59 protein-coding genes and 1 riboswitch (2 of these 60 cut by a window edge) are annotated in these 54,935 nt (G+C 64.3%); of the genes, 21 read left to right on the top strand and 38 right to left on the bottom strand.

All coding sequences use genetic code 11. The features are described from left to right. The 4 genes from ACFVSI_RS05505 to ACFVSI_RS05490 all read left to right on the top strand — a co-directional run. A protein-coding gene (locus tag ACFVSI_RS05505; RefSeq protein WP_387820491.1) for an ABC transporter permease crosses the window boundary here: on the top strand, positions 1–164 show its 3' end. 631 nt of this gene lie to the left of the window's left edge; 164 of the gene's 795 nt are visible here — the last part of the coding sequence; its start codon lies beyond the left edge, outside the window; it ends in the stop codon at positions 162–164. Continuing rightward, complete coding sequence (locus ACFVSI_RS05500; protein WP_387820488.1) at positions 157–996, top strand: ABC transporter permease; 840 nt, start codon at positions 157–159, stop codon at positions 994–996. Before ACFVSI_RS05505 ends, ACFVSI_RS05500 begins: the two co-directional genes overlap by 8 nt. Position 997: 1 nt before the next feature. Beyond that, complete coding sequence (locus tag ACFVSI_RS05495; protein WP_387820485.1) at positions 998–1,975, top strand: ATP-binding cassette domain-containing protein; 978 nt, start codon at positions 998–1,000, stop codon at positions 1,973–1,975. 165 nt (positions 1,976–2,140) lie between these two features. Then, entirely contained in the window at positions 2,141–3,085 is a 945-nt protein-coding gene (locus ACFVSI_RS05490) for a hypothetical protein (RefSeq protein WP_387820482.1), read from the top strand. A 182-nt stretch (positions 3,086–3,267) separates the two neighbouring features. On the opposite strand, the gene ACFVSI_RS05485 is transcribed toward ACFVSI_RS05490, so the two are convergent. Beyond that, on the bottom strand, positions 3,268–3,795 hold the full coding sequence (locus tag ACFVSI_RS05485; protein WP_387820479.1) for a hypothetical protein: 528 nt from the start codon (positions 3,793–3,795) through the stop codon (positions 3,268–3,270). Between the two features lie 133 nt (positions 3,796–3,928). On the opposite strand from ACFVSI_RS05485, the gene ACFVSI_RS05480 reads away from it, so the two are divergent. Together ACFVSI_RS05480 and ACFVSI_RS05475 are read left to right on the top strand one after the other, a co-directional pair. Further along, positions 3,929–4,426, top strand: coding sequence for a sigma-70 family RNA polymerase sigma factor (locus tag ACFVSI_RS05480; protein ID WP_387820477.1), 498 nt, complete (start codon positions 3,929–3,931; stop codon positions 4,424–4,426). Further along, positions 4,423–5,094, top strand: a complete 672-nt coding sequence (locus ACFVSI_RS05475; RefSeq protein WP_387820475.1) for a zf-HC2 domain-containing protein — start codon at positions 4,423–4,425, stop codon at positions 5,092–5,094. Before ACFVSI_RS05480 ends, ACFVSI_RS05475 begins: the two co-directional genes overlap by 4 nt. A gap of 34 nt (positions 5,095–5,128) precedes the next feature. On the opposite strand, the gene ACFVSI_RS05470 is transcribed toward ACFVSI_RS05475, so the two are convergent. The 3 genes from ACFVSI_RS05470 to trmB are packed head-to-tail and all read right to left on the bottom strand — an operon-like array spanning position 5,129 to position 6,933. Then, entirely contained in the window at positions 5,129–5,614 is a 486-nt protein-coding gene (locus tag ACFVSI_RS05470; protein ID WP_387820473.1) for a type II toxin-antitoxin system RatA family toxin, read from the bottom strand. Further along, positions 5,614–6,006, bottom strand: coding sequence for a hypothetical protein (locus tag ACFVSI_RS05465; protein WP_387820471.1), 393 nt, complete (start codon positions 6,004–6,006; stop codon positions 5,614–5,616). The genes ACFVSI_RS05470 and ACFVSI_RS05465 overlap by 1 nt, the downstream gene beginning before the upstream one ends. 21 nt (positions 6,007–6,027) lie before the next feature. Continuing rightward, the gene (gene trmB, locus ACFVSI_RS05460; protein WP_387820469.1) at positions 6,028–6,933 is read right to left on the bottom strand and encodes a tRNA (guanosine(46)-N7)-methyltransferase TrmB; all 906 of its coding nucleotides are present in this window, start codon (positions 6,931–6,933) and stop codon (positions 6,028–6,030) included. Between the two features lie 126 nt (positions 6,934–7,059). On the opposite strand from trmB, the gene ACFVSI_RS05455 reads away from it, so the two are divergent. Together ACFVSI_RS05455 and ACFVSI_RS05450 are read left to right on the top strand one after the other, a co-directional pair. Then, positions 7,060–8,277, top strand: a complete 1,218-nt coding sequence (locus ACFVSI_RS05455) for an FG-GAP repeat domain-containing protein (protein WP_387820467.1) — start codon at positions 7,060–7,062, stop codon at positions 8,275–8,277. A 74-nt stretch (positions 8,278–8,351) separates the two neighbouring features. After that, on the top strand, positions 8,352–9,629 hold the full coding sequence (locus ACFVSI_RS05450; protein WP_387820466.1) for a CynX/NimT family MFS transporter: 1,278 nt from the start codon (positions 8,352–8,354) through the stop codon (positions 9,627–9,629). Between the two features lie 73 nt (positions 9,630–9,702). Here the strand turns inward: ACFVSI_RS05450 and ACFVSI_RS05445 are convergent, their stop codons facing one another. Together ACFVSI_RS05445 and ACFVSI_RS05440 are read right to left on the bottom strand one after the other, a co-directional pair. Then, positions 9,703–10,995 carry an MFS transporter gene (locus ACFVSI_RS05445; protein ID WP_387820464.1) on the bottom strand — a complete coding sequence of 431 codons (1,293 nt, stop codon included), beginning with the start codon at positions 10,993–10,995 and terminating at the stop codon, positions 9,703–9,705. A gap of 15 nt (positions 10,996–11,010) precedes the next feature. After that, complete coding sequence (locus ACFVSI_RS05440; RefSeq protein ID WP_387820462.1) at positions 11,011–12,228, bottom strand: M20 family metallopeptidase; 1,218 nt, start codon at positions 12,226–12,228, stop codon at positions 11,011–11,013. Between the two features lie 140 nt (positions 12,229–12,368). Here ACFVSI_RS05440 and ACFVSI_RS05435 point away from each other — a divergent pair, with 140 nt between their 5' ends. Then, positions 12,369–13,406: an Lrp/AsnC family transcriptional regulator gene (locus ACFVSI_RS05435; protein WP_387820460.1), complete on the top strand. Its 1,038-nt coding sequence runs from the start codon at positions 12,369–12,371 to the stop codon at positions 13,404–13,406. Here ACFVSI_RS05435 and ACFVSI_RS05430 read toward each other — a convergent pair. Then, the gene (locus ACFVSI_RS05430; RefSeq protein ID WP_387820459.1) at positions 13,403–14,131 is read right to left on the bottom strand and encodes an SAM-dependent methyltransferase; all 729 of its coding nucleotides are present in this window, start codon (positions 14,129–14,131) and stop codon (positions 13,403–13,405) included. The genes ACFVSI_RS05435 and ACFVSI_RS05430 overlap by 4 nt on opposite strands. A gap of 72 nt (positions 14,132–14,203) precedes the next feature. Beyond that, positions 14,204–14,659 carry a redox-sensitive transcriptional activator SoxR gene (gene soxR, locus ACFVSI_RS05425; RefSeq protein WP_387820457.1) on the bottom strand — a complete coding sequence of 152 codons (456 nt, stop codon included), beginning with the start codon at positions 14,657–14,659 and terminating at the stop codon, positions 14,204–14,206. Positions 14,660–14,725: 66 nt separating this feature from the next. Here soxR and ACFVSI_RS05420 point away from each other — a divergent pair, with 66 nt between their 5' ends. Together ACFVSI_RS05420 and ACFVSI_RS05415 are read left to right on the top strand one after the other, a co-directional pair. Continuing rightward, a complete protein-coding gene (locus ACFVSI_RS05420) occupies positions 14,726–16,126 on the top strand; it encodes an MFS transporter (RefSeq protein ID WP_387820455.1) in 1,401 nt (466 codons plus the stop codon). Between the two features lie 351 nt (positions 16,127–16,477). Then, entirely contained in the window at positions 16,478–18,193 is a 1,716-nt protein-coding gene (locus ACFVSI_RS05415; protein WP_387820453.1) for a DEAD/DEAH box helicase, read from the top strand. Positions 18,194–18,349: 156 nt separating this feature from the next. On the opposite strand, the gene ACFVSI_RS05410 is transcribed toward ACFVSI_RS05415, so the two are convergent. The 5 genes from ACFVSI_RS05410 to ACFVSI_RS05390 form a co-directional block, all read right to left on the bottom strand. Further along, positions 18,350–19,000, bottom strand: coding sequence for an MBL fold metallo-hydrolase (locus tag ACFVSI_RS05410; RefSeq protein WP_387820451.1), 651 nt, complete (start codon positions 18,998–19,000; stop codon positions 18,350–18,352). Positions 19,001–19,004: 4 nt separating this feature from the next. Continuing rightward, positions 19,005–20,009: an aldo/keto reductase gene (locus ACFVSI_RS05405; protein WP_387820449.1), complete on the bottom strand. Its 1,005-nt coding sequence runs from the start codon at positions 20,007–20,009 to the stop codon at positions 19,005–19,007. Between the two features lie 74 nt (positions 20,010–20,083). After that, positions 20,084–20,461, bottom strand: a complete 378-nt coding sequence (locus tag ACFVSI_RS05400) for a DMT family transporter (protein WP_387820447.1) — start codon at positions 20,459–20,461, stop codon at positions 20,084–20,086. Between the two features lie 2 nt (positions 20,462–20,463). Then, the gene (locus ACFVSI_RS05395) at positions 20,464–20,778 is read right to left on the bottom strand and encodes a DMT family transporter (RefSeq protein ID WP_387820445.1); all 315 of its coding nucleotides are present in this window, start codon (positions 20,776–20,778) and stop codon (positions 20,464–20,466) included. Between the two features lie 9 nt (positions 20,779–20,787). Continuing rightward, positions 20,788–20,853, bottom strand: a riboswitch (guanidine-III (ykkC-III) riboswitch). A 49-nt stretch (positions 20,854–20,902) separates the two neighbouring features. Beyond that, positions 20,903–21,514 carry a HutD family protein gene (locus ACFVSI_RS05390; protein ID WP_387820443.1) on the bottom strand — a complete coding sequence of 204 codons (612 nt, stop codon included), beginning with the start codon at positions 21,512–21,514 and terminating at the stop codon, positions 20,903–20,905. Positions 21,515–21,611: 97 nt separating this feature from the next. On the opposite strand from ACFVSI_RS05390, the gene ACFVSI_RS05385 reads away from it, so the two are divergent. Then, positions 21,612–22,208 (top strand): phosphoribosylanthranilate isomerase, encoded by a 597-nt coding sequence (locus tag ACFVSI_RS05385; protein ID WP_387820442.1) that lies wholly within the window; start codon positions 21,612–21,614, stop codon positions 22,206–22,208. Between the two features lie 144 nt (positions 22,209–22,352). After that, on the top strand, positions 22,353–22,754 hold the full coding sequence (locus ACFVSI_RS05380; protein ID WP_144661254.1) for a YccF domain-containing protein: 402 nt from the start codon (positions 22,353–22,355) through the stop codon (positions 22,752–22,754). Here the strand turns inward: ACFVSI_RS05380 and ACFVSI_RS05375 are convergent. The 7 genes from ACFVSI_RS05375 to ACFVSI_RS05345 form a co-directional block, all read right to left on the bottom strand. After that, positions 22,751–24,406, bottom strand: a complete 1,656-nt coding sequence (locus tag ACFVSI_RS05375) for an exo-alpha-sialidase (protein ID WP_387820439.1) — start codon at positions 24,404–24,406, stop codon at positions 22,751–22,753. The two genes, ACFVSI_RS05380 and ACFVSI_RS05375, sit on opposite strands and share 4 nt — an antisense overlap. Before the next feature lie 10 nt (positions 24,407–24,416). Then, a complete protein-coding gene (locus ACFVSI_RS05370) occupies positions 24,417–25,190 on the bottom strand; it encodes a 2-phosphosulfolactate phosphatase (protein WP_387820437.1) in 774 nt (257 codons plus the stop codon). Further along, on the bottom strand, positions 25,187–26,056 hold the full coding sequence (locus ACFVSI_RS05365; protein WP_387820435.1) for a DUF4031 domain-containing protein: 870 nt from the start codon (positions 26,054–26,056) through the stop codon (positions 25,187–25,189). Before ACFVSI_RS05365 ends, ACFVSI_RS05370 begins: the two co-directional genes overlap by 4 nt. A gap of 132 nt (positions 26,057–26,188) precedes the next feature. After that, on the bottom strand, positions 26,189–27,523 hold the full coding sequence (locus ACFVSI_RS05360) for an FAD-binding oxidoreductase (protein WP_387820434.1): 1,335 nt from the start codon (positions 27,521–27,523) through the stop codon (positions 26,189–26,191). A gap of 102 nt (positions 27,524–27,625) precedes the next feature. Next, a complete protein-coding gene (locus tag ACFVSI_RS05355; protein ID WP_387820432.1) occupies positions 27,626–28,507 on the bottom strand; it encodes a hypothetical protein in 882 nt (293 codons plus the stop codon). A gap of 89 nt (positions 28,508–28,596) precedes the next feature. Beyond that, positions 28,597–29,247 (bottom strand): response regulator, encoded by a 651-nt coding sequence (locus ACFVSI_RS05350; RefSeq protein WP_387820430.1) that lies wholly within the window; start codon positions 29,245–29,247, stop codon positions 28,597–28,599. Then, positions 29,244–30,419, bottom strand: coding sequence for a sensor histidine kinase (locus ACFVSI_RS05345; protein WP_387820428.1), 1,176 nt, complete (start codon positions 30,417–30,419; stop codon positions 29,244–29,246). Before ACFVSI_RS05345 ends, ACFVSI_RS05350 begins: the two co-directional genes overlap by 4 nt. A gap of 351 nt (positions 30,420–30,770) precedes the next feature. Between ACFVSI_RS05345 and ACFVSI_RS05340 the strand changes: the two genes are divergently transcribed. Genes ACFVSI_RS05340 through ACFVSI_RS05325 form a run of 4 tightly spaced genes read left to right on the top strand, consistent with a single transcriptional unit; the run spans position 30,771 to position 33,844 of the window. Continuing rightward, the gene (locus ACFVSI_RS05340) at positions 30,771–31,181 is read left to right on the top strand and encodes a molybdopterin-binding protein (RefSeq protein WP_387820426.1); all 411 of its coding nucleotides are present in this window, start codon (positions 30,771–30,773) and stop codon (positions 31,179–31,181) included. Then, a complete protein-coding gene (gene modA, locus ACFVSI_RS05335; protein WP_387820424.1) occupies positions 31,178–31,960 on the top strand; it encodes a molybdate ABC transporter substrate-binding protein in 783 nt (260 codons plus the stop codon). The genes ACFVSI_RS05340 and modA overlap by 4 nt, the downstream gene beginning before the upstream one ends. Before the next feature lie 7 nt (positions 31,961–31,967). Next, positions 31,968–32,777 carry an ABC transporter permease gene (locus tag ACFVSI_RS05330; RefSeq protein ID WP_387820422.1) on the top strand — a complete coding sequence of 270 codons (810 nt, stop codon included), beginning with the start codon at positions 31,968–31,970 and terminating at the stop codon, positions 32,775–32,777. Further along, the gene (locus tag ACFVSI_RS05325; protein ID WP_387820421.1) at positions 32,774–33,844 is read left to right on the top strand and encodes a sulfate/molybdate ABC transporter ATP-binding protein; all 1,071 of its coding nucleotides are present in this window, start codon (positions 32,774–32,776) and stop codon (positions 33,842–33,844) included. Before ACFVSI_RS05330 ends, ACFVSI_RS05325 begins: the two co-directional genes overlap by 4 nt. 160 nt (positions 33,845–34,004) lie before the next feature. Here ACFVSI_RS05325 and ACFVSI_RS05320 read toward each other — a convergent pair whose 3' ends face one another. Next, positions 34,005–34,622 carry a pyridoxamine 5'-phosphate oxidase family protein gene (locus ACFVSI_RS05320; protein WP_387820419.1) on the bottom strand — a complete coding sequence of 206 codons (618 nt, stop codon included), beginning with the start codon at positions 34,620–34,622 and terminating at the stop codon, positions 34,005–34,007. A gap of 137 nt (positions 34,623–34,759) precedes the next feature. Between ACFVSI_RS05320 and clpB the strand changes: the two genes are divergently transcribed. Further along, a complete protein-coding gene (clpB, locus tag ACFVSI_RS05315) occupies positions 34,760–37,417 on the top strand; it encodes an ATP-dependent chaperone ClpB (RefSeq protein ID WP_387820417.1) in 2,658 nt (885 codons plus the stop codon). Positions 37,418–37,429: 12 nt separating this feature from the next. On the opposite strand, the gene ACFVSI_RS05310 is transcribed toward clpB, so the two are convergent. Then, entirely contained in the window at positions 37,430–38,260 is an 831-nt protein-coding gene (locus ACFVSI_RS05310; protein ID WP_387820415.1) for a septum formation family protein, read from the bottom strand. 312 nt (positions 38,261–38,572) lie between these two features. Between ACFVSI_RS05310 and ACFVSI_RS05305 the strand changes: the two genes are divergently transcribed. Continuing rightward, positions 38,573–38,797 (top strand): DUF3073 domain-containing protein, encoded by a 225-nt coding sequence (locus ACFVSI_RS05305; protein ID WP_011776148.1) that lies wholly within the window; start codon positions 38,573–38,575, stop codon positions 38,795–38,797. A gap of 182 nt (positions 38,798–38,979) precedes the next feature. Further along, positions 38,980–39,750, top strand: a complete 771-nt coding sequence (locus ACFVSI_RS05300) for a VOC family protein (RefSeq protein WP_387820413.1) — start codon at positions 38,980–38,982, stop codon at positions 39,748–39,750. 155 nt (positions 39,751–39,905) lie between these two features. Here the strand turns inward: ACFVSI_RS05300 and purM are convergent, their stop codons facing one another. The 8 genes from purM to ACFVSI_RS05260 all read right to left on the bottom strand — a co-directional run bounded on the left by purM (position 39,906) and on the right by ACFVSI_RS05260 (position 46,360). Further along, positions 39,906–41,054 (bottom strand): phosphoribosylformylglycinamidine cyclo-ligase, encoded by a 1,149-nt coding sequence (purM, locus tag ACFVSI_RS05295; RefSeq protein ID WP_387820411.1) that lies wholly within the window; start codon positions 41,052–41,054, stop codon positions 39,906–39,908. Beyond that, complete coding sequence (gene purF / locus ACFVSI_RS05290; protein ID WP_262276130.1) at positions 41,051–42,676, bottom strand: amidophosphoribosyltransferase; 1,626 nt, start codon at positions 42,674–42,676, stop codon at positions 41,051–41,053. The genes purM and purF overlap by 4 nt, the downstream gene beginning before the upstream one ends. A gap of 156 nt (positions 42,677–42,832) precedes the next feature. Then, positions 42,833–43,165: a hypothetical protein gene (locus ACFVSI_RS05285; RefSeq protein ID WP_387820409.1), complete on the bottom strand. Its 333-nt coding sequence runs from the start codon at positions 43,163–43,165 to the stop codon at positions 42,833–42,835. 89 nt (positions 43,166–43,254) lie between these two features. Continuing rightward, positions 43,255–43,596: a hydroxyisourate hydrolase gene (uraH, locus tag ACFVSI_RS05280; RefSeq protein ID WP_262276128.1), complete on the bottom strand. Its 342-nt coding sequence runs from the start codon at positions 43,594–43,596 to the stop codon at positions 43,255–43,257. Next, positions 43,593–44,102: a 2-oxo-4-hydroxy-4-carboxy-5-ureidoimidazoline decarboxylase gene (gene uraD / locus ACFVSI_RS05275; protein ID WP_262276127.1), complete on the bottom strand. Its 510-nt coding sequence runs from the start codon at positions 44,100–44,102 to the stop codon at positions 43,593–43,595. Before uraD ends, uraH begins: the two co-directional genes overlap by 4 nt. Positions 44,103–44,254: 152 nt before the next feature. Continuing rightward, positions 44,255–45,085 (bottom strand): phosphatase PAP2 family protein, encoded by an 831-nt coding sequence (locus ACFVSI_RS05270; protein ID WP_387820407.1) that lies wholly within the window; start codon positions 45,083–45,085, stop codon positions 44,255–44,257. 88 nt (positions 45,086–45,173) lie between these two features. Next, positions 45,174–45,959, bottom strand: coding sequence for a hypothetical protein (locus tag ACFVSI_RS05265; protein ID WP_387820405.1), 786 nt, complete (start codon positions 45,957–45,959; stop codon positions 45,174–45,176). Positions 45,960–45,964: 5 nt separating this feature from the next. After that, positions 45,965–46,360, bottom strand: coding sequence for a hypothetical protein (locus tag ACFVSI_RS05260; RefSeq protein ID WP_262276124.1), 396 nt, complete (start codon positions 46,358–46,360; stop codon positions 45,965–45,967). Positions 46,361–46,853: 493 nt separating this feature from the next. Between ACFVSI_RS05260 and ACFVSI_RS05255 the strand changes: the two genes are divergently transcribed. Continuing rightward, on the top strand, positions 46,854–47,948 hold the full coding sequence (locus ACFVSI_RS05255; protein ID WP_387820403.1) for a pyridoxal-phosphate-dependent aminotransferase family protein: 1,095 nt from the start codon (positions 46,854–46,856) through the stop codon (positions 47,946–47,948). 66 nt (positions 47,949–48,014) lie between these two features. Here the strand turns inward: ACFVSI_RS05255 and ACFVSI_RS05250 are convergent, their stop codons facing one another. From ACFVSI_RS05250 to ACFVSI_RS05215, 8 genes are all read right to left on the bottom strand, one after another. Beyond that, a complete protein-coding gene (locus ACFVSI_RS05250; protein WP_387820401.1) occupies positions 48,015–48,434 on the bottom strand; it encodes an ATP-binding protein in 420 nt (139 codons plus the stop codon). Next, positions 48,427–48,759, bottom strand: a complete 333-nt coding sequence (locus ACFVSI_RS05245) for an STAS domain-containing protein (RefSeq protein WP_387820400.1) — start codon at positions 48,757–48,759, stop codon at positions 48,427–48,429. Before ACFVSI_RS05245 ends, ACFVSI_RS05250 begins: the two co-directional genes overlap by 8 nt. After that, a complete protein-coding gene (locus ACFVSI_RS05240; RefSeq protein WP_387820398.1) occupies positions 48,749–50,722 on the bottom strand; it encodes a glycosyltransferase family 2 protein in 1,974 nt (657 codons plus the stop codon). The genes ACFVSI_RS05245 and ACFVSI_RS05240 overlap by 11 nt, the downstream gene beginning before the upstream one ends. A gap of 18 nt (positions 50,723–50,740) precedes the next feature. Next, entirely contained in the window at positions 50,741–51,859 is a 1,119-nt protein-coding gene (locus tag ACFVSI_RS05235) for a PP2C family protein-serine/threonine phosphatase (RefSeq protein ID WP_387820396.1), read from the bottom strand. Positions 51,860–52,070: 211 nt separating this feature from the next. Continuing rightward, a complete protein-coding gene (gene bcp / locus ACFVSI_RS05230) occupies positions 52,071–52,541 on the bottom strand; it encodes a thioredoxin-dependent thiol peroxidase (protein WP_387820395.1) in 471 nt (156 codons plus the stop codon). 79 nt (positions 52,542–52,620) lie between these two features. Continuing rightward, a complete protein-coding gene (locus ACFVSI_RS05225; RefSeq protein ID WP_387820393.1) occupies positions 52,621–53,373 on the bottom strand; it encodes a winged helix-turn-helix domain-containing protein in 753 nt (250 codons plus the stop codon). A 10-nt stretch (positions 53,374–53,383) separates the two neighbouring features. Then, positions 53,384–54,733 (bottom strand): allantoinase AllB, encoded by a 1,350-nt coding sequence (gene allB, locus ACFVSI_RS05220; RefSeq protein WP_018778733.1) that lies wholly within the window; start codon positions 54,731–54,733, stop codon positions 53,384–53,386. Further along, positions 54,726–54,935, bottom strand: partial view of a glycerate kinase gene (locus tag ACFVSI_RS05215; protein ID WP_387820391.1) — the final stretch only. Its footprint extends 957 nt past the window's final position; only the last 210 of its 1,167 coding nucleotides appear in the window; its start codon lies beyond the right edge, outside the window; its stop codon occupies positions 54,726–54,728. The genes allB and ACFVSI_RS05215 overlap by 8 nt, the downstream gene beginning before the upstream one ends.

Raw genomic sequence — 54,935 nt, 5'->3', positions numbered from 1 at the left:
CGTCGATGCTCCAGACCCCTGTAGACATCCTCGCGGGGAGAACCGAAGGGGCCGAGAGCTTCGCGTTGGTCGGTGTGCAACTCCTTTGGCTCGGTGTGCTGCTGGTCTTGGTGCAGGTGATGGTCCGCTTTGGGTCGCGGAGGTTGGTGGTGCAAGGTGGCTAGCGTCCGCTCCACCCGTGACCCTCATGCGCCGGTCACCAACGTGGTTCTCCTCAAGCTGCTCGTCACTGCGAGGCTGCGCTCCCAACTGGCTTACCGTGGCAGCTTCCTCTCCGATGTCGCTGGTCAGGTCCTGTTGGGACTGGCCGAGTTCGTGGAGCTCTATGCGATCGTCCACAACATCTCCACGTTCGGGGGAATGACCCTGGCACAGACGCTCTTGGTGTTCGGGTTTGCGTCAGTTGCGTTCGCTCTCGGGGACCTGCTCATGGGAGAGACCGATTCCATGGCGGAGACCATCAGGTCGGGAAAGCTTGAGGTGTTGCTGGTGCGTCCGCTTCCCGTCCTTCTTCAGCTCGCAACGTCGGATTTCCAGTTGCGAAGGGTTGGCCGCTTGTTGTTTGGAGTTGTCGCCTTGGCGGTGGCCTTGCTGCTCGCCGATGTCGAGTGGGACCCGGCCAAAGTTCTGCTGGCCACGATGACGCCTCTGGCCGGAGCGGCGATCTTCTGTGCCCTCTTCCTTGGCGCCGGAGCGATGCAGTTCTGGATCCTCGACGGCAGGCAATTCGCCAATGCGTTCACGTACGGTGGCCGATACGTGGCCTCCATGCCCGGTGCGGCCCTGTTCTTCCCGCTCCAGGTCTTTTTCACCTTTGTCATCCCCGCAACTCTGGTGGCCTACGCACCCAGCTTGCTCATCCTTGATCTCACCGGGCCAGCCGGAATCCCGGCCTGGGCGGGCTGGCTGGGGCTGCCTGCCGCCGTCGTCCTCAGCGGACTCATGCTGCTCCTTTGGCGGGCGGGCATCAAAAAGTACACCGGCGCAGGAGGCTGATATGCCCATCATTGAAGTGGAAAATCTAAGCCGCGAGTTCCACGTCCTGGAGCCCGCGGGTCGATTCCGGCGCCGCAAGAAGAGCGTGTCCGCGGTCCGGGGGATCGACTTCACAGTGGAACCGGGTGAGGCGGTGGGGTATATCGGGGCCAACGGTGCCGGTAAATCCACCACCATCAAGATGCTCACAGGCGTTTTGGTGCCGAGCTCCGGTCGCGTATCGGTCTGCGGGTTCAATCCTGTGCCCGACCGAAAAGCGCTGGCGAGGAAGATCGGCGTCGTTTTCGGCCAGCGGTCCCAGCTCTGGTGGGATCTGCCGCTGCAGGACTCCTACCCGATCCTTGGTGCCATGCACCGCATGCCTGAGGCAGATTGGAAGCGCAGGTTCCGGGAGCTCGCCGACCAGATGGATTTGGGGGAGTTTCTTACCACGCCTGTCCGTCAGCTGTCGCTGGGACAGCGCATGCGTGGCGAGGTTGCCGCTGCCCTGCTGCATCGCCCGGACCTGGTGATCCTGGACGAACCGACCATTGGTTTGGACATGATCAGCAAGGAGAAACTGCGGCAATTCCTGGATGCGGAGCGCCGGGAGAACGGCACCACGCTGCTGTTGACCACCCACGATATGAGTGACATCCAGCGCTTGTGCCAACGCGTTTTAGTGGTCGACGACGGCGCCATCGCCTATGACGGGCCGCTTACCGGTTTGGCCGAGGTCGCCGGAGCAGTGCGCACCATGGTGGTGGACCTCGCCGCCCCCGTCCACTCGGCTGATCTTTTTGCGCTGCCCGCCGGCGCGGTACACGAGGGCATTGAGGCCGATGGGATCCGGCACAGTGTGTCGTTCGATCCCCGCAGGCTTTCCGCCGCCACAGTGCTTGCCGCCATCTCCCGCAGCGCTGATGTAGCTGACTTGTCCCTGCACGAGCCGGACATCGAACACCTGGTGAGGCAGCTCTACGGGAGTGCGAGGCGTTAGCTGGCTGACCGGCGCTTTGCTTGTTTCCCCGCTTCGTGGGAAGCGTGCGCAGTCGCCGCAAGGTTGCGGGCGGTTTCGCAGCGTTTCCGCTATTTCGGCCCGGGCTTTCCACATAGCGAGGGCCGGCCCTTCTGCGGCAGGATCGGGCCCGGTGATGCTGGGCCGATGGAATCAACGTCAGCAACTCCCGTCATCCCCGTCTTGCCGTTACCCTCGCGCGGCCACATGTGGAGGACCGATGAACTGCTCCGCTTCGGGCTGAATGCCCGAAAAATCAGGGCGCTGGTAGACGCCGGGGAATTGCAGCGGTTGAGGTACGGCTGCTACATCAGGTCCAGCAAGTGGAACGCCCTGGGTCCAAGGCGGAAGGCGATGGCGCGCATCGTGGCGCACGCCCATGGCACGCTGACAACGTCGTCGGGCGGTCTCGTTTATAGCCACCTCTCCGCTGCACGACTCCACGGATTGTTCGTGTGGGGTGTTGATGACAAGGTCCACGTGCTTTCTCCAGTCAGGCCTTCTTCGGACCGGTGGGGCAAGGATGTCACGGGACACACGGAGAGCTTCACCGAGGACGACGTCGTGGTGGTTCGGGGCCTGCGGGCGACTTCGTTGGAACGCACCATGTTCGACTGCGCAAGAATGCTCAGCTATCCAAAGGCCTTGGTGGTTATGGACCATGGGCTGAGATTGGGCGCGGACATCCAATCGCTTACCCGTATGCTGGCGGCCTCCGGCGGCAAACGGGGTATCCGCACCCTGCGCAAGGCACTGGAGAACGCAGATCCGCGCTCCGAGTCCGCTGGGGAGACGCTCACCCGGGACCTGATGCAGAGATTGCGCATCAAGTCCCCTCAGCCGCAATTTGAGGTTCAAACCCGGATTGGCCGACATCGCATGGACTTTGCGTGGGAAGAAGAAATGCTGGCTTTGGAGTTTGACGGGCGAACCAAGTACTTCGACTACAAGCCCACGGAGGAGGTCATTTTCCAGGAACGCCGGCGTGAGAAGGCGCTCATGGAAGATGGCTGGCGCTTTATTCGAATCGAATGGAAGGACTTGTTCCAGGAACGGGCCTTAAAGGAACGCATCCTCCGGGCGCTCGGCTGATGGCGGCTGTGCCCAGTTCGCGGGAACGCTGCGAGCTCGCCGCAAATTTGCGGGGGTATTGGCAGGCTTCCCGCGAACTCGGCGTGGCAGGGGGCACGGTTCCCGCGAACTCGGCGTGGCAGAGGGCAGGGTTCCCGCGAACTCGGCGTGGCAGGCACCGGGGGAGGGAAACGGAAAAGCCCTCAGTATCCCGAAGCCGCAGCCCCCTTGACCATTTCTCCGCTCGGGCTCACGAGGTACCAAACACCGCCAACGCCTTGGCCCGTGACATCCCCGGCGGCCTTGTCCTTGGCGTAGTAGTACAGGGGCATGCCGTTGAGGGTGACCTGCTTCTTCCCATCAGGGGTGGCGATGGTTCCCACTGTGCCGGTGACGCCATCAACGCTCGGGGTGGCCGCCGTCGTCGTGAATACCGGCCACGCCGTGAGGCAGGCGCCGGTGCATGCGCTGGTTCCTGAGTCCTTCACGTCCTTGGTGAAGAAGTAGAGGCTCATGCCTTTGCTGTCTACCACGATCTGGCCAGCGCTGGAGGACGCGGTTTTCATCTCGGCCGCGGCGGCAGGGCTGGAGGCTGCAGAGGACGAGGCCGCGGAAGACGATGCTGCAGGCGGTGCTGACGATGACGTGGATGTTCCAGAGCTGCCACCACAGCCTGCCAACGCGGCGGCCAGGACCAGAGCCCCGATTCCCATGCTGAGTTGCTTTTTCATCCCTAGCTCCTTCGACGAGCCGGCCGGGCGGGTCGGCGCTAACCCGTACGACGCCGGTCGCGCGAGAATGGTTCAAGTGAACCTTTTAGGGACGTAAGTCGTCGTATCGGGTGACACAGCGAAGGAGGTGGCTATGCCGTTGGACGAGGACGTGGTGGCAGCGATCTACCGCGACCACGGCGTAGCCCTGAAACGCTTCGTCCTCAGCTGCACGCCCGACGCCAACCTGGCCGACGACGTGGTGCAGGAAACCATCCTCAAAGTGTGGCAGCACGCCCCGCAGATCACGGGAAGCCTGCGCAGTTACCTGTTCAGGACCGCGCGGAACGTGATCATCGACAATTACCGGAAATCCCAGCGCCGCCCGAGTGAAACCGGCGAGCAGGACCTCCCGGACCATGCCGCCACCGAACGCGTGGACGAGCTTCTCAACCGCGTGCTCATGGAGGAAGCGCTGCTGCGGCTCAGCGTGGAACACCGCGAGGTTTTGGTGGCTCTCCACTACCAACGGTTCACCGTGGTGGAGGCGGCCCTCCAGCTGAATATTCCTGCGGGAACTGTGAAATCCCGGGCTTTCTACGCTGTGAAGGCCCTCCGAACGATCCTTGATGAAATGGGGGTGGAACGATGAACGGCGAGTCCGTCCACCAATTGCTGGGCGCCTATCTGCTGGGTGGCCTGGAGCCGGAGGAAGCCCGTGCCTTCGAGGACCACCTCGCCCGTTGTCCCGAATGCCGCCGGGAACTGGAAGAGCTTGAGAGTCTCCCCGCGCTGCTCGACGCCGTCCCTGCTGCCGACGCCGTGGCGCTCACCTCAGGCGGCACCGCGGACTTGGTGCCCTTGGGATCGGAACCCGAGCCGCTTCCGGAAAAGGTCCTGGTTGATCTTGCGGTCCGCAGACGGAAATCACGACGCCGGTGGGCAGCTGTTGTTGGTGCCGTCGCCGCCGCGTGCCTGGCACTTGGGTTCCTGGGCGGTCCTTTGCTGAACCAGCCTCCGAAGCCGGATGCGAGCTATTCGGTGCAGTCGGACGGTGGGCTGCAGCTGACTGTGGACATGGTCAAGAAGACCTGGGGCACAGAGTTGGACGTCGAAGGACGCAGCATGCCGCTCCAAGGGACGCTCTACCTCTGGGTGAAGGGCCGTGACGGGGCGGAGGAACGTACGTGCGGGTGGACCGCCACGCCGAGCGGGCGCATCAAGATCACAGGTGCCACCCCGGTGCAGTTGGCGGGCATCGCCGGTGTGGAGCTGAGGGACGAATCCGACAAGACCGTGGCTTCGATCTCTGTGCCGTGAAAGTCAGTGCCTTGATGATCAGTGCCGTGGTGGCTCAGGTTTCCCTGACCTGGGCTTTCAACTCGGCCACGAGCGCCGGATCCTCGCAGGCCCGGGCGAAGGCTTCGATCCGTCGTTCGATTTCCCGGCCCAGCAGCCAGCCGCCGATTCTCTCAGCCACTGGTCTGATGAGAGCCGGGCGGCACGAAAAGGTGTACTTCCAGACTGCCCGGGTGCCGCCGTCGTCGGGGGTGAACCGCCAGCCGCCGCCGAAGTTCTGAAAGAACCACGGACCGGACACCATCGTCATGCCAACGTTGCGCGGGGGAGTGTAGGAGACGTATTCGCTGACCATCTTCAGGCCCATGCGCGAAACCGTCCGGGTCCGCACACCCTTCCCCGCAGCTCGGGCGCCATCCATGAAGGACTGGGCGGAGATGAAGGGGTCCCACTTGAGCCGGAACGCGCCGGTGGTTTGGGAGAGGGCGAACGCTGTTTCGGGGTCGAGGCGAATGAATCGTTCGGCGCGGACTTGGGGCATCAGAATCCTTGCCCTGAGCCAAGCACCAGGAACGCCATGAAGGCAATACCGAAGACGTTGACCGCCATGATGGACAGCCCGATGATCCCAGTGATGCGGCCTGCGTTCATTCCTCCGGCCCGGAAAACTGCCACCAGCCCACTGATCACTGCCACAATCGACAGCAAGACAGCGATCCCTGCCAGGATCAAGGCACCGAACCACCAAGCGTCGTTGCCTTGGTTGTACCGGGTCATTGCCGAGGCGATGGCTGCGAGGCCCAAAGGAACGCTGACCACCGCGGCGATGGGCGACAGGACTGCCGCGACAATGCTCGTAATGCCGGCCCCCAACCCTGGGGTGCGTTGCCTCTGCGGCTGCTGGTAGTAGCCCATCGGCGGCTGATAACTCATGATTCCCCCAAAGTCAGTCGGCTAAAGCTTGCGGTACGTAAGGTCGAAGATCATGCGGCCGGCCTCATGCGCCTTGTTCTCGAAGCTGGTTCGAATACGGCCTTCGAAACGCGGCGCCCAGCCGCCTTCCTGGTCCACGCCCTCGTTGGGTCCGGTGTGCTCCGTGCTGACGGGCGCGCGGCCCTCGCGTACAGGCGCGCCACCCACAACGGATTCGACGCCGGATTGCCAGACTTGCGTCAGCGGGCTCTCCTCGCCGCTGCGCTCGCCTTCGTGCATGTTCTCGAACTCCGTGGACCCCGCCAGGACTTCCCGGACGTGGACCGCATAGTTGGACCAGTCGGTGGCGATCCTCCAGTAGCCACCCTTTTGCAGCGCCTTGGCGGCAACAGAGGCGAAGGCCGGCTGGATGAGGCGACGTTTGTGGTGGCGGGCCTTGTGCCAGGGGTCGGGGAAGAAGACCCAGAGTTCGCTGACGGAGCCTGCGGGAAGCATGGATTCGAGGACCTCGGGTGCGTTGGCTTCCACTACCCGCACGTTTGTCAGTCCGCGGGAATTGATCTTGATGATGGTGTTGGCCAGGCCCGGGGTGTAGACCTCGACGGCAAGGAAGTCCTTGTCCGGGTTCTGCTCGGCCGCGTGAACAACGGCGTCACCCAGGCCGGAACCGATCTCCACGATCAACGGGGCTTTGCGGCCAAAGACGGCCTCGGCGTCGAAGGTGTACTCCGGATGCACGGACGTGTTGGCTACGTGACGGGGAACCTGGACAGCCCAGCGCTCGGCGTGCTCTTCCCACGCCGCCTGCCTGCGTCCCTGGAGGCGGGTGCCGCGGCGCACGAAACTGACCGGACGGCCGCCATAGGTTCCGAAGGAAGCCTGACTGCCGGGAGTAATAGGGCGCGGTGTATCTGGGGTTTCACTCATGTCCATTCAAGAATACTTTGGTTGCGGGATCAGGTCCGCAGGCACGGAGGTGGCAAAGGGTCCTGAGACAGTCACGGAACTGTTAGGCTCGGCTGCAATCACGCCGATGTGTCATTTGGGGGAAGCATGGGAAGTTTTCGGTCGTTCGCCTTCAAGTCTGCGGCTTTGGGCGCCTTACTATTGGGCTCGACGGCGGTGGCCGTGCCTCCCGCTGCTGCTGATTACCAAGACTGGGTCCCGCCAATCCTGGGAATGCCCTATGTGGGCTCCGAACTGACCATAGGCAAGGCCGACTACGGCCTGCAGGACTGTCCCCCGACCGCCGGGGCCCCGCATGGCTTCGTGATGGAGTGGCTGAGCAACGGCGATCCCCTGCCCGCCGGCCGCCAAGGCGAAACCCTGAAACTCCTCCCCGAAGACCGTGGAAACCGCATTTCTTTCAACGTTCACGGCGTGTGCTCCCCGGCAGAGGTGTTTCAGAGCGAAGAGACGGCCCCCATCGCCGCCTCGAACCGATCCATGGGTTGGACCGGTCGCGGCAATTTTGAGCTCCTGGGCCGCAGACACGATGGCACCTTGGTCCTCTATCCGCATGTATTTACGCCCGAATACCGAATTTGTCCTTCGGGTGCCGGCTGCACGTTCTACAACCACACGATTGAAGAGCCGAGAGTGGTGGGCAGGGGTTTCGGCATTTTCGACATCGTCTTCTCCACTGGTGATTTCGACGGCGACGGCAACAACGATCTCCTGGGCCGCGACAGGGCTGGAACATTGCACATCTATCCGGGAGATGGGGCGGGCGGCTGGCTCCCGCCGAGGCCGATTGGCTGGGGCTGGAATATTTTTGACGCCGTTGCAGGGCCCGGGGACTTTGACGGCGACGGAAACAACGATGTCCTGGCCCGGGATTCAGCCGGAGACCTGTACCTCTACCCGGGAGACGGTGAGGGGGGATGGCTTGCACCATCACGCGTGGGTACCGGTTGGGGCGTGATGAACAAGATCGTCACCCCTGGCGATACCGACGGCGACGGCGCTGTGGACATCTACGCCCGCGACGGCAATGGCATTTTGTACCAGTACCCTGCAGACGGGAACGGGGGCTGGAAGTCGCCCTCCGTCGCGGGCCATGGGTGGCAACTGATGGCCGAAATCAGCGGCGCCGGAGTCTACGAAAGGCTCTACGGAGGCCGATTCTCGGCCCTCAAGCCGATCAATGACATTGTGGCGATCGACGAGACGGGCGATATGCGGCTCTACATGAATTCTGAATACGGGGAAGGCTTGTTCGGAAACATGCATATCGGTGTTGGCTGGGGAATCTTCAACACTCTCATTTAGCACCGAAGGCCGCACACGACGGGAGGGCATGTCCCGGAGTCTTCGCTTGGCGGGCGGCTGACAGAATAGGACGTGTGACCTCCTCCCAGAAGCCCACCGCAACAGAGAACTCCGTCCTGCCCGAGATTGCCGTGGATGCGGAGATCGATGAAGAACCCCCTGCGGACCCGACGCAACTCCGGGGCAAGAGGGGCCTGGCCTACCTTGGCGTCTGCCTTGTCCTCATCGGCCTGAACCTGCGAACGGTCTTCTCGAGCTTCTCAGCGGTCCTTCCGGAAATAACGTCCGACGCCGGTCTGCCGGGCTGGTCGCTGGTGGTCCTCACCACGGTGCCGGTCACCTTGTTGGGCGTGTTCGCGCCGCTTGCCCCTATCCTGGCCCGCAGGTTCGGTGCGGAACGGGTGCTCCTGGGGGCCATGGCAGTTCTCACGGCGGGTTTGCTGCTGCGGCCCCTGGAGATCCCCGGAGCGGGCCATCTCCCCGCACTTCTGGCCGGAACCGCCGCGTGCGGTGCTGCCATTGCCCTCTGCAATGTGCTCCTCCCGGGCGTCGTCAAGAGGGACTTCCCGCACCGCCTTGGCCTGATGGGCGGCCTCTACACGACGGCGATCTGCGCGTCAGCCGCTCTCGGGGCAGGCTTCACGTACCCCGTCTTTACGGCGACCGGCCACTGGACGTCGGCGCTGTGGTTCTGGGTGGTGCCGGCCGCCGTCGTACTTTTGCTGTTCCTGCCGCTGGCAATCCGCCAGCCGTCCACGAAGCACCAAGCCGTCCACGGTGGCGTGAATGTGTGGCGATCGGCGGTGGCCTGGCAGGTGACGATGTTCATGGTGCTGCAGGCGATGATGTCCTTCAGCGTGTTCGCATGGATGGCACCCATCCTGCGTGACCGCGGCATTGACGGGGCAACTGCCGGGCTCATTGTGTCGGTGTCTATTGTGTTGCAGATGCTCGGCTCCCTGTTTGCCCCGGCCCTGGCGACGCGTTTCAAGGATCAGCGGATCATCAATATGGTGGTGGCCCTGATGACGGGTGGCGGCTTCGCGCTCACTATATTCGGGCCCACGGAACTCATCTGGGTGTGGACCGGTTTGAACGGGCTGGGGCAGGGGTCGCTGACGGCGGTCGCCCTGACGATGATCATGGTTCGCACCCGGGATGCCCATACTGCCGCGCACCTTTCCGGGATGATGCAGGGGGTTGGCTATGGGCTGGGCTCCACAGGGACGCTGATGGTGGGCCAGTTGCATCAGGCAACGGGAGGCTTTGCTGCGGCGGGGATCCTGTTCCTGGTGGTTGGTCTGCTGGCAGCGTTCTTCGGTTATCGGGCCGGCCGTGACCGCTTCGTTTAACCCAACTAGGGGACAGCTAACGGCCCAGTGAGCGCTCAGTGGGCCGTTAGCTGTCCCCTAGTTGGGGGAGGGGTTAGACGGTCAGGTCCTTGCCCTTGGTCTCGGGAATCGTGAACACGAACGCGATGCTGATCACCAGCAGGATCACGGCGTACACGTTGAACAAGTACCCCTGGCCGATGGTGCCCAGCCACGTCTGCAGGTACGGCGCTGTTCCACCGAAGGCAGCGACGCAGATGGAGTACGGAACCCCGACGCCGACGGTGCGGATGTGCGTCGGGAACAACTCCGCGTACACAGCAGGGACGATCGCGGCGCTGCCTGCAATGAAGAACAGCATCACGGACATCGACACCGTGAGCTGCCACGGGGAATCCTTCAGCAGCCACGTCATCGGGAAGTGGAACAGCGCTGCACCCGCGGAGGACATGATCAGGACGGGCTTGCGGCCGATGCGGTCCGAAAGCTTGCCCCAGAACGGCAAGGCAGCGATGAACACCACGTTGGCGATGACGCCTGCCCAGAGCGCTGCTCCCCGGTCCATCTTCAGGGCGGTTGCCGCGTAGCTCGGGGCCACGACGCCCCAAATGTAGTAGACCACCGTGAGACCTACGGTCAGCCCGATGACCTGCAGCGCCTGCTTGCGGTACTTCACGATCTGCGGCCACATCGGGGCGCGCTTTTCCTTGGGCGCCTCGGCTTCGAACGCCTCGGTTTCCTTCATCTTGGAACGCATGATGAGGGCGTAGATACCCAGCGCGCCGCCAATCAGGAACGGAATGCGCCAGCCCCAGGCGCTCATGTCATCCTTGCTCAGGACGGCCGTGAGGATCGCGCCCAGCAGCGTTCCGGCCAGGATGCCGGCGGTGCCGGAGGTGTAGATGAGGGTTGCCCAGAAGCCGCGGCGCTCCTTGGGTGCCATCTCGGACAGATACGTTTGCGACGACGGCAACTCACCACCGTGCGCCAAGCCCTGGATGAGGCGGGCCACCAGCAGCATGACGGATGCGAAGGCTCCGACGGCCGCGAAGGTGGGGGCGATACCGATCAACAAGCTGCCCACAGCGCCCAAGGCAACGGCGATGGTCATGGACGTCTTGCGGCCGATCCGGTCACCGATCCAGCCGAAGAGGAACCCGCCGAACGGACGGGCAACAAAGCCGACGGCGAAGATCGCCAAGGTGGACAGTACTGCTGACGTGGGGTCGGCGCTGCTGAACAACGCGCTGGCGATAAACGGCGAGAACGTGGCGTAGATGGCCCAGTCGTACCATTCAACGGCGTTACCGATGCCGGTGCCGACGAGTGTGCGGACATGCGATGTGTGGACCTTGGCGTCGGGGGACGTTCCAACGGTGGTGGTCATGGGGTTCTCCAGGGGTTAGTTGCCGGCGAGGGTGGCGATGCGGGACACGGCGAGTTCGGCATAGAGCGCCGCACCGTCGGTGAGGACGCCGTCGTCGAACGTTGCGTACGGCGAGTGGTTGAAGGGCGACGTCGCGTGGTCGGCTCCGGGGGCGACGGCACTAAGTCCGACGAAGGTTCCGGGGACTTCGGCGAGGACACGGGAGAAGTCCTCCGAGCCGCTCAGGGGAGTGGCGATCCGGGTGTGCCTGGACTCGCCGAACAGCCCGGCGATGACGTTTTCCGCGGTGGTGGTCTCGTCGTCGTTGTTGATGGTGAGGGGGTATTCCTCTTGGTAATGCACGTCAGCCTCCAGGCCATGGGCTGCGGCGATGCCGTGGAGCAGCCGGGGTACTGTCTCCATCATCTTCCGCCGGGACTCTTCGGAAAAGGTCCGGATGGTGGCTTCGATCCGGGCGGTCTCGGGGATCACGTTGCGCTTGGTTCCAGCGTGGAGGACTCCCACGGTCAGGACTACGGGATCGAACATGTTGAACTGCCGGGTGACCATGACCTGGAGCGCCGTGACCATTTCGGCGGCGGCCGTGACAGGGTCCTTGGCGGAGTGCGGGGCTGAGCCGTGGCCCCCGGCGCCCAGGACAGTTACGACCAGTCCATCCGAGGAACTGAGCATGACGCCGGGCTTGGTGACGAACCGGCCGTGCGGTTCCAGGGAGGAAAAGACGTGCATGCCATAAGCGGTATCGGCGCGGCGGCCGGCAGCATCCAGGACGCCTTCCTTGATCATGTAGCTGGCGCCGTCGAATCCTTCTTCTCCGGGCTGGAACATGAGGATCACGTCGCCGGCCAACTGGTGCTGCCGCTCGGCAAGGAGCGTGGCGGCTCCGGCGAGCATGGACGTGTGAAGGTCGTGGCCGCAGGCATGCATCGCGCCGTCCACACGTGAGGTGTAGTCGACGCCCGTGGTCTCCTGCACCGGCAATCCGTCCATGTCCGCCCGCAGCAACACCACGGGCTTCTCGGCCGACGCGTGGGACGCACCGCCGCGCAGGACCGCGGTGACCGACGTCGTCTCTTTGCCCAAGGTGATTTCGTACGGGAGTCCGTCCAGCGCCTTGAGCACCTTCTCCTGGGTGCGGGGGAGTTGCAGGCCGATCTCCGGTTCGCGGTGGAGGTCGTGGCGGAGGCGGACGATGTCCTCCTGCAGTTCCTTGGCGTCGGCGACGATGGTCATGATTCTCCTGGATCTATCCGGTGATGGGTTCCTCATGCCATTGTGGGGTGACCTGCTTCACACGCTCCAAAACAACTGTAAATATGCATGGCTGGGTCTGATTTAGCAGGAATCATGCGTCACTTTGGGATAATCAGCTCATGGAGCTCAGCGAAGAAGATCTGCGCTTGGTCAACGCCTTGCAGATATCACCCCGGATCAGCTGGTCCGACGCCGGCAGCGTCCTGGGCGTCCACGCCACCACTCTGGCCTCGCGCTGGGACCGCCTGCGGGCTGTCGGCGCCGCCTGGACCACGGCACACTTGATGGGCGATCCCAAGGACATGTGCCTCGCCATGGTGGACATCGACTGCGAAATGCACTTGCGGCCGGACGTCACGGCCGCGGTGGCGCAACTTCCCGAAGTCATCACCGTGGAAGAGGCTGCCAGCAACCGTGACCTGACCCTCACGGTGATCACCCAGGACCTCGAGCAGTTCAGCACCCACGTATTGCCCCGGCTCAAGGAAATCCGCGGACTCACGAAGTACCACACGGCCCTGTGTACGCGGATCCACACCAGTGGCTACGCTTGGCGTTTGAACGTGCTCAGCAAAGCCGAACAACAGGCTTTGCGGGCGCTCGCAGGCCCTGAGGCCGGCAATCCTTCAGCCCTGGATACGGTGGTGGCACCCCTGCCCGAAACACACCTGGCGCTCATCCCGTTCCTTGCCCGCGACGGCCGCGCCACGGCCGCGGAAATCGCCCGTGCCCTGGGCCGCAACCCGGCTACGGTCCAGCGTCAACTAGGGCGCGTACTGGCCAGCCGGATGCTGTCTTTCCGCTGCGAAATAGCCCAGCAGTTCTCCGGGTTCCCCATCACCGTCCAGTGGTTCGCCAACGTCCCGCCCGGGCAGCACGAAGCCGCCGCCACCGAACTCCGGGCCATCCGCAACATCCGCTTTTCCGCGTCCACCACGGGCCGGACAAACTTCACCATGATCATGTGGCTGCGTTCGCTGGCGGACGTGATGGAAATGGAACTCACCATCCAACAGCGGATTCCTGGAATCGAACTGGTGGAAAGCGTAGTGATGCTCAATACCGCCAAGCGTGTGGGATGGATGCTGAATCCCGATTCGACCGCCACGGGAACAGTGGTCCCGCCGTACGGTGAGCTGCTGCCTGCGGGTATTTAGGCGCGCTTCGTCGCCCTCAGGACAGTGTCCAGGGTGGTGCCGGATTCGCCGTTCGGGCCCGATACGATTCGTTTCCTGTCCGTCAGGACGTTTACGAACCACGGCGCGCGGTCCAGCCGCAAAGCTCCCGCCAGCTGCTCAGGAGTGAAGAACATCCCGGGCTCGTGGTGGTGCTGGCTCCAGGAAGGGAGGCCGTGCGGGTGATGACCCACCACCAGCAACGTGCCGCCGGGTGCGACGGCCGCGGCAGCTGAAGTGACAGAATTGCGCCACGGCAGCAGGGGCGAGTGCAGGAACTGCGCCGAGACCAAGTCAAAGTCCGGCTGCGGTTCCCACTCGGTGAGGTCTTGTTGCTGCCACGTGATCCGGTCGGTGACGCCCGCTTCCTCCGCATGGGCTGCTGCCCGTTCAAGCGCGACGGCGGACACGTCCAAGGCGGTCACCGTCCAGCCCTGTTTCGCGAGCCAGATGGCGTCGCCGCCTTCCCCGCAGCCGAGGTCAAGGGCACTGCCGGGCTTCAGGTCCTGGGCTTCGGCCACCAGCTGCGGGTTCGGATTTCCGCTCCAGATCTTGGCCCGCTCCCGGTACATGCCATCCCACATGTCCACTGCGTTGTCCGCGTCTTTATGGAGGTTCAGCCCACCCTGCTGGGCACCTTCATGGCGGGCGCTGTCGTGCTGGTCGCCGTGTTGGTGAGTGACGGCGTCGTGCGTGTGTTCAGTCATGACCCAAGCGTGCCAAGAGGCTACAGCGCAAGGCAATGCCTGTTGCCGTTTCGGCAAGATCGGCAAGTTGCGCTACGCCGGCGCGTTCCATCGCAGGGCTCCGGCCCCGGAAGCGCCGAGCTCGTCCGACGGGTTCTGCAGCGTGCAGGACTTCAAGCTCAGGCAGCCGCATCCGATGCACCCATCGAGATCGTTGCGAAGGTGCTGCAGCGCCGCGATCCGCGCATCGAGTTCCTCCCGCCAGCGCAGCGACAACTTACTCCAGTCGCCTTTGGTGGGCGTGCGACCTTGCGGCAAGGAATCCAGGGCGTCCCGGATATCCTTCAGCGGCAGGCCCACCCGCTGCGAGGTCTTGATGAATGCCACGCGCCTGAGGGTGTCGCGACGATACCGGCGTTGGTTTCCGGACGTCCGCTCGGCTTCGATGAGCCCGTTGCGTTCGTAGAAGTGCAGGGCCGACGGCGACACTCCGCTGCGCTCGGACAGCTCACCGATGGTCAGGGGTCGGTGTGCGGGGGCTGCGGACATGGAACTGCCTCCGGTTGGGTGTGCTGGATTGACCTCAACATTAGTTGAGGTTTTAGGCTGGCGTCCATGACCCCTGACACCTCAACGGCCCGAATTCTGGGCCGGCCCTACCTCCTGGCGACCGTGGGAGCCTGCGCACTGGTCTTCCTGAGCGCGTTCGAATCCCTCGCGGTGACAACCATCATGCCGCTCGTGAGCCGGGACCTGGATGGGGCCAGCCTCTACGCGCTGGCTTTCGCCGGGCCGCTGGCTACCGGCGTCATGGGGATGGTGGCGGCAGGCAACTGGTCCGACCGGCGAGGTCCCGCAGCGCCCCTGTACTCCTCAGTGGGGTTGTTCGTGCTGGGCCTGCTCATCGCGGGAATGGCGGGAAGTATGGAGGTCCTGGTGCTCGGGCGCCTGGTGCAGGGCCTGGGTGGCGGCGCGATGACCGTGGCCCTTTACGTTTTGGTGGCCCGCGTCTACCCGCCCGTGCTGCACCCGAAAATCTTTGCCGCGTTCGCCGCGTCCTGGGTGGTCCCGTCCCTGGTGGGCCCCTTTGCCGCGGGCGTGGTGGCCCAGCTGAGCAGCTGGCACTGGGTGTTCCTGGGCGTCGTGGGCCTGGTTGTTCCCGCGTTGCTGATGGTGGTGCCTGCCGTGCGGGGGATGGATGCCGAACCCGCTGGCGAGACGGTTCCTTGGGCCTTTGGGCGCATGGGATGGGCGGCGCTCGCGGCCCTTGCCGTGCTGGGACTGAACCTGTCCGCAGAGGTTCCGGGCGTTGGCGGGGTGATTGCCGTCGTCGCGCTTGTCCTTGCACTGGTGGCTTTGCGACCGCTGGTTCCGCGCGGAACCCTGACCGCTGGGCGGGGTTTGCCCAGCGTGATCCTCACCCGCGGGTTGGCCTCTGCGGCGTTCTTCGGGGCCGAGGTCTACCTGCCGTACCTGCTGACCGAGCGCTACGCCTTCACCCCTACGTTTGCCGGGCTGACCCTGACCGGAGCTGCACTCGCGTGGGCTGGCGCGTCGGCGATCCAGGGGCGGCTGGGGTCGCGCCTGGCCGACCAGCGCGCCATCAAAACCGGGGCCTCGCTGGTACTGGTGGCAATTGTCCTGACCTTGGTGACGGCAAGCTTTACCTTGCCGGCAGCCGTGGCCATCGGTGGCTGGATCCTGGCGGGCGGAGGGATGGGGCTTATGTACCCGCGGCTGTCCGTCATGACGCTGGCGCTGTCCAGCGAGGAAAACCAAGGCTTCAACAGTGCGGCCATGTCCATCTCCGATTCCCTCGGTGGAGCATTGTCACTGGCCGCCACGGGATTGGTCTTCGCGGCATTCACGACGACGAACCCGTTTGCGGGGGTCTTCGCGCTGACGGCGGTGATCGCCGTCGTCGGGGTCGTCATTGCGCCGAGGGTCGCCACTCGCGCCTCCGCTCCCGAGGCCCGGACCACCGAACCCGAGCTCTCAGTGACGCAACCCAACTAGGGGACAGCACTTGTCGCAATGAGCGCTCATTACGACATGTGCTGTCCCCCAGTTGGGCGGGCGGAAGCGGGCGCAACGCTGCCCGATGCAAGGCTTGGCCCGGGACACTGCTAGAATGGAGACACTTGATGTGCGGTGACGCCCTGAAGCAGGTGGCCTGAAAGGCTGCGCGGCAGGGCATTTTTCATGTGAGAGGCACATCCTGCGTCGATGAACGCGTTCCATTTGGTCCCGGCCACCGCTGTTGCAGCGAACCGGTAGACCACCTGACTTTTCCTCGGCGAACCCCTGGCCCAACCGGCGTCGGGGGCCGATGTCCGCAACTGGACACCGCCCGAAAGACATGAAGTAATGACTACTTTTGCTGCCCTTGGCACGCCCAAGGCAATTGCTGAATCCCTCGCCGCAGACGGTATTGAGGAAGCATTCCCCATCCAGGTCAAGACCCTGCCGGACACCCTCGCCGGCCGCGACGTCCTGGGCCGTGGCCGCACCGGCTCCGGCAAGACCATCGCCTTCGCCATCCCGCTTGTGGCCCGCCTGGCCGAGCGCGAAGCCAAGCACTTCCGCAAGCCCGGCCGTCCCATGGGCCTGGTCCTGGCACCGACCCGCGAGCTTGCAACCCAGATCAACGCCACCATCGAGCCGCTGGCCAAAGCCATGGGCCTGAACACCACGGTGATCTACGGCGGCATCTCCCAGGCACGCCAGGAAAAGGCGCTGCGTGCCGGCGTCGACATCGTCATCGCCTGCCCGGGCCGCCTCGAGGACCTGATCCGACAGCGCATCCTGACCCTCGAAGCCGTTGAGGTTACCGTCCTGGACGAGGCCGACCACATGGCAGACCTCGGCTTCCTCCCGGTGGTCAAGAAGCTCATGGACATGACCCCCAAGCAGGGTCAGCGCCTGCTCTTCTCCGCGACGTTGGACAACGGTGTTGACAAGCTGGTCAGCCGTTACCTGTCCAACCCGCTGACGCACTCCGTGGACGATCCCCAGGCCGCTGTCACCACCATGGAACACCACGTCCTGGTGGTCAACGACCAGACCGTCAAGAAGCAGCTCATCGTGGAACTGGCCTCCGGCGCCGGCCGCCGCGTCCTGTTCATGCGGACCAAGCACCACGCCCGCAAACTTGCCAAGACCCTCACGGACGCCGGCATCCCCGCCGTCGACCTGCACGGAAACCTGTCGCAGAACGCCCGCGACCGCAACCTGGCCGAGTTCTCCAACGGCGACGTCCGCGTCCTGGTGGCCACCGACGTCGCGGCCCGCGGCGTGCACGTTGACGACGTCGAACTCGTCATCCACGTCGACCCGCCTACAGAGCACAAGGCCTACCTGCACCGTTCCGGCCGTACGGCCCGCGCAGGTTCCGACGGCACCGTGGTCACGCTGACCCTCCCGGAGCAGCAGCAGGACGTCAAAAAGCTCATGAAGGCTGCCGGCGTGGACGTTTCGTTCGAGCGTGTTACGGCGAACTCCCCGTTGGTTGCCGAACTCGTGGGCGAGATCGCCGACAAGGTCGATCCCCGCACCCGTGCGGCGCTGCTCGCCGCGAAGGCTCCGCAGCAGGGTGGCGGCACCTCCACCGGTGCCAACGCCCAGCGTAAGCGCGCCCGCCGTTCCGGCCAGGCTGCTCCGACTGCTGGTGGCCGTGGCGGTCGCGGTGGTCGTGGCAAGGTCGCAGCCGAGCCGGTTCGCACCGACGTCAACCGCGCCGAGCGTCGCGCAGCAATGAACGACGACGTCGCCCGCAACTCCCGCGGTCGCGGCAAGTCGGGTGCCACGCACCGCAACGACGTGCCGGGTTCGCAGGGACAGGGCGGTCGCAGTGGCCGTCCGGCTACCGGGCAGCGCTCGGCCTCGGCTCCGCGTTCGGCGTCGGCCACCACGACGCGCGGCACCGGAAACAAGGCTGTTTGGTCTTCGAACACCGGCGGCACGTCAGGTGGATCCTTCGGTTCGGGCAACTCCGGCCGCGGTGGTTCCGGCTCGGGTCGTCCGGCCCGCAGCGGTCCCCGTCGCGCTTCGGCTCCGGCCTCGAACGAGCGCCGCGGCCGCTAAGGTCCCGTTCCCCGCGTTGTGAGGCCTACTCTGCGTCGTATTCCTTGGGGATGGCGCGCAGAGCAGGCCCCGCAAGTTGACAGCCCGCGTTGTGAGGCCCACTCTGCGTCGTATTCCGTAGGTTTGGCGCGCAGAGTAGGCCCCGCAACGCGTGCACTACCAGCCCCGGGCGCGCCACTCTTCCAGATGTGGCCGCTCGGCTCCGAGGGTAGTGGGCAGCCCATGTCCCGGGTGCACCACGGTGTCATCCGGGTAGGCGTCGAACAGCCGTTCCGTCACGTCGTTCAACAGTGACGTGAAGCGTGCGGAATCGTTCTGTGTGTTGCCGACGCCACCCGGAAACAACGAGTCGCCACTGAAAATGTGGGCGGGCCCGTCCGGATCCTGGTACACGAACGCGATCGAGCCCGGGGTGTGTCCGCGCAAGTGGACTGCCGTGAGCTCGAAGCCGTCGAACCGCTCAACGTCGCCGTGACCAAGCCGGATGTCCACCGGAACCGGCAGCGCATCGGCGTCGTCCGCTCCTGCTGAGGTGGTGGCCCCGGTCACTTCCACCAGCTCCGCCAATGCTCGGACGTGGTCCCAGTGCTGGTGGGTGGTTGCGATCCTGGCCAGCTTGGTGGGCTCGGCTGCGTCCGCGGTGGAGTCCGCCAGGAGTTGCTGAATGGCCGGGAGGTCGTCGGCAGCGTCGATCAACACCTGTTCGCCTGTGGACTTGGAGGTCACCAGGTAGACGTTGTTGTTCATTTCGCTGACGGAGATGCTGCGGATAGTGACGTCGCGCAGTGAATGAATAAGCGAATCCATGATGTCAGCCTACGTGGTTGGCTTCACGGCCTTGCGAGACCCAGTTGGGGTCGGCGGATCGTGAACCGACGACGGCGGCTGCAGCTTGGTCGAGCACCTCAAGCTGCGCTGTTCCCAGTTGCACGGACAGTGCGCCAAGGTTCTCGTCGATCCGGTGCGCCTTGCGCGTGCCGGGGATGGGAACCACGGAAATCCCAAGGCGCTGACCTTGGGCGAACAGCCAAGCCAGGGCTACCTGGGCCGGAGTTGCATCCAGCCCGCTGGCTACCTCGCGGACTGCGGCCACCACAGCCTGGTTCGCATCAAGTGCTTGCTCGCCAAAGCGCGGGATCTTGTGCCGGAAGTCATTCTCGCCAAGGTCACCTGCGCTGACGGTTCCCGTAAGGAACCCGCGGCCCAGCGGCGAATACGGCACGAACCCAACGCCAAGCTCCTTCGCTGCAGGCACGACATTGAGCTCGACATCCCTGCTCCAGATGGACCATTCACTCTGGACCGCGGCAATGGGATGGACGGCGTTGGCCTGCCTGAGCTCCTCGGCTGTCACTTCGGACAAGCCGAGGTGCCTGACTTTGCCCTCTCGGACCAGCTCCGCCATGGCCTCCACGGTTTCCACAATCGGAACGCGGAGGTCACGGCGGTGCATGTAGTAGAGGTCAATGACATCAGTGTCCAGGCGGCGGAGGCTCGCTTCTGCTGCCTGCCTGACGTAGGCGGCATCCCCGCGGACGCCCGAGTAGCCGTCCGCGGGGTTGCCCTCAATCCCGAATTTGGTGGCGAGTTGAATCTCGTCACGGCGTTCCTTGAGGAGACGGCCCACGAGTTCCTCATTGCTGCCTGCGCCGTACACATTCGCGGTGTCGATGAACGTGATCCCGGCGTCCACCGCATGCCTGAGCGTTTGCAGGCCTTCTTCAGGGTCGATCCCGCCATAAACGGGGGTAAGGGCCATGCCTCCGAAGCCGAGGGGGCTGACGGTGAGGCCATCTCCGAGCTGAACTGCAGTCATGAACGTCTCCAATGCGCGCGTTTTGGGTGCTCTTGAAGGCGGCAACTCCAGGGTGCCGGAGGGTATTCCCTGCTCTAGTTGGCCTTTGCGGGGGTTTTTCCGGAGGGCAACGCCTTCAAACCTGCAGCACAGCCCACGATTCCCGCGATGAACAGCAGCTTCAGCGGGCTCGCCGATTCCACGCCGGTGATCATTGCCCAGCCAACGGTCAGTGCAGCACCGATACCCACCCAGACTGCATAGGCCGTGCCGAGCGGGATGCGCTTCACGGCGATGCCCAGTCCGAGCATGCTCAATACCGCTGTTACGGTGAACACCAGGGTGGGCATGAGTTGCGTGAAGCCGTCGGAGAGTCCCATGGCCGTGGCCCACACAGCTTCGAGCAGTGCCGAAGCCAAGAGGATGACCCAAAAGATTCCGGTGTTCTGTGCTTTCCTAGCCTGTGCAGTCATGGCTACGCCACCACCTTCAGGCCGACCACGCACGCGCCGATGCCGGCCAGCAGGAGCAGCCGGGCCGTCGTCGTGGGTTCAACCTTGGTGACCATCGCGTACGCCGCCGTCAGCACGACGCCCACACCAACCCAGACGGCGTACGCCGTGCCGGTCGGGATGGTTTGCATGGCGATTGCGAGGCCGCCCATGCTCGCGACGACTGCAACCAGGAAAACAACTGTGGGAACAGGCCTGCGGAAGCCTTTGGACCGGTGCAGGGCTGCGGCCCAGACGGCCTCAAGCGCACCGGAGAGAATGAGAATTAACCACGACATGACATTTCCTTTGGCCAGTCTTGTCGCGTGCCGGGTACTGAACCGTCGTCCGGAGGTTCCAGAGCGGAACCTTCATTTCAGGCTAGCAACTCCCGCGTGGGGTGGCCACTTGTGGTGGCGAAGGTCACCCGACGTGGTCGATCGAGATCACGGCAACGAAACCCCTGCCGGAGATCTCGGGACTGCGGGTATCTGAACCAACCACGGTGTCATACCGGGACAGCTCAACGGGTTCGCCCGCGCTGGTGGCCGCTTCGCCGTCGTCAGGCTCTGTTACGGCACCGGTCGCAACGCTCGCTTTGCCCTCCAACAGCACCGCCAGCTGCCCCTCGAATACCGGATGCGGGCGCTTCTTGGAGATCTCCACGATGGATGTGTAGCCCTTGAAGGCGCCTGCGCGTGCGATGACGTTCAGGTCCCGGATATCGCCGGTAGGCAGGGTGGCCGAGGACGCGGCTTCGCCCGAAAAGCGGAACGGGCGGTACTTCTCCAGCGGGTGCTCGGAGCCGTCGACGGTCAGGAGCAGCAGTTCGCCGTCGATGATGGTGATGACCCGCTCCATGCCCGGGAACACGGAAAAATCGCCCGCTGTGGAGACATCCGCGATGCTGACCCGCCAATCCCAGGCACCGTCCTGCGCGGAGGCGGCTTTGGGATGGCTCGCGAGCTCGCGCGTCACCCCGCCCCCATTGCGCCACGGTTCGGGACGGACATCGGCAAAACGGATAATCTCCATTCGACCAGCCTAGTGGTGGACGCCGTTTCTCCGGTGGCAACGCGGCTTGCTAACGTCATATGTGGAAAACGTTGCGGGGATTGCTTGGAGGCGCTGGATGTTCGTGAAAGTGTGCGGCTTGAGCACCCCCGAATCCGTGCGCGAAGCCGTCGACGCCGGTGCGGACGCCGTCGGTTTCGTCCTTACCGCCAGTCCCCGCGAAGTCAGCCCGGACCAGGTCCGCATTCTGCTTCCGTTGGTGCCTGCGTCGGTGAAACCCGTGGGGGTTTTCCGCCACGAGTCAGCCGCCGATGCCGTGCATACTGCCCGCGCCGCCGGCCTCGAATGGGTCCAGCTTCACGGTCACCGCACTGCCGACGACGTCACAACAGTGCACGACGCCGGGATGCGGGTTATCAGGGCCGTCACCATGGGTGCCTCCCCGGACGAGTTCGCTGATCTGGGCGAGGACGTGTTCCTGATCGATGCCGCCGTGCCGGGGTCGGGGGAGTCCTGGGACTACGCGTCCGTTCGCGAAAAGGGTCTCGACGGCCGTGAATGGTTGCTCGCCGGTGGCTTGGAGCCCGGCAACGTGGCGTTCGCCGCCGCGGCTGCAGGGGCCTGGGGCGTGGATGTTTCCTCGGGTGTTGAATCGTCGCGGGGTGTGAAGGACCTGGCCAAGATCCGCGCGTTCGTCCGGGCCGCCAAAGCCTGACCCTCGCTCACATCCCGATTGGATGTGATGGAGGGTTGGCGTGATGGTGCGGGGATGTGATGGAGGGTTGGCGGGGCAAAGTCAGGGGAATTTCAGGGCAGACCCCGAGCCCTTTTGTCGGGGCCACAGGGCAGAATGAAGAGTATGAAAACGCTGCTCAACATCATCTGGCTTGTCTTCGGTGGCTTCTGGTTGGCCTTGGGTTATTTCGCGGCTGGAATCATTTGCTGCGTCCTCATCGTGACCATCCCATGGGGCATCGCATCGTTCCGGATCGGCGCATACTGCCTGTGGCCTTTCGGACAGATGGTGGTGGAGAAGCCTGGCGGATCCGGGGTCTTCGCGCTCCTGGGCAACGTCATTTGGCTGCTCGTGGCGGGCATCTGGATTGCCATCGGACACGTCGTCACGGCGTTCGCCATGGCCATCACAATCGTGGGAATTCCGTTGGCCATCGCCAACCTGAAGCTGATCCCGGTATCGCTCATGCCCCTCGGAAAGCAGATCGTGCCCACCAACCAGCCGTTCGTCAGCTCTTACCGCTAGGAAACGACCACCGATCCCGTCCGCAGATCAAACTGGAACTTCCGCGCCCGACGTACCGACCCGCCGTCGGCCTCCACCGCGAAGCAAAGTTCCAACGCGTCCCGAGCGAGATCTGAAGCGGTGATCGTGTACGTCGGCGTGAAGTAGAGCGCATATTCACCGGGCTGCAGCTCCGCCGGCGGGAAGTCGGCCGGGTTGCGGTGCGGCCCATGAAGTTCGACGCCGGTCATCGCCTTGCCGGAGCAGTTGCGGGCGCGTCCGGTGAAGGCAAGGATGTCTCCGGCTTTGTAGCCCGGGATGATAGGGCCGTAGTTGAGGTCTTGGGCTTCCCGGGTGCCGAGAATTTGATCGCCGGTGTAGCCCTGCCCGATCTCCTTCCACGTTTGGACGTCCCATTGATCTCCGCCGGAGGAAGGGATCACGTGGGCTTCGCCGGCGTTCCGCCACGAATCGGGCCTGCCTGGGGTTACGGAGCGCAGCTCCATGTCGAAGACCAAGCCCGTGAGCTGAGGAGCCGTTGAAGGCGGCGCGGAAAGTTGCCCCGTGAGCTGTTCAGCGGGGATTGAAGCGAACACGATTTCCCTGTAACCCTGCCGCTCGTAGACCACTCCGATGTTGCCGTCCGGCAGCCGTGTCACCGTGGAGTACGCCGAGCTGCCGGGGCACACCACAAGCTTGGCAGGCCAGGTGGCGCCGTTGTCCGTGGAGAGGCTCAAGACGGTGTTCCGACGCAGGTGAGGGTCGTGGTTGTTGCTGGCGAGCAGCCACGTCGCCCTGAACCCGGGATTCCCCACGTTTACCCCAGGCAGTCCGTCAAAACGGGCCACGGCGCCGTTGTCGCTGGGGTCCGGAAGATCCGGAACGGCTTCCAGCGCGCTCCAGCTTTGACCTCCGTCTTCGGAAAGGGCGGCCAGACGGCACGGCGTGGCCCGGGAATGCAGGAGCAACCGGCCATCGTCCAGGCACACAACTTTGTTCTCGTTCGGCCCTACCCCTCCCTGGCCCGGACCTATCAGCTCACCCAGCTGCCACGTCTCTCCGTGGTCGTCGCTGTAGGCAGAGGCAGCCATGATGGAGCCGTCCACCAAGAGCACATACTGCTGAACCAGCCTGCCCGCAAAAGGGCCGGTGTGCAGCTGGATGCCCTGCCCGGCGGCGGCAAAAAGCCCGGCAATCCCTCGGTTCTTGAGCTGTGCGGTGAGCCGACGGTGGTGCCAGGTCCCGCCGTCGTCGTCTGAATAGCTGACGTCCGCATGCTGCACGTCGTCCTCCGGCTCCAAGCCGGTGGCCGATTCAAAGAAGCCCGCGTGGGTACCGGCAGCGTGGAACATGAAGATGCGCCCGGTCTGGGTGTCCACCAGGAGGCTCGGATCGCCGAAGCCCTGCAGCCCTGTGCCCGTACGGACCACCTGCTGCTGCTCCCACGTAGCCCCGTTGTCATAGCTTCGCCGGAGAAGGAGATCGATGGGGCTCGGGAGGTCATCCAGGTTGGGCCGGCCGTCGTAGGCAGCGAGCACGGTGCCTCCCGTACTGACCGCCAGGGCAGGGATCCGGTACTGCCGGTAACCGCCGGTTCCCCGAACGGCCAGGACATGCTCGGCGGTGGGAACGGCCAAAGGGTACGGATCATCCGCGAAGAGGTAGGAGGTCACACCTCCTAGTCTAGCTCGCGGGAAAACCCCTAAAACAACCGTCCTCCAGCACAGCCACCACTGAACTGGCATCCAGCTCCGCCGCGATCGCAACATCCTCCGCGTACCCGGCGTCGACTAGTTCGCGCCCACTCGAACAACCCCGTAAAACAGCGTCCAAATGGGGTTCTGCTGCGTCGAAGGCTGCCCCGGCAGCTGCGGCCTCGGGGGAGAAATTGTGCCGCCCAGCTGCTGCCAGTCCGGCGAGAAACGCGCCCGCTCCGAGTTCGTCCTCCAGCGCCGGCCGCAACGCGCCATGACGCCAGGCCTCACCCGCCGCAATAACGGCGATTACGGCATCAGCGGGCAACTCGGAATGCACCCAGTCGGCAGTTGCAGCGGCATTCCGCAGAGAGACCGCAACCACCTTCCGCGCCGAGGAAATGAGCTCATGGCTGATCGTGGCGCCGTTGGGGGAGGGCAGAACCACCCGGTCCAAGGTGTGGGCCGCGCGAAGACTCCGGGGCGACAAACTCAACCCCTCGGAGCCTCTCGGACCCGCCAGTGAAGCACCGCGATGCGCCGCGAATTCGCTGGCCCCGGCATCGCGCATGGGATAGGGGAAGACCTGCGCCCCGCGGTCAACCGCAACGCTGACGCACGTGGTGAACGACAAAACGTCAACCACCACCGCGAGGTCGGCTCCCGGCACCACCGCACGTGCGCCGTCGAGCCCCCATTCGAACCGCACCGAGTACGGAAGTTGCCGCTGCGCCGCCCCTGGTTCGCTGAGCACGGTGCTCACGCCAATTCGGCGGCGAGGTTCCGGCGCGCGGCGGCGAGCCAGAGGCCTTGTGCGCGTTCGCTATGGAACAGCGGGTCCAGGTCCAGGAGGTGACGTACGACGGCGGCCCGCCCCTTGGCGAAATCGGCGTCACTGACGTGGTCGTAGTCTTCGCGGACGGCGGCCAGATACCGTGCGTACGACTGTTCGTCCCCTCCCAGGACGGAGAGGTCCGCATCGCAGAGCAGGGCCCCGGCGTGGTCACCGGGTTCGGGCTGGTGCTTGGACGTGAGCCGGACGAGCCGGGCGACCTCGGCTACATCAGCGGGAGCCAGGCCGGCCAAGGTCAGGCGGTTTTCGGCCAGGAGTGCCGACTCTTCCTCATCCTGCCCGGCGACCCCTTCGTAAACGGCATCATGGAACCAGGCCGCGAGCGACACAGTTCGGGCGGGCAACGCCGGTTCAGTCAGGGTGTCCAAGGCTTCAAGGACGGCCAGCAGGTGGGTCCGGCTGTGGTATTTCCGGCCGTTTTCGCCCCACCGTTCCAGCAGTTCCAAGCCAAGCTCTTCGTGTCCTGGGTAGATGGTGTTCCAGCGCTCCAGCAGGGGAACGGTCAGTGCCTTGCTTCGTTCGCGGGCGGGGATGCGCAGTCCGCTGGCAATAAGTTTGCGGACCAGGATGCGGGCTTCCACAGGGATGGCCCCTGCCTGCACCAGGTCGTCGTAGCGGCGTTCCGGGACGTCGTAGTGGTCGCCGTCGAAGGCCCGCTCGGGTACGCCCGCGGCCGCTGCGAAGGCATGCAGCTCATCCAACGACGTGTCCGACACCAAGTGTGAAAACACCGTACCGTGGGCCGGCCACAGGGGCGGATCGACGTAGATAGCCATGGCCAAAGTGTAATCCCGGCGATCCTTCCCAGTTGCCGCCCGTCGGGACGCCTACCGCCGTGCTTGCCGTCCCGGAGACAGGGGCGCCAGTGCTCTTGCCGTTCGTGGCAACTGGGAAGGAGTTGGGAGACCTCAGTGTTCCGCCGGCAGGATGTTCTGGTTGCCGCGGAATACGTTGTCGGGGTCGAATTGACCCTTCACCAGGGAAAGCCGACGGTAGTTCTGTTCACCGTAGGCCGCCATGATCCGGTCTTGGCCCTCGTCGCCGATGAAGTTCAGCCAGACACCGCCCGTGGTGTGGGGTGCGATGTCATGCCGGAACTGCTTGACCCAGGCCTTGGCTTCCTGCCCGCCTTCCCGGGTTTCCGCGAGCCCGAACGGGTGGCTGACCCACGCCGCGCCCCTGTTCTGCAAGGGAGTGTTGGCCGCGGCGGGTCCGGATACGGCACCACCCCAGCGCGCTACCAGCTGCTGCGAATGTGGGCCCGGGAGGCGCTGAGCGGAATCGACCAAGAGGTCCAAGGCGACGTCGTCGAGTTCGTCGTGGTAATCGGCGCTCCAGTAGTTGTAGTGGTCCGGGGGATCGTCGATCATGCACTGGAAGTCCGCGTATCCCATGGGCGAGACCAGATCCACTGCAGGGCCAAGCTCGCGGAACGGCTTTGCGTGTTCTTCGCCTGCTTCCACGGAGCCCGCGTAGAGGTAGGCCATACCCACCGCCAGCTTGCCCACCATGTCTTCCGGGACGAACTCTTCCGGGGGAGCGGTGAGATAGACCAAAGCAGTCCCGACGGCGTCGGGCGCTTCCAGCGCTATGCTGCGGAACGCCCGGGAGAGATCAAGGGCGTCTTCCCCCGGGAACAACATGAGCCCGGCCATCACAGTGGGACCGAGGTCGTGCAGCGCGAAGGTCAGGGACGTTGCTACGCCGAAGTTGCCGCCCCCGCCGTGGAGCGCCCAGAACAACTCCGGGTTCTCATCCTTGTTGGCGGTCACGTGCTCCCCCGAAGCAGTGACGAGGTCAACGGATACCAGGTTGTCGCACGCGAATCCGTAGCATCGCTCCAACCACCCTGAGCCTCCACCCAGGGTGAAGCCGGAGACACCTGTAGTGGACGCCCGTCCCCCTGTGACCGCCAGCCCGTGCTGCTGGGTGGCACGGTCGAACTCGCCCCAGGTAACGCCGCCGCCTACCGTAACCGTCTTGGCTTCGGGGTCAACGCTGATGGTCTTCATGGGGCGGACGTCAACCACCAGTCCGCCGTCGTTGGTGGACATGCCCGCCACCGAGTGACCGCCGGACCGCACGGCTACGTCCAGATTGTGGTTGTGGGCGTAGCGGAGGGCCTCGGCTACTTCGCCGGGATCCGCGCATTTGGCAATGACGGCCGGCTTTCGGTCGATCATCGCATTGAAGAGTTTCCGGGCCTCGTCATAGTTCGGGTTGTCCGGTCGAATCCATTCCATGGGACGCTCCTTCGCGCCTGAGACTCTCTCCCTGGAACAGGGTACTGCGGCCTCATCCGGCGGGCCATGGCTGGAGCTTACGGAATGCTTTCGGCGCCTGGATCAGCCCAGCAGAACCTTCGCCTTGGCCGAGGCGTCGGCGCGGATCCGCTTGACAGCCTCCACCTCGGGCTCCAGCTCTTTCATCCGCGTTGTCAGGTATTTATCCAGCACTGCGGTGATCTTTTCATCGAACCCTGTGCTCTGGCGGCAAGTGGCATCCGTGACGGCGATCTTCAGCTCCTTCTGGCCTCCTGCCTCGAGACCGGCAGATACGGCTTCACCGGGGTGGCTGTAGGGGAACGCGGTGGTGGACATGCATTCCTTCCAAGAATCCACAGCCGCCTGGATTTCTGCATCCTGGCCGGCAGCGTTGGTGGCGACCATCAGGGAGTTGAAAGCCAACCCGGTGGCCCTCATGTAGTTGTCGGCATTCCCATAGATCGCGGTGACTCCCTCGGCCGTGCAGCCTCCCCACAGCATCCCCGTACCTGCTGAGGACTGGACCACATTCTGTTCGGGGTTGCCGCCGCCGTGCAGCGCCTGCTGGAAGCCGGGATCGGCCATGAGCTTTCCCAGAGTGGTGTCCGGGGCTGGCTCGCCTGGCCCCTTGGGCTTGGACGAGGCGTAGCCGGAAATCCGTGCAGCCTCAACCGTGAGCGTATCGAATCCCACGTAGTTCTTGAGATCCACGGACTGCTGCCCTGCGGATACAGGCGTGTAATCGTAACCGGCCTTGGCCATGCACCGCCGGACGGCTTCGGCCACTCCCTTTTCGGCCACCGGGTCCGCCGAGGCAAACTGCTCCGCGGCGAGGGTGGTCCCTGATACAGGATGGTCCGCGGGCTTGGTCAGCATGGAGGAAACTCCCGGAGTGGCAGCGGCCGCCAATGTTGCAGCTGCGCCAGCGGCAAGGATCAGTGCCCCAATGGATTTCTTTTTCACTGTTTCTCCTTCATGACGAATTATCGTGGGTTTTTGGCAATGCGGTGGCTGACCCTGGTGCTTCCAGGGCCTGGTTGGAGCTGGAAAAATTAGGCGATCAGCTTGTTCTGGTAAGCGAACGCGACCAATTGGATACGGTTTTTGAGGTTGAGCTTGGACAAAATGTTCCCGATGTGGGACTTCACAGTGGCATCACTGAGCACCAGGGACGCGGCGATCTCCCCATTGGCCAGACCCTGCGCCGCGAGCATGAACACGTCCTGCTCACGGGCTGACAATGGCGCCAGGACGGCAGTGTTCGACTCAGCGGGAGTGGTGTAGTCCCTGAGCAGTTCATTGGTGGCCGAAGGCGCCATGACCGCATGGCCCGAGTGAACGGTGCGGATGGTGGCCAGCAGGAACTCCGGTGTCGCATCCTTGGTGAGGAAACCACCGGCACCTGCCTGGATGGCGCGGACAACGGCTTCGTCGTGCTGGATCGTTGTAAGCACTATGACCTTGGTCCTGCCCTTGCCTTCGGTGATGCGCCGGGTGGCCGTGATCCCGTCCATGACCGGCATCCGAATGTCCATCAGCATGACGTCCGGCTCCACGGCCTCCGCAAGTTCAACGGCCTGCTCACCGTCGGTGGCCTCACCTACCAGGTCGAGATCCGGCTGGCTGCGCAAAATCATCTTCAGACCGGCGCTGAACAGGGGTTGGTCGTCCACCAAAGCAACGCGGATCGGTGTTTCATTCATGGCAGGATTGCCTCCACTTCGAAGAGCTGACCGTTAGTGGCCGTCGTGAGTTGCCCGCCTGCCGCCGTCGCGCGTTCCCGCATCCCCGGGATGCCGCGTCCGGTTCCCGACGGCGGCACTTCAGCGCCGCCGTCGGCCAGCCTTGAACGGACCTTGAGGCGTAGGCCGCTGGGGCCGCGGGCGACGGTCACCACCGCGCCGGCGGTCCGGTCGCCGTGCTTGAACGCGTTCGTCAGGCTTTCCTGCACGATTCTGTAAACGGTGAGATCCTCTACCGGCGACAACTCTTCCAGCCCGCTCGTCTGCAGCTCAACGGGCATGCCACTGCTTTGCAGGTGGTGGACCAAGACGGGTAGCTCAGCGGCTCCCGGGGCTGGGCCTTCCAGTTCGGAACCGAAGCTTTGAACGAGCCGCCGGGTTTCCTGAAGGGCACTCCTGGCCGAGGACGCAATGACCTGCGCCGCTTCCTCCACGAGGTCCGGTTCGCTCCTGTGGACGTAGCGGATACCCTCGGCCTGCGCTGTAATGACGGCGAGGGAATGCGCCAGGACGTCGTGCAACTCGCGGGCGATCCTGTTGCGCTCCTGTTCGATCACCAAGGCACTGGCAGTAAATTCGAGCCGTGTCTCAGCCCGTTCCTTGGCCAGCCGGTTGGCAGCGGCCTGGCGGACCGACGCAGCAGCAGCCCAACCTGCGAGGTTGAGGGCAGAGAATGCCGCGAACACCAGGAAGGCGTAGACAGCAACACGAAACGGGCCGGCATCGGAGAGCTGCTTGCCGAATACAAAGTTGATCCACGAAGCGTCGGCGAACCAGTTCACGGTGATCAGGCCAGCTGCGGCCACAGTAGCTATGGGCAGGGGCCAACGTTGAGGTTCAAACCAGCCGAGAGCCGCGAAAAAGAAGAGCACGGGCAGGCAAACATAGGGGGTGGCGCCGGACAACATGACATCCGGAAAGATGCCGAATGCCTGCAAGCCCAGAGCTGCAAACGCGAAGATCACGGCCGGGACAGGGATCAGTTCCGCGGCGGCAACAGCGGCAGTCAGCGCCACCAGCAAGGCGCTCGCTGAATCAAAGCTGCGCTCCTCGAGAATCAGGAGGGCCACGAGCATGCCAAGGCCGGCAAGCGGTGCGGCTGCGGGGCGGAGCGCCCGGATTCGTGGGGTCATGCTTCAACCCTAGGGTGGGCTGCCCGGGCTTTGGCGCTCTTTGGCCCGGGTTCATCCTGGTGGGGGAGCAAGTTCGTCCGAGGTGCGGAGGACAAGTCGACGCCGGGCCGCATCTTCGGCTGCGGCCCGCACCCTTTTCCGCCCTGCGCGCCAGAGCTTACGGGTGCATTCCGCGGGTAAGGGTGCGCCCCATGCGCGGAAAGGGTGCGTCAGACGTCACCAGGTGCGCCAACGCAACCACCATGCCACGACTCCGGCCACATCCGACGCCCACTCACCAACCGAAAGTCACATTGCGTTTGCGGGTGCAGACGTTTCTTCCAGACGCAAATACGGAACTACACTCAATCCATGCCGCAAATACGTATATCCGAGGCCGCCCGTTTCCTCGGCGTCAGCGACGACACCGTGAGACGTTGGACGGAGAACGGGACGCTGACGCCGCAGAAGGATGCAGTCGGACGCCTGGCTGTGGACGGCCTGGAGCTGGCCACCCTTGCGCGTGACCAGTCGCACCTCCCGGACGACCCCTCCCGCGCCGGCAGTTCAGCCCGGAACCGCTTCATCGGTTTGGTCACTGGGATTACGGCGGACAAGGTCATGGCGCAGGTGGAGCTCCAGTGTGGTCCGTTCCGCGTGGTGTCCCTCATGAGCAGCGAGGCCGTGCGGGAACTCGGGCTTGAGCTTGGTTCAGTGGCTACCGCCGTGGTCAAGGCCACCACTGTCATCATCGAAACACCCCAGGGAAAGAGCATCATATGAACCGCAAACCCCTTACCGCAGTGCTGCTGGCCGGGGCATTGGCAGCGAGCGTGGCGGGATGCGCCCCGGGCGCGAGCCCAACGTCGCAACAAAGCACCTCACCCTCAGGCGAAATCACCGTCTTCGCCGCTGCGTCCCTTAAAGGAACCTTCACGCAGCTGGCCAAGGACTTCGAGGCGGCCAACCCGGGCACAAAAGTGAAGCTGAGCTTCGCTGGATCCTCCGACCTGGTCACGCAGATCACCCAAGGCGCCCCGGCGGATGTGTTTGCCTCCGCCGACACCAAGAACATGTCGAAACTGGCTGATGCGAACCTCGTGGAGGGCGCTGCCACCAATTTCGCCACCAACGTCCTGGAGATCGCTGTCCCACCCGGCAATCCGGCGTCGATCGCTTCTTTCGCGGACCTGGCAAAGCCGGGCGTCAAAGTGGTCACCTGCGCAAGCCAGGTGCCGTGCGGCGCCGCGACTGACGCCGTCGAGAAAGCTTCCGGAACCACGCTGAGCCCGGTCAGCGAGGAGTCGTCCGTGACGGATGTCCTGGGGAAGGTCAGCTCCGGTGAAGCGGACGCGGGCCTGGTGTACGTCACCGATGTGAAGGGAGCCGGCGACAAAGTGAAGGGCATCCCGTTCGCCGAATCGGACAAGGCGGTCAACACCTACCCCATCGCCACGGTAGGCTCCAGCAAGAACAAGGCGCTGGCGGCGGCCTTCATTGCCACGGTTACCGGGGACAAGGGCAAGCAGGTCCTGGGCGACGCTGGTTTCGGCACACCCTAGGGAGAATATGAAGACCACCACCGGCTATCACGGCATTCCGCGATGGATCCATGCCGTGGCAGCAGTGGGTGGCCTCCTGGTGATCCTGCCGCTGGCGGCGATGCTGCTGCGCGTGAATTGGCCCCAGTTCATCCCCCTGATCACGTCCGAGTCGTCCCTCGCAGCCCTGGGCCTGAGCCTGCGGACTTCTGCCGCCAGCACGGCTCTCTGCATTGTGCTGGGTGTTCCGCTGGCTCTGGTGCTTGCCCGGGGTGACTTCCCCGGCCAGAAACTCCTCAGGTCCTTTGTGCTCCTCCCGCTGGTGCTCCCGCCGGTGGTTGGCGGGATTGCGCTGCTGTATACCTTCGGGCGGCAGGGCCTCTTGGGGAAGTCGCTGGAGCTGGCCGGTCTGCAGATCGCGTTTACCACCACTGCGGTGGTCCTGGCCCAAACGTTTGTGGCCCTGCCGTTCCTGGTGGTTAGTTTGGAGGGTGCCCTGCGGTCGGCGGGCAGCAGGTATGAAGCCGTGGCTGCGACGCTCGGAGCCAAGCCCACCACGGTGCTTCGCCGCGTCACCCTTCCCTTGGTGCTGCCTGGGTTGGCGTCCGGGGCGGTGTTGTCGTTCGCGCGCAGTCTGGGTGAGTTCGGTGCGACGCTGACGTTCGCGGGCAGCCTGGAAGGTGTCACCCGTACGCTGCCGTTGGAAATCTACCTGCAGCGCGAGACCGACGCCGATGCCGCCGTCGCGCTGTCCCTGGTCCTGGTTGCCGTGGCAGTCGCGGTGGTGGGCCTAAGTTATGGCGGCCGGCGACGTGCACCGGAGGCGGTCCAGCCGTGAGCTTCGAGATGCGTGCCGGCCTGAAGACCAGGAATTTCGAGATGTCCCTCAGTCTCGGGGACGGTGAAACCGTGGCCGTTCTTGGTCCCAACGGCGCTGGCAAGTCAACGTTGCTGGGGGTGATCGCCGGACTGTTGCGGCCAGACTCCGGCTCCGCCTCGATTGACGGGCGCCAGCTGTTCAAGCTCGACGCCGGTACTCGCCAATGGGACCCGCCACACCTTCGCGGCATCGCCCTTTTGGCCCAGGAGGCACTGCTGTTTCCGCACCTGAGTGCGTTGGACAACGTCGCGTTCGGCCCCCGCAGTGCAGGTGGCTCCAGGGCCGCTGCCCGGGAAACTGCCCGGCATTGGCTGGCCGAAGTTGACGCGTTGACGCTGGCAGGCAGGAAGCCGGCCCAGCTTTCCGGAGGCCAGGCCCAACGCGTGGCCGTGGCGCGGGCTTTGGCAGCCGAGCCGGAACTACTGCTCCTCGACGAACCAATGTCTGCCCTGGACATCCACGCCGCGCCCTTGCTCCGCCGGGTCCTGAAACGGGTTCTGCAGGACAGGAAGGCCATCATCGTCACGCACGACGTCCTGGACGCCTACATGCTGGCAGACCGGGTGATAGTGGTGGAAAGCGGCCGCATTGACGAAGAGGGCCCGACGCGCCAGGTCCTGGAACGCCCCAGAAGCCACTTCGCCGCCGGACTCGCCGGCCTCAATCTCGTCACCGGCGCCCTCAGCCGGGAGGGAATCACGACGCCGGGTGGCCGGGTTTTCGCCGGACAACACGATGCCGACTGGGCGCCGGTGCCCGGCCAGGCAGGCGTGGCGGCGTTCCCGCCGTCGAGCGTTTCCGTTTTCCTCGGCGATGTCCACGGAAGCCCCCGCAATTCCTTCCCGGTGACCATTACGGACCTTGAGCCGCACGGCGACCAGATCCGGGTCCGGGCAGGCGCCGGTTCGGACGGCACGTTGTCTGCCGACATCACCCCAGCGGCATCGGCGGACCTCGGCCTGGCTCCCGGCATGGAGGTGCGGTTCGTGGTGAAGTCCGCGCTGGTCTCGGTGTACCCGGCGTAGGGCCATAGACTCAAAGTGTGGCGTTTGAGGTTCTATGGCCCTCTTACCGCACCAATGAGCGAACCGCTCAGAACAAAGACCCGATGCCAGTCGGGTCTTTCGTTCGTTAACGGCACAGCAGGCTGTTGCCTGATGGTGCAAGCCCAGGGCAGGTTCCCCGCTACTCCCGGTACATCCGCTCCGCATAGGACGGCCCGTAGTAGGTCTCGAGATCTTCCAGCGGCGTCTCCGGCTGGGTGTACGCCTGGGCGAGCACCGCGATGCTGGGAAGGTCTTCGGGTTCCCACGTTTCCGGCTGCCACAGGCCGCTGCGCATGAAGGCCTTGCCGCAGTGCGTGAACACTTCCTCCACCGAAACCACGACGGCGGCACGCGGCCGGTGCCCCTTGACCACCATCTGATCGAAGAAGTCGGCGTCACGCACAATTCGAGCTGTGCCGTTGATTCGCAGGGTGTCGCTGCGGCCCGGGACCACGGAGAGGATCCCGACGTTCGGGTTCTCCAGGATGTTGTGGAAGCCGAAGGCGAGCTTGTTGCCGGGTCGCTCGGGGATGGCGATGGTGTGCTCGTCAAGGACGTGGATGAAGCCTGCCGGATCGCCCTTGGGGGAGGCATCCACGCGACCCTGCGCATCCGTCGTCGAGAGGACGCAGAAGGGGCTGGCAGCGAGCCATTGCCGGTCGAAGTCGCTAAGCGAGGTCCGGACCTTCTTGCGCACCCGTTCGAGGGGCAATCCGATCAGGTCTTCGAGTTCAGCGGCGGAGGAAATCGTGTCCATGGCCCCAGCCTAACCGCGCAGCTATGGACATGGGTTTCGCCGTGGGCAAACATGGAACAAGTGACCGCCAAATCAAACTTGAGCGTAGTAGACTCAACTTTGAAAGTATTGGTCACTCTCCAGAAAGGGAGCTCTCTTTGGACGTCAAATTCACTACCAAAAGCCAGGAGGCCCTTTCTGCGGCCGCCATGAACGCATCAACCGCGGGCAATCCCCAAGTGGAACCTGCCCATTTGTTGAAGGCCCTCATGGACCAGCGGGAGGGCGTCGCTGTTGCTCTGCTGCGTGCCACGGGAGCCGATCCCGATGCCGTGAGCGTTCAGGCGAGCTCGGCCATCAAGGCCCTGCCGTCGTCGTCTGGCGCCTCGGTGCAGCAGGCGCAGTTGTCGCGACAGTCGCTGCAGGCCATCCAGGCCGCCCAAAACGAGGCGGACAAGCTCGGCGACTCCTTCGTCTCCACCGAGCACCTGCTGCTGGGGCTCTCGGCCGGAAGTGACGCCGTCGGGAAGTTAATGCGCGACGCCGGTGCCTCCCATGAGGCGCTTCTCGCCGCCCTGCCTGGTGTCCGCGGTGACAGGAACGTCAATTCCCCGGATCCGGAAAACACCTTCCAGGCCTTGGAGAAGTTCGGCACGGACCTGACTGCGGTGGCGCGCTCCGGCAAGCTGGACCCCGTGATTGGGCGTGACAGCGAGATCCGCCGCGTCGTCCAGGTCCTGAGCCGCCGTACCAAGAACAACCCGGTGCTGATCGGTGAGCCCGGCGTTGGCAAGACCGCCGTCGTCGAGGGCCTCGCGCAGCGGATGGTGGCCGGCGACGTCCCGGAGAGCCTGCGCGGCAAGACGCTCATCGCCTTGGATCTCGCATCGATGGTCGCTGGCGCAAAGTACCGCGGCGAGTTCGAGGAGCGCCTGAAGGCCGTCCTGGAGGAGATCAAGAACTCCAACGGGCAGATTGTCACCTTCATTGACGAGATCCACACCGTTGTTGGCGCCGGCGCCACGGGCGAGAGCGCCATGGACGCCGGAAACATGCTCAAGCCCATGCTGGCCCGCGGGGAACTCCGCCTGATCGGTGCCACCACCTTGGATGAGTACCGCGAGAACATCGAGAAGGACCCCGCCCTGGAGCGCCGCTTCCAGCAGGTCTACGTGGGAGAGCCGAGCGTTGAAGACACCATCGGCATCCTCCGAGGCCTCAAGGAGCGCTACGAGGCGCACCACAAGGTAGCCATCGCCGACTCGGCGCTGGTTGCTGCCGCCACGCTGTCCAACCGCTACATCTCGGGGCGCCAGCTGCCTGACAAGGCAATCGACCTCGTGGATGAGGCCGCGTCCCGGCTCCGCATGGAAATCGACTCGGCGCCGGAAGAGATCGACCAGCTCCGCCGCGCCGTCGACCGTTTGACCATGGAAGAGCTCGCCCTCCAGAACGAAACCGATCCCGCCTCCGTCGAGCGGCTTGCTGCGCTCCGCGCTGACATGGCGGACAAGAAGGAAGAGCTCAACGCCCTCAACGCGCGCTGGGAGGCCGAGAAGGCCGGACTGAACCGTGTGGGTGACCTGAAGGCCAAGATCGATGAACTGCGCTCGGCGCAGAAAAAGTATGAGCAGGAAGGCGACCTCGAATCGGCGTCGCGGATCCTGTACGGCGAGCTGCCGGCCCTGGAACGGGAGCTGAGTGCCGCCGCCGAGGAGGAATCAGCTCGCGGCGAATCGAAGCCGGAGCTGATGGTGGCTGAGGAAGTCACTGCCGACGACATCGCCGAGGTCATTTCCGCCTGGACGGGTATCCCGGCAGGCCGCATGCTCCAAGGTGAGTCCCAGAAGTTGCTGCATATGGAAGAGGAGCTCGGCAAGCGCCTGATCGGGCAGAGCAAGGCCGTACAGGCCGTGTCCGACGCCGTCCGCCGTGCCCGTGCCGGCATCAGCGACCCCAACAGGCCCACAGGCTCGTTCCTGTTCCTGGGCCCCACGGGCGTTGGTAAGACAGAGCTGGCCAAGGCATTGGCTGACTTCCTCTTTGACGACGAACGAGCCATGATCCGGATCGACATGTCCGAGTACAGCGAGAAGCACGCCGTGGCCCGCCTGGTGGGTGCCCCTCCGGGATACGTGGGCTACGAAGAGGGTGGCCAGCTCACCGAGGCTGTCCGACGCCGGCCGTACTCCGTGGTGCTGCTGGACGAGGTTGAGAAGGCCCACCCTGAGGTGTTCGACATCCTGCTGCAGGTGCTCGACGACGGTCGCCTCACCGACGGCCAGGGCCGCACCGTGGACTTCCGGAACACCATCCTGGTGCTGACATCCAACTCGGGCAGCCAGTTCCTGGTGGATCCGTCGCTGGATGCCAAAGCCAAGCGCGAAGCCGTCATGGCCGTGGTCCAGGCCTCCTTCAAGCCCGAGTTCCTGAACCGCTTGGACGAGATCGTGCTGTTCGATCCGTTGTCCGTTGAGGAACTGGCGCGGATCGTGGAACTGCATGTCGAAGAGCTCAGCAGGCGGCTTCGGGACCGGCGGCTCACGCTCGAGGTCACCGATGGTGCCCGCGCGTGGCTGGCCATGTCCGGCTACGATCCCGCCTACGGTGCCCGGCCGCTGCGTCGACTGGTCCAGCGCGAGATCGGCGACCGCCTGGCCAAGGAGATCCTTGCCGGCGAAATCGTCGACGGGGACACCGTGCTGGTCGATACTGCAGCGGACGTGGACGAGCTCACCATCGACGGTTTGGAAGCGCTGTCAAACGCCGACGGCGGAACCCCCGCAGGTACGGGGCTCACCGTCCGCCGGAAGTAGGACGGTCCGGCGCTACTTCTCGAGGAGGTCTTCCTTGATGGTGTTGCCGGAGTCCACCACGATGAAGCAATCAACGCGGCGGTCGCCACGGTCCCAGCTGGAACTGCTGGGGTACACGTTCTGCTGGAGCAGCACGTAGTTGGCGGCCGCATCGTTGAGCTTCACGGTCTTGCACACTTCCCTGCCCTTGTCCCGCAGGGCATTGGCGCCCGGGAAGGACTCGTCAGCGCCATAGCTGAACACTGCGCCGAGCTGGGCTGAATGTTCGGTGTCGCAGGCAACCGCCCTGGCCTCGCTGGCTTTGGGGTCGAAGCTGGCGAAGCAATCGCCTATCTGGAAGTCCTTCGCGTTCGTGTCGCGGGGGAGCGGGCCAAGCGTTGCCGAGGCGCTGGGGCTCGCCACACTGGCTTCCGGCCGGTTGCCAAGCAGGTTGAGGAGAACCCAAATCACCACGCCAATGAGAACCAGTACACCGACAACGATTCCGCCAATGACCAGGCGTTGACGCTTGACCGGGTCGCCGTGCGGCTCGGGTTGCCATTCCTGGGCCGTTTGCTGGGCAGGGTATGGCTGGCCCGTGTAGGGCTGTCCTGCGTGCGGCTGTCCCGGCTGTTGCTGGTTCGAATACGGCAGCTGCCACGGGTACTTCGGCTCGCCGCCGGGAACTGGGTCTGTGTTTGCCGCACCGTTTTCCGGGGGCAGCGCCGGATCAGGCTGCTCCGCCGGGTTGGGGACGAAGTCAGGGTCGAGCTCAGGTGCGGGATCCGGCTGGAGGCCCGACGGCGGCGTAGGCGGCGCTGCTTCAGCTTGTTCGCCAGGTGCCGGGCGAGGTGTTTCAGGCACGGGGGACGCACCCTCCTTGCCCTGATCGTGTGGTGATCCATCACGCGGTGAGGTGTTGTCCTGGCTCATATTTCCGGGTGTGCCTTCCTGCTGTGGAGCCGCATTGAGGCCGACTCTACCCAATTTTCCCGGTGCTTGGAGGTGCATATGGCTGGTTTTGACGGTGTGGGGTCCGGACTCGGGGCCCATGTGGCGCACAGGCACCCCTGAAAGCATGTAATCTAGACATACGACAAATTGACCAAACATTCCGGGGCCTCACCGATAGCCAAGGTGACCACCTCCGGTCCAAGTACAAAAGGGGGTCACGCCATGGGGCGCGGCCGTCAAAAGGCAAAAGCTACCAAGCAGGCTCGGGACATCAAGTACTACTCCCCGAACACTGACTATTCGGCACTTGAGCGTGAGCTCACGGGTCCATCCAGTCGTGTCAAGAGCCACTTCCCGGACGATCCTCCGGAGCCGGACTACTCGGCCTACGAGGACAAGTACGCGGAAGATGATGACGACGAGGTAGACACCCGCCGTATCGGATAGCTGTCGCAACCAACAGGTGCCGCTGGCACTGAGTTGCGTACCGCCGTCGTACATCAGGTCATCGCGCATCCCCGGATGCCGTATATCTTTTGAAAAGGGCCCCCAGGGCACGCCGCACATTGGCGTACCCTGGGGGCCCTTTTTGCTGAGGCTGAAGTCCTGGCCGTGGCAGGATTAAAGGCATGACGGAGAGAAAGCACTACGCCAGCGGAGAGCCATGCTGGGCGGACCTGCAGACCAGGGACGTCGCGGCGGCCAAGGATTTCTACCAGAAGGTGTTCGGGTGGTCGTACCAGGACCTGCCCACTCCGGACGGACGCAGTTACGCACAGGCGTTTGTAAAGGATCAGTTGGTGGCCGTCATCGCCCCGCAGAACCCTCTGCAGGAAGCCGCCGGGACGCATGGACAGTGGAACATCTACCTGGCCGCCACGGACACGGAAGAAGTAGCCGAGGACGCTGCCCACGCAGGCGGCAAGCTCCAGTTCGGCCCCGAGGCCGTTGCCGATACGGGAGTGCTGGCGTTCATCGAGGCAGCAGGCGGAGGAACCACGGGGATCTGGCAGGCGGGAACGCATATCGGCAGCCACCTTTACAACGAGCACGGTGCGTTGGCATGGGCCGAACTCCTCACTCCTGAGCCCCAGGCCGCCGTCGCGTTTTTCCAGCAGCTTTTCGGCTACGAGGTCACCGAATACCCCCAGGACGACGGCGGCAGCTACAGCACGCTGATGGTCGGTGGTAATGAGGTGGCCGGCATTGTCCCTGCCGAGGAGGGCGAGGACGCCGCGTGGCAGGTGTACTTTGGGGTGGCCGATGTCCGGAAGGCCGCCGACGCAGCTGTTGCGGCGGGGGGAGAGCTTCTGGTGGAACCTGAGGACCAACCCGAGGCTGGGTCGTTGGCCACCATCATGGACCCCCAGGGTGGAATCCTGAGCCTGATCCAGCTTTAGTACCCAACTAGGGGACAGCACATGCCCTAATGGGCCCCCATAAGAACATGTGCTGTCCCCTAGATGGGGAGTTAGTGGAGAACTTGGGGAGTTAACGACAAGGCGGCCCGGCAGTTGATCCCAACTGCCGGGCCGCTTTTCAAGCGAGAGGACGCTTAGGCGTAGGCGTTCACCAAACGGACCGCACCGCCGTCGACACCCTTGGCGCCCTGGACGTAATCCGGGCCGGTCTTGTCGATCGAGTCCGAGTTCTCCGAAACCGTACCCATGACCCAGGACGGCAGGCCGCGCTCGTTGAGGCGGGCAACGGCGGCGTCGGCAGCTTCCGGGGAAACGATCGCAACCATGCCCACGCCGAGGTTCAGCGTGCGCTCCAGGTCGGCCAACGGGACGTTGCCCAGCTCGGAAACCAGCTTGAAGATCGCGGGGAGCTCCCACGTGGCGCGGTCAACCGTGGCGACGAGGCCCTGCGGGAGGACGCGTGCCAGGTTGGCGGCCAGGCCACCACCGGTGACGTGGCTGAAGCCGTGAACAGCTGTTCCGGCGGAAACCGGGAACGTGCGGGCCAGGTCCAGGCAGTCGGCGGCGTAGACGCGGGTGGGCTCCAGAAGTTCCTCACCCAGCGTGCGGCCAAGCTCGGAAACCTGGCGGTCCAGTGCCCAGCCGGCGTGGTTGATGACGCGGCGGACCAGTGAGTAACCGTTGGAGTGCAGGCCGGAGGACGCCATGCCGATCACGATGTCGCCGGCGCGGACACGGTCCGGGCCGAGCAGGGCGTCAGCTTCGACAACACCGGTGGCGGCACCTGCGACGTCGTATTCGTGCTCACCCAGGAGGCCCGGGTGTTCGGCGGTTTCGCCACCCACCAGGGCGGTTCCGGCCACGGAGCAAGCCGAAGCGATACCGCGGACGATGTCAGCGATGCGCTCGGGAACAACCTTGCCGCAGGCGATGTAGTCCGTCATGTAGAGCGGTTCGGCGCCCACAACAACGATGTCGTCCACAACCATGCCCACCAGGTCGAAACCGATGGTGTCGTGGATGTCCATGGCCTGTGCAATGGCCACCTTGGTACCAACACCGTCGGTGGAGGTCGCCAGGAGCGGCTTCTTGTAGGTGAGGAGCTTGGAGACGTCGTACAGGCCAGCGAAACCGCCGACGCCGCCAATCACCGACGAGTTATGGGTCGCCTTTACGGCGCCCTTCATGAGTTCAACTGCGCGGTCTCCCGCTTCGACGTCGACACCTGCCGAAGCGTAGGTGATGCCGGCGTTGTTGTCAGCGGCGGGGGTTGCGGAGGTCATACAGACTCTTTCTTGTCGGCGTCGGTCAATCGATCAGCGTCGGTCAGGAGGTTCTCGAATTCGGCGTCAGGTCCTGGATCGCAGCCCGTGGCACCCGGCTTTTCGGCCGGATCCTCGGTTTCTTCAACGGAGTCTTCAGCAGGGGTGAGGCCACCCAGGTCGGTGCGCTCCAGCAGGTTCTTGCCCAGCTTGTCCGCGTGCGGCAGCTCGATCGGGTACTTGCCGGTGAAGCAGGCAGTGCACAGGCGTTCGCGAGGCTGCTGGGTTGCCCCGATCATGCCGTCCTCGGAGATGTAGGCCAGCGAATCGGCGCCGATGGCCTGGGAGATCTCGTCGATAGTGGCGCCGTTGGCGATCAGCTCCGCACGGGAGGCGAAGTCGATGCCGTAGAAGCAGGGCCACTGCACGGGGGGAGAGGAGATCTTGACGTGGACCTCTTTGGCACCGGCTTCCCGCAGCATACGGACAATGGCGCGCTGGGTGTTTCCGCGGACGATCGAGTCGTCCACCACCACGATGCGCTTGCCGCGGATCACGGATTCCAAGGCGTTGAGCTTAAGCCGGATACCGAGCTGGCGCAGCGTCTGTGAAGGCTGGATGAAGGTACGGCCAACGTAGGCGTTCTTGACGAAGCCGTGTGCGAACGGAATCCCGGACTGTTCGGCGTAGCCCACAGCGGCGGGAGTGCCGGACTCGGGCACCGGAATGACAAGGTCGGCCTCGTGGGTGTTTTCGCGGGCCAACTGGCGGCCCATCTCCACGCGGGACTCGTAGACCGAGCGGCCAGCGATGGCAGCGTCGGGACGTGCCAGGTAAACGTACTCGAATACGCAGCCGGCCGGGGTCGGCTCGGCGAAGCGCTGCGAACGGACGCCGTCCTCGTCGATGGCGATGAACTCGCCGGGCTCGATCTCGCGGATGAAGCTGGCACCGACGGTGGCCAGGCCGGCCTGTTCGGAGGCGACGACCCAGCCGCGCTCCAGGCGGCCGAGGCACAGAGGCCGGATGCCGTACGTGTCACGCGCTGCGTAGAGGGTTCCCTCGTCCATGAAGACGAAGCAGAAGCCACCCTTGATCTTGGGCAGCAGCTCCAGAGCCGTCTGCTCCAGGGTCTTGCCCTCTTCACCTTCAAGGAGAGCTGTCACCAGTGCGGTGTCGGAGGTGTTGCCCTGCTTCATTTCGCCGGTCAGCTGGCCGTCGTTGCGCTCGAGGATCATCTCCCGGAGCTCAGCGGTGTTGGTCAGGTTGCCGTTGTGGGCCAGCGCAACCGTTCCGGTTGCTGTCGCACCGAGGGTCGGCTGCGCGTTGGCCCAGTGGCTTGCACCGGTGGTGGAGTACCGGCAGTGGCCCACGGCCAGGTGCCCGGTCAGGGTGTTCAGGGTTGTCTCATCGAACACCTGGGAGACCAGGCCCATGTCCTTGTAGACATTGATGCGCTTGCCGTCACTGGTAGCAATACCAGCCGATTCTTGTCCGCGGTGCTGCAGCGCATACAGCCCGTAATAGGTGAGTTTTGCTACTTCTTCACCGGGAGCCCAAACCCCGAAGACGCCACAAGCGTCCTGGGGGCCTTTTTCGCCGGGGAGAAGATCATGAGAAAGTTTTCCGTCGCCACGTGCCACTGGTCGATTGTCTCATGTCGCGGGCGTGGTACGTTCCCCCGCAGCCTATATGACCCCGCCAACCCCTACAGAAAAGGCGGAGAACAGGCGTGTCGGGCCGAAAATGCGGTGTGTCTCACACCGGCTCCCCCGCGAAGGGTGGGCCGAGTGCGTGACTTAGCGGACGCCGTCGTTCTCTGGTCCCTCATCCGGAACCGTGTCCGGAACGGCTTCCACCACAGCGCGCTCGGAGCGCTTAACGCTCATGCGGTCCAGGACCAGGGCCAGGATGGAGAAGACGATGACGCCGCCGCCGGCGCACACGGTGAGGAAGAATCCGAAGACTGTGCTGGCGTCGAAGGCGGGATCTGCCGGGCGGCCGTAAGCGATGATTGCGGCCACGATTGCCCCCACCACCGCGCCCAAAATCATGAAGGGAACGAACTTGGGCGCCCGGCGAACAGTGATTTCGCGGCGGGCGGTGTTGGGGGTGGGGTCCTCAGAAGCCATGCCTTCAAGCGTACCTTTCCGAGTTTGTGTACAGATAATGCCCCTAAGAAGACTCCTTAGGGGCATTACCTGTACGAAAACTCGGTGGGTTAGCTGCCGCGGTACGTCGAGAAGGCGAACGGGCTCAGCAGGAGCGGCACGTGGTAGTGCTCGCCGGCGTCGGAAACTGTGAAGTTGAGGTCGACTTCCGGGAAGAAGGTCTCGGTCCCGAGGCCCTCGTAGTACGCGCCGGTGGCGAAGTTCAGGCGGTAGGCGCCGCCCGGGATGCGCTCGGGGCCAAGGGTCTTGATGCGGCCGTCGGCATCGGTTTCGCCCTTGGCCACCAAGGTCCATTCGTCGCCTTCGCGGACGTAAAGCACGACGGCGACCCCCGCTGCCGGGCGGCCGGAACCGGTGTCCAGGATGTGCGTGGTTACTTGTGAAACGCTCATGCGTTGACTCCTTCACTGACCAGACCGGAGAGACGCAACAGCGCGATCTCCCGCAGCTGTCCGGCCACAATCGTGTCTTCTTCTTCGGGGGTGTGGTTGAGGCGCTCCTGCAGCGTGCTGAGGATTTCCTGGGCGCTGCGACCGGCGGCGCGGATCAGGAAGACGCGGCCGAACTTCTCTTCGTATGCCCGGTTGCCTTCTGCCAGCGCGGTTGTCGTCTGGTTGTCCCCGGGGTCGACGCCGGCTTGTTCCGAACGCGACATGGCCGCCTCGGTGGTTTGTGCCTTGGGGCGTTCACCGATGCGGGGGTGGTGGGCCATGGCTGATTCCACCTCGGCCGCGGTGAAGGGCTCCGCGGCGCGGTGGGCCTGCGCCAGGAGTTCATCGACGCTGGCGTAGGGGCGCGCGTCGACGATGGTTTCCACCCAGCGGCTGATATCCAGGCAAGGGGTGAGGATCCTGATGGCCTCGTCCCGGTCGACGCTGTTGAATACTGCAAGCTCCATGCTTGTCATCCTCGTGCAAAATGCTGGCATCCATGGTGTGGGCTATGCGGAACTCCCGCTTTCGGGAGGAAGCATGTGCTTTCTAGCTTCCGCATCATGGAACTGTTATTTCAGCATACGTAATTCAGTTAAGCCGAGCCGCCCGGCTGGTGTCAAGAGACTACCTCGTGATGACCCCGTGTGCGCACTGTCAGATAGAGGCGGTGGGCCGTGATGACCAAGGCCAGCCAGGCAATGCCAATGGCCCACGCGGCCAGTACATCCGTCAGCCAATGGTGGCCGAGGTAGACGCGGCTGAGGCCCATGGTCACAGCGAAGACGGCCGCAATGACCACCGTGATGACGCGGGCCCGGGTGGTTTTGAGCCTCAGGATAATCAAGTACGCCACGATTCCGGCAATCACGATCGAGTTCAGGGAGTGGCCGCTGGGGAATGAAGCCGAATGTTCGTAGGGCGGGATCGCGTCTGCCAGGTCCGGGCGGGTTCGGCCAAAGAGCGGCTTTCCCAGCACCGTGATCAGGAGCGAACCCAAGCCGGCTGCGAGCATCAGAATGACCGGAGTCCACGAGCGCCTGCGGGTTGCCAGGAAAATCATGATGCCTACTGCGATCAAGGGCATGCCCACGGTGCCGCCTACGTTCGTATAGGCCGTGATGGCCGCATCTACAGCAGGGGAGCGGACAGACTTGGCAGCTTCCAGCACGGGGTGATCGAAATTCGCAACGCCGTTGGCCTCTGTGACGGACTCGTACACCTCCCCGAAGACCCATGCCAGCGCCAGCGTGACACCGAGGCCCACCAGGAGTGTGATGATGAGGGCTGCGTAAGGGCCCAGGAACTTGGTGACCCGCTCCGCGCCCTTTGCCAAGGTCCGGCCCGCCGGGGACTTCCACCGCGTCAGGTCCTGCCCGGCGACGAAGCGGTCCTGGTTTACCTCACCCCGTACGCCCTTTTCCGCGGGCCCGGTTCCTTCAGTCGTCACTCTCGTCCCCTATCGTGGCGGCTTCGATATTAGTGAGTAACCTTAGCATTTTTGGGTTTTCGGGCACTTCTTCGGCGATGTAAAGGGCTTAACTACGCGGAGAGGAAGGGAGTGCCTTGGTTCCCAGGTTCCGCAAGGAGCCCTTCAGCACATTGCTGCCCTTGATCTGTACAAGGCAGCTCACGCCGCCGTCTGCGTCTCGTGAAAGCAGTTCGAGTTTCGCCTCATAGCGGCTGAAGGCATCTGCTGTGTAAGCATCGGCCTGCGAATGACAGTTCCCCGCCTCGGCGCCAGGGCCCGTGTACACCACTTCAGCAGTATGCGGTTGGTCGCAGCTGACATCACGGTCCGCAAAACGGTCCCAGCACTGCCTGAGCGCGGCGTGCTCCTGACCGGATAGACCATTCTGGATGGTGGCGGTAAGACCTGGGGGGACAGCCACCACGCACCCCACGCCGTCCTGCACTGTGGGAACAAGGTCATGCCGCAAGGTGTCGGCCGGGACATTTCCTCCCGCGAACTGGGTCAGCGCCTGAAGATCGCAAGGACCAGCGTCCGAAACCAGCTCGGCCGCATGCGTCCGGTCGCAGGATGCGGACGCCCACGATCCATCCAGGCAGTGTCCCTCAACAGCAGTCGGGCCAGGATCCGCGGATTTCGAGGTTTCGGTTCGAACGCTTGCCTGGCTCGACGCGGCTGTGCTTTGCGCAGGTACACTCGCTGCCCCCAGACCCGAGGATGGTCCGAAGAACTGGAGCACAAATGTGGCAACCGCCACTATCAGAGCAGCAATTGTTGCGAGGGCGGCCATTGTCCCCAGATTCAGCCACGATTTCTTGGCGGGAGGACGCTCAGGTGGGGCTGGGATGTTCATAGGCGTCAGTCGACAACGACGTCAGAGACCACAGCCAGAATGGACTTGGAATCACTGGATTGGGTGTTATCCAAGGACAATTCAATTTTTAGTGCGTTAACACCCTTGGCCGGTACAGAGATTTCCTGAATGGTGTTGAAAGGAACCTTGCGCACATCGAGTTGCTTGCCGTTGCCGACAACCCGGACCAGAAGAATCTTGTCCGAAGACTTGGAATCGTTTGCCTGGCCTACGTTGAATGTCAAGCTGTTGAAGTTATTCGCCAAGCGCAGTTCAAGGGTTTCCGGGCTTCCGTAGCTGCTGATGGTCGTGGCGATTCCGCTGACCCCGGATTTGTCCGCGACGTCATAACGGTTCTCAGTCCAGCTGCTCTCCGGTTCGAAGAAGTTGGACAACGACAATGACGAGCCTGCTTTTTCAGTGGCAAGGGCCCCTGAGGAAGCGCCCGCACTGGATGAGTTCGTGGCAGTTGGACGCGTCGACGACTGGCTCTTGGAAGGCGAAGGACTGGAGCTCGCAGAAGCAGAAGCTGACTGACTGGTTGCGCTTTGACTGGGCGTAGTGGACTCCGGTTGCTCGGAGGTTGTCGGCGCCGGTGCGGCCGGGGCAGCGCAGGATGAAGTTGCCACAGCCGCGGCAATGATAAGGACAGCTTTGAGGCCCGCGATACGTTGTTTCAAAAGATCCCCTTTTCTCCAAGCGGGCAGCACAGTCTCGGCTTTCCACACCCCTGGTTCATACCGGCATTGTGGTATTCCCCAAACTAAGGCCATGATGCCATCTGCTTGAGAAATCCATCGCTATTCTGCGGATTATGTCGCCGGTAAATTCACCTTTGGTGGTTCGCTTCGCAGGGCCGCCTCGGGCAGAATGACCTCAACTGAAGGAGTTCGCATGCCCGACATTCTGACATCCAGGTTCCTGTTCGGTCCCGGTCCGAGCAATTGCTACCCCGAAGCCATGGCCGCTCTGGCCTACCCGGTGCTGGGCCACCTTGACCCGGTGTTCATTGACCGCCTCGACCACACCTGCGAGGGGCTACGGACAGTGTGGGGCACGGCCAACGCGCGAACCCTTCCGTTGAGCGCCACCGGTTCCGGCGGTATGGAAGCGGCGTTCGTGAACACCGTGTCCGACGGCGACGTGGCAGTCATCGCCGTCAACGGACTTTTCGGGGCGCGCATGTGTGAGGTCGCCCGGCGCTGCGGGGCGACAGTCATCCGGGTGGACCACGAATGGGGACAGCCGGTGGACGCCGACCGTGTCCTCTCCGCGCACCCAAACCCCAAGGTCATCGCGGCCGTCCATGCTGAGACGTCCGTGGGCGTGCTCTCGGACATCGCTGCCCTCGGAGCAGGGAAGGGCGACGCTCTGCTGATCACAGACGCCGTCACGTCCATCGGCGGGCTGGAACTTCGGGCAGACGACTGGGGTATCGACGTCGGATACGCCGGCACCCAGAAGTGCCTGGGTGTCCCGCCGGGACTCTCGCCCTTTTCCGTGTCAGACCGCGCGTTCGAGCGCCGCATCAAGGATCCCCGCTCCTGGTACCTCGACATTGGGCTGCTCGGTGGGTATGTCGGGGCTGCTTCAGGCGCGCGGACGTACCACCACACCGCTCCCGTCACCATGATCGCCGGGCTCGAGGCCGCACTGGACCGGATCCTCGCCGAGGGTCTGGAGAACGTGCAGGCCCGGCACCGTGCGGCCGGGGCTGCTCTTCAGTCCGGGCTTCAGGAGATGGGACTGGAACTGTTCGCCGCCGAAGGCTCACGACTGCCGAGCCTCACCACGGTGAAAGTGCCCGACGGCGTCAACTCGGCAGCCGTCCGCGCTTACCTTTTGGAGCACTTCAGTATCGAGATTGGCTCCGGCGTAGGGGAGTTCGCCGACACTGTGTGGCGCATCGGCATGATGGGCCCGAATGCCAACAGTGCCTCGGTGACTTTGGTGCTGGGTGCGCTGAAGGAAGCGCTCGCGAAGGCCTGACGCTCGTTCACGTTCCGGGGGATGTGAGCGAGGGTGCGGTTCAAGCACGGGGGATGTGAGCGAGGGTCAGGTTTCGCGGGTGAGGATCCAGGTGTTGGTGCCGTCCTGGCGCTCGAACGTCACAGTTGTCACCAACGCCTCGATCAGCGCCAGCCCACGCCCCGACTCGGCATCGGAATCCGGCATCGATGCCTGCATGTCTTCGGCGAACGGTTCCCGGGCATTGTGTGCGCTGACCCGGGCCACCAAGCGGGCAGGGCGCACGCTGATGTCGACGTCGATCTCCACCGGCTTCTCTGCCGCAGGGAGCGCGTGCTGCACGATGTTCGCCGCTGCTTCAATGACCGCAGTAGCGAACGTCATCCGGTCCATGTCCGGCACAAAGGAGGCGTCGTCCCACAGGGCGTCCAGCTCGTTATGGATGGACTCGATGGCTTCGTCGTTGGAGGGCCCGTGGAATCCCCGGCGGGCGACTACATCAGTCATTGCCGAAAGCGTCTTCGGGCGTGGGGTAGGCGGTCAGGACCCGGTCCATGTTGGTCAGTTCCAGGACCATCTTGACCTGCGGCTGGACGGCGGCGATGCGCAGGTCACCACCGGCCTGGCGGGCAGCTTTGAGGCAACCGATGAGCGCCCCAAGCCCCGAGGAGTCCATGAAGTCCGTCTCAGCCAGATTGACCACCACGCGGCACGAGCCGCCGGCAACAACTTCAGCCACCACTTCGCGAAGCTTGGGCGCGGCTACCATGTTCAGCCGGCCCACGCTCTTGACCTCCGCGTAGGAGTCCTTGACCTCGTAGCTAAACTGCATCTGCATTCCTTTCTTCTTGGTGCTCAGGCCCACTTTGAGGCTCAAAACCCTTGTACAAAACTGCTTTGACCAGCACGCTCAGGACTACGAGGTCGAACGCCACCCACGCTACGTTCACCAGGGTGCCCAAGGGCTCCGACATTCCGGCGAGCAAGCGGATCAGGCCAACGATCAACGCCACTGTCAGCAGCACCGCCACGATGATCTGGGGCCGGATCAGGCTCCAACTTGGTCCGCCGCTCTGCCGGGCTTTGGGGGTGACCGCAAACCCAAGGGGACGGCCGAACCAAACGTTCCGTGCCGCCGTCGTGCAGGCTTTGATCCAGGTGGGGAACAGCGCGAGGCTGTACTGCTGCCCGCGCCAGGTGGGGATACCGTGCCCGGCCACCAGGAACAGCAACTGGTTCACCACCATGAACGGGATGAAGCGGATGAAGAAGTCGTAGCTGAGGCTGCTCACCGGGAGGATGCCGAGCGTCAGGTAGATGATGGGCGCGGCGAAATACACGACGGCGGCGAAACCGCTGAGGTAGCTCCACATCGTTGAGAAATACATGAGCCGCTGACCCCACGTGAGCCGGCGCTGGACCAGTGGATTCTCGCGCAGGAGGACCTGGATCGTACCCTGGGCCCAACGGAGGCGCTGGGTGAGCATGGTTTTGATGTCCTCGGGAGCAAGGCCGTTGGCCAGGATTTCATGGTGGTAGACGCTCTTCCAGCCCAGCCCGTGCAGGCGCATCGCGGTCGCCATGTCCTCGGTGACGGAGATGGTGGCCAGCGGCATGATCGGCTGGGCTTCGTCCGTGCGCTCGACCGAGATGGCGTCCAGGACCGCGTGGACGGATTCGAGGGCACCCAACGGCGACCAGTCACGTCCGGACATACGGTCGACGGCGTCACTCGCCACAGTGGTCACGCCCGACTCCCCGACGTGGGCAAGCTCCATCGCGGCGATTTCTTCGAGGTCCGATTGCAGCGCGGAGAAGTCCGCGGCCACAAGAGTGCGAACGGCGTCGTCCACTTTGCGGCGCACCCGGAACGTGATCTCGCTCAGGGAGGCGCCGGCGTCGAGTTCCTTCTGGGCTGATTCGGTGGCGGCCTCCACCTCGTTCAACATCTGTTCTACCAGCGGGTTTTCGGCCTCGGGGGAGCGGCGTGCCTTCTTGATGGCGGTGCGCGAGGCCGCCAGGGCGCGGCGGACGCTCTTCTCCGTGGCCTTCACATAGCCCACCAGGCCCAACTGCATGAGGGCTTCCCGGCGGAGGATGGCGTTGGATCCGCAGAAGAACGCGGCGTTCCAGCCGTCCTTGCCCTGCTGGATAGGTCCGTAGAACAGGGGTGCTTGGCTGCCCAGGGGATCGTCGGCGGGGACGTTGATGAAGTACTGCGGGGTCTGGACCAGGGCTACACGGTCGTCGTTGAAGTAGCCCAGCGTCTTGTCCAGGATGTCCGGCTCGGGGATCTGGTCGGCGTCGAGAATCAACAGGTACTCGCCCGAGGTGATCATGAGCGCGTTGTTCAGGTTGCCCGCCTTGGCGTGCCGGGGCATGTCAGGTGTCCAGTCCGCTGTGCGCGTCACATAGCCGATGCCATGGGTTTCGGCGAGTTCGCGCATCTCAGGCCGGTTGCCGTCGTCGAGAATCCAGGTGCTGTGCGGCCAGGTGATCTTCTTTGCAGCCAGGGCCGTGGTCAGGACGAGATCCAGTGGCTCGTTGTAGGTGGTGATGAAGACGTCCACCGTTGCATCCGATGGTGCCGGGGCTGGTGGCTTGCGGAACTTGATGTTCCACACCGTCAGGCCGAACAGCATCACGTCGATCAGGCTGTACGTCTCGGCCATCACCAGCGGGACCGCGATCCACCAGGCATCCCAGTTCAGCGACGCCATCCAACGCCAGGCCACATAGTTGACGCCCAGAATTACTGTCAGGACTACGATCAACCGGGTCCAGAAACGTGTCACAATCCCCCCTTTGTGGCTTTAGTGCGTTGCGTCAGGTTTACGGCGAACGACGACGGCGGTCACGTCGTCTCCGGCTGTTGCCGCTGGTGCCAGCTCCAGCAGGGCAGCGCAGACGTCGTCCGAGGTAGGGCCGGTGCGCGCCGCTTTCTCGACGTTCCGCACGAAGTCCTCCAACGACTCATGGGCGTCCAGCACCCCATCGCTGACGATCACCAGGGAATCGCCAGGCTCAAGTTCCAGTTCCGAGGCCGGCCAGTGCTGGCCATCGAGGATGCCGACGGGTGGGCCGGCCGAGATGAGCCTTTGTGCGGTCCCCTCTGCCGGGATGTGCAGCGCGAGCCCGTGTCCGGCGTCGATGTAGCTGAGCTTCCCGGAGGCGCTGTCCAGGCGTGCGTGGAACATGGTGGCGAAGGAGCCGGACTGGTCCAGGTCGGAGGCGATGGTGAGGCTGGCCGAGGCGAAGGCATCAGCGATGGCCGGGGTGTCGGCCACGGAGCGCATCACGGCCCGGACGGTGGCGGCGATCAGCGCGGCGCCCATTCCTTTGCCCATCGCGTCGGCGAAGGTCAGGTGCATGCCGTCGCGGGTCTGGTACCAGTCGTAGAAGTCCCCGCCAACGCTGCGCGTCGGACGGAAGGCGCCAGCGACGTCGTATCCTTCCAACCGGACTGTCTCGCGCGGGAGGAGGCTTTGCTGCACGACGGCCGCCCGCTCAAGTTCGTCGACCTGGCGCGGGTCTTCCGCAGGTGAGGCGGGCGTGCGGGCCCGGCGGAACAGGGCACGGATGCGGGCCTGGAGTTCCCTTGGGCTGAAGGGTTTGTTGATGTAGTCGTCCGCGCCGGTATCCAGGCCGTTAAGCCGGTCAATTTCGTCGGCGCGGGCCGTGAGCATCAAGATGTACGCGTCTGAAAATTCGCGGAGGCGGCGGCAGACTTCCATGCCGTCGATGTCCGGGAGGTTGATGTCCAGGGTCACCAGTTCGGCGTTGGTCCGGCGGACGGCCTCGACGCCGGAAAGACCGTCTGGCGCTTCTGTCACCACAAAGTCGAGCTGCTCAAGGACCAGGACGAGGAGGCCGCGAATGTCGGCGTCGTCTTCGACAACGACGGCATGGCGCGGGGGCGAGGTTGAGACCATGGCTCCATTAACTAATGCTGCTGGGTATTTGTCACGTTTAGTCACGTCAAATGAAACGCCCGCTCACTTTTGATGAGCGGGCGTTACAAGATTTGTGCAGTTATGTGAGCGGGCGTCCGGCTCAAGCACGGGGGATGTGAGCGGGCGTCCGGCTCAAGCGCGTGGGATGTGAGCGGGCGTCCGGCTCAAGCGCGTGGGATGTGAGCGAGGGTTAGACGCCCAGCAGCTCTTCCTTCAGCGCCTGGACGTGGCCCTGCGCGGAGACCTGGTACTGGGTGAGACGGACAAGGCCTTCGCCGTCCACGACGACAGTGGAGCGCACCAGGCCTTCGACGATCTCGCCGTCGACCAGCTTTTCGCCCCATGCGCCGTAAGCCAATGCCACGGCGTGGTCTTCGTCGGAGAGCAGCGGGAAGGTCAGGGCGAAGTCACCGGTGAACTTGGCCAGGGCCTCGGGGCCGTCGGGGGAGATCCCGAGGACCTCGTAGCCGGAGCCCTGCAGGCTGGCGAGGTTGTCGCGGAAGTCGCAAGCCTCGGTGGTGCAGCCGGGGGTGGCTGCCTTCGGGTAGAAGTACACAATGACGTTGCGTCCGCGGTAATCGGACAGCGAGACCTTGGTGCCGTCGGCGTCGAGCAGCGTGAAGTCAGGTGCTTGCGTTCCGACGATGAGTTTCTGGGTCATGGCGATCCTTTACATTCAACCGGTGTGCACCGGCGTTTGGTCATTCATAAAAGCGGATTCGAGATGTAGAACAGCGAACCTAGATGCTGTATTCCGCGGGTCCGCGCACTGTGGCATAGGGGCCTGGCACGAACTGGTAGCCACCACCACGGACGGTGGAGACGGTGTGGCGCGCGGAGCCGAGCTTCCGCCGCACCCTTCCAACATAAACGTCGATCGATCGAAAAGCCGCGCCGGGAAGGTCAAATGACTCCAGGAAACGTTGCAATTCTTCACGACTGATGGCCCGCGAGCAGTTCACCACCAGGTAGCGCAGCAGCTTGTATTCCATGCCAGTAAAGGAAACCGGCTCGCCATCAAGCAGGACTACTTCAGCGGCGAGGTCCACCGCAAGTCGGCTGCGACGGCTCGCCAACGTTACGGGCTCGACGGCGGTGCTGCCGCCCGCTTGGGTGCCGTCGCCGCCGTCGGAATTGGCTTTTGAACGGGCCTCAGCGAGGGCATCGGCGAGTGAAAGCGAGCCGTTGGTACCGGCGTCGGCGGCTTCCTGCGGAGTGCCGCCCCAGGAAGTGTCGCCGACGCCGGAGTGCTGTGCCCCGATGGCGGGCCAGATGCGGACTTCCGCCTCCGGGGCAAGTTTCATGGCGCGGGCCAGCACAAGGCGTGCTGCCCGCTCCCAAATTTCAGGATCCACGGGGTCGCCCCCGGCCGGGTTGACCCAGAGCGCGAGGCCGTGTGCTGTGAGGCCTTGCTGCCGCGCGGCCCCCGGCGCTCCATTGCTGGAGCGCCGGGGGAACCGTGCGGGCGGTGGCCCATAGGCATTGACTGCCATGGTGGTGGGCCTAAACGTTGCCGCGGCGGAGCAGCTTGCCGCCGGGGTTCTGGCCGTCGATCGGGGTGCCGCGCAGGTAGGTCTTGCGGACGACGCCGGCCAGCGGACGGCCGTCGTACGGCGTGATCGGGTTCTTGTGCTTGAGCTTGGTGACGTCCACAACGAAGGCTTCGTCCGGGGCGAAGATGGAGAAGTCGGCGTCGTAGCCCAGGGCGAGCTGGCCCTTGTTGTGCAGGCGGGCCAGTGCGGCGGGCTTCTCGGCCATCCAGGAGACAACCTGCTCCAGCGGGATGCCGCGGTGGCGGGCCTCGGTCCAGATCAGGGACAGGCCCAGCTGGAGAGAGGACACGCCTCCCCAGGCCACTGCGAAGTCACCGTTCTCCAGGTCCTTCAGGTCCAATGTGGAGGGGGAGTGGTCCGAGACGATGCAGTCGATGGTGCCGTCCTGCAGGCCCTTCCAGAGGAGCTCGCGGTTGGAGGCCTCACGGATGGGCGGGCAGCACTTGTAGGCCGTGGCGCCGTCGGGGATTTCTTCGGCCATGAGCGTCAGGTAGTGCGGGCAGGTCTCAACGGTGAGGTTGACGCCGTCGCGCTTTGCCGAAGCGATCATGGGGAGCGCGTCGGAGGAGGAAAGGTGCAGGATGTGGGCGCGGGCGCCGGTCCAGCGGGCGCGTTCGATGACCTCGGCGATGGCCTTGTTCTCGGCGCCGCGGGGGCGGGAGGCGAGGAAGGTTTCGTAGTGGTCGCCGCCCGGGTGCGGGGCGCGGTCGATCGCGTGGGAGTCCTCGGCGTGGACGATCATGAGGGAGTCGAAGGACTTCAGTTCCTTCATGTCCTCTTCCATCTCGTCCGCATCCAGGTGCGGGAACTCGTCCACGCCGGAGTGGAGGAGGAAGCACTTGAAGCCGAAGACGCCTTCGTCGTGCAGCGGGCGGAGGTCGGCCTTGTTGCCCGGGATGGCACCGCCCCAGAATCCGACATCCACGAAGGCCTGGTCCTTGGCGACAACACGCTTCTGCTCCAGGCCGTCCACGGTGGTGGTGGGCGGGATGCTGTTCAGCGGCATGTCGATGATGGTGGTCACGCCACCGGCAGCAGCGGCGCGGGTGGCGGAGGCGAAGCCTTCCCATTCGGTGCGGCCGGGCTCGTTGACGTGGACGTGGGTGTCCACCAGGCCGGGGATGAGGGTTTCGTCGTCCGCGAGTTCGATGACCTCATTGCCCGTCAGGCCGTTGCCCAGGGGTTCGATGGCGACGATGACGCCGTCGCGGATACCGACTTCGCGTGCTGCGAGGCCGGCAGTGGTCAGGATGCGCTGTCCCCGGATGACGAGGTCATAGGCGCCGATTGCTTCAGACATTTAGGTACTCCTTGTTTTCGGTCCGTTCCGCCAGGTACACGCCTATGTGCTTACCTAATTGTTCAAGCAACGGACCTGCTTCAGCGATACATTTTTGGACGTCTTTTTCCAGGTCGGTCAGTGCGTGGACCGTGTGGAAACCGGCGTCGTTCAGTTGTTCCCGGCTCAGCGTACTCCGGCCGCAGACTGCGATCACGGGAAC

It is taken from the genome of Paenarthrobacter sp. NPDC057981, from assembly GCF_042886835.1.
Classification (GTDB): Bacteria; Actinomycetota; Actinomycetes; order Actinomycetales; family Micrococcaceae; genus Arthrobacter.
Note: the sequence above shows the minus strand (reverse complement) of the source record. Positions and strands in the feature narration are given on the sequence as shown.

Bases quoted from the DNA above. Each gene is read 5' to 3' on its own strand.
- ACFVSI_RS05495 (WP_387820485.1), top strand. From the start codon at position 998: ATGCCCATCATTGAAGTGGAAAATCTAAGCCGCGAGTTCCACGTCCTG.
- ACFVSI_RS05490 (WP_387820482.1), top strand. From the start codon at position 2,141: ATGGAATCAACGTCAGCAACTCCCGTCATCCCCGTCTTGCCGTTACCC.
- ACFVSI_RS05485 (WP_387820479.1), bottom strand. From the start codon at position 3,795: ATGAAAAAGCAACTCAGCATGGGAATCGGGGCTCTGGTCCTGGCCGCC.
- ACFVSI_RS05480 (WP_387820477.1), top strand. From the start codon at position 3,929: ATGCCGTTGGACGAGGACGTGGTGGCAGCGATCTACCGCGACCACGGC.
- ACFVSI_RS05475 (WP_387820475.1), top strand. From the start codon at position 4,423: ATGAACGGCGAGTCCGTCCACCAATTGCTGGGCGCCTATCTGCTGGGT.
- ACFVSI_RS05470 (WP_387820473.1), bottom strand. From the start codon at position 5,614: ATGCCCCAAGTCCGCGCCGAACGATTCATTCGCCTCGACCCCGAAACA.
- ACFVSI_RS05465 (WP_387820471.1), bottom strand. From the start codon at position 6,006: ATGAGTTATCAGCCGCCGATGGGCTACTACCAGCAGCCGCAGAGGCAA.
- trmB (WP_387820469.1), bottom strand. From the start codon at position 6,933: ATGAGTGAAACCCCAGATACACCGCGCCCTATTACTCCCGGCAGTCAG.
- ACFVSI_RS05455 (WP_387820467.1), top strand. From the start codon at position 7,060: ATGGGAAGTTTTCGGTCGTTCGCCTTCAAGTCTGCGGCTTTGGGCGCC.
- ACFVSI_RS05445 (WP_387820464.1), bottom strand. From the start codon at position 10,995: ATGACCACCACCGTTGGAACGTCCCCCGACGCCAAGGTCCACACATCG.
- ACFVSI_RS05440 (WP_387820462.1), bottom strand. From the start codon at position 12,228: ATGACCATCGTCGCCGACGCCAAGGAACTGCAGGAGGACATCGTCCGC.
- ACFVSI_RS05435 (WP_387820460.1), top strand. From the start codon at position 12,369: ATGGAGCTCAGCGAAGAAGATCTGCGCTTGGTCAACGCCTTGCAGATA.
- ACFVSI_RS05430 (WP_387820459.1), bottom strand. From the start codon at position 14,131: ATGACTGAACACACGCACGACGCCGTCACTCACCAACACGGCGACCAG.
- soxR (WP_387820457.1), bottom strand. From the start codon at position 14,659: ATGTCCGCAGCCCCCGCACACCGACCCCTGACCATCGGTGAGCTGTCC.
- ACFVSI_RS05420 (WP_387820455.1), top strand. From the start codon at position 14,726: ATGACCCCTGACACCTCAACGGCCCGAATTCTGGGCCGGCCCTACCTC.
- ACFVSI_RS05415 (WP_387820453.1), top strand. From the start codon at position 16,478: ATGACTACTTTTGCTGCCCTTGGCACGCCCAAGGCAATTGCTGAATCC.
- ACFVSI_RS05410 (WP_387820451.1), bottom strand. From the start codon at position 19,000: ATGGATTCGCTTATTCATTCACTGCGCGACGTCACTATCCGCAGCATC.
- ACFVSI_RS05405 (WP_387820449.1), bottom strand. From the start codon at position 20,009: ATGACTGCAGTTCAGCTCGGAGATGGCCTCACCGTCAGCCCCCTCGGC.
- ACFVSI_RS05400 (WP_387820447.1), bottom strand. From the start codon at position 20,461: ATGACTGCACAGGCTAGGAAAGCACAGAACACCGGAATCTTTTGGGTC.
- ACFVSI_RS05395 (WP_387820445.1), bottom strand. From the start codon at position 20,778: ATGTCGTGGTTAATTCTCATTCTCTCCGGTGCGCTTGAGGCCGTCTGG.
- ACFVSI_RS05390 (WP_387820443.1), bottom strand. From the start codon at position 21,514: ATGGAGATTATCCGTTTTGCCGATGTCCGTCCCGAACCGTGGCGCAAT.
- ACFVSI_RS05385 (WP_387820442.1), top strand. From the start codon at position 21,612: ATGTTCGTGAAAGTGTGCGGCTTGAGCACCCCCGAATCCGTGCGCGAA.
- ACFVSI_RS05380 (WP_144661254.1), top strand. From the start codon at position 22,353: ATGAAAACGCTGCTCAACATCATCTGGCTTGTCTTCGGTGGCTTCTGG.
- ACFVSI_RS05365 (WP_387820435.1), bottom strand. From the start codon at position 26,056: ATGGCTATCTACGTCGATCCGCCCCTGTGGCCGGCCCACGGTACGGTG.
- ACFVSI_RS05360 (WP_387820434.1), bottom strand. From the start codon at position 27,523: ATGGAATGGATTCGACCGGACAACCCGAACTATGACGAGGCCCGGAAA.
- ACFVSI_RS05350 (WP_387820430.1), bottom strand. From the start codon at position 29,247: ATGAATGAAACACCGATCCGCGTTGCTTTGGTGGACGACCAACCCCTG.
- ACFVSI_RS05345 (WP_387820428.1), bottom strand. From the start codon at position 30,419: ATGACCCCACGAATCCGGGCGCTCCGCCCCGCAGCCGCACCGCTTGCC.
- ACFVSI_RS05340 (WP_387820426.1), top strand. From the start codon at position 30,771: ATGCCGCAAATACGTATATCCGAGGCCGCCCGTTTCCTCGGCGTCAGC.
- modA (WP_387820424.1), top strand. From the start codon at position 31,178: ATGAACCGCAAACCCCTTACCGCAGTGCTGCTGGCCGGGGCATTGGCA.
- ACFVSI_RS05330 (WP_387820422.1), top strand. From the start codon at position 31,968: ATGAAGACCACCACCGGCTATCACGGCATTCCGCGATGGATCCATGCC.
- ACFVSI_RS05320 (WP_387820419.1), bottom strand. From the start codon at position 34,622: ATGGACACGATTTCCTCCGCCGCTGAACTCGAAGACCTGATCGGATTG.
- ACFVSI_RS05305 (WP_011776148.1), top strand. From the start codon at position 38,573: ATGGGGCGCGGCCGTCAAAAGGCAAAAGCTACCAAGCAGGCTCGGGAC.
- ACFVSI_RS05300 (WP_387820413.1), top strand. From the start codon at position 38,980: ATGACGGAGAGAAAGCACTACGCCAGCGGAGAGCCATGCTGGGCGGAC.
- purM (WP_387820411.1), bottom strand. From the start codon at position 41,054: ATGACCTCCGCAACCCCCGCCGCTGACAACAACGCCGGCATCACCTAC.
- ACFVSI_RS05285 (WP_387820409.1), bottom strand. From the start codon at position 43,165: ATGGCTTCTGAGGACCCCACCCCCAACACCGCCCGCCGCGAAATCACT.
- uraH (WP_262276128.1), bottom strand. From the start codon at position 43,596: ATGAGCGTTTCACAAGTAACCACGCACATCCTGGACACCGGTTCCGGC.
- uraD (WP_262276127.1), bottom strand. From the start codon at position 44,102: ATGGAGCTTGCAGTATTCAACAGCGTCGACCGGGACGAGGCCATCAGG.
- ACFVSI_RS05265 (WP_387820405.1), bottom strand. From the start codon at position 45,959: ATGAACATCCCAGCCCCACCTGAGCGTCCTCCCGCCAAGAAATCGTGG.
- ACFVSI_RS05255 (WP_387820403.1), top strand. From the start codon at position 46,854: ATGCCCGACATTCTGACATCCAGGTTCCTGTTCGGTCCCGGTCCGAGC.
- ACFVSI_RS05250 (WP_387820401.1), bottom strand. From the start codon at position 48,434: ATGACTGATGTAGTCGCCCGCCGGGGATTCCACGGGCCCTCCAACGAC.
- ACFVSI_RS05245 (WP_387820400.1), bottom strand. From the start codon at position 48,759: ATGCAGTTTAGCTACGAGGTCAAGGACTCCTACGCGGAGGTCAAGAGC.
- ACFVSI_RS05235 (WP_387820396.1), bottom strand. From the start codon at position 51,859: ATGGTCTCAACCTCGCCCCCGCGCCATGCCGTCGTTGTCGAAGACGAC.
- bcp (WP_387820395.1), bottom strand. From the start codon at position 52,541: ATGACCCAGAAACTCATCGTCGGAACGCAAGCACCTGACTTCACGCTG.
- ACFVSI_RS05225 (WP_387820393.1), bottom strand. From the start codon at position 53,373: ATGGCAGTCAATGCCTATGGGCCACCGCCCGCACGGTTCCCCCGGCGC.
- allB (WP_018778733.1), bottom strand. From the start codon at position 54,733: ATGTCTGAAGCAATCGGCGCCTATGACCTCGTCATCCGGGGACAGCGC.